The sequence below is a fragment of the Leptospira ainazelensis genome (genome assembly GCF_016918785.1).
Taxonomy (GTDB): domain Bacteria; phylum Spirochaetota; class Leptospiria; order Leptospirales; family Leptospiraceae; genus Leptospira; species Leptospira ainazelensis.
This window is the reverse complement of the sequence record NZ_JAFFPT010000021.1, coordinates 1-54,970: the sequence shown is the minus strand read 5'-3', so window position 1 is coordinate 54,970 and position 54,970 is coordinate 1. Positions and strand designations below refer to the sequence as shown.

General features: G+C 39.4%; 71 protein-coding genes and 1 pseudogene (1 of these 72 cut by a window edge). 30 read left to right on the top strand and 42 right to left on the bottom strand.

The annotated features are described in order from the left end of the window. Positions 1–1,457 carry the 5' portion of a hypothetical protein gene (locus JWG44_RS05720; RefSeq protein WP_205274010.1) on the bottom strand. The gene continues 40 nt to the left of window position 1, outside the view, so only the first 1,457 of its 1,497 coding nucleotides appear in the window; the start codon lies at positions 1,455–1,457; its stop codon lies beyond the left edge, outside the window. Beyond that, on the bottom strand, positions 1,457–3,235 hold the full coding sequence (locus JWG44_RS05715; RefSeq protein WP_232371500.1) for a hypothetical protein: 1,779 nt from the start codon (positions 3,233–3,235) through the stop codon (positions 1,457–1,459). The genes JWG44_RS05720 and JWG44_RS05715 overlap by 1 nt, the downstream gene beginning before the upstream one ends. Before the next feature lie 174 nt (positions 3,236–3,409). Here JWG44_RS05715 and JWG44_RS05710 point away from each other — a divergent pair, with 174 nt between their 5' ends. The 8 genes from JWG44_RS05710 to JWG44_RS05675 all read left to right on the top strand — a co-directional run bounded on the left by JWG44_RS05710 (position 3,410) and on the right by JWG44_RS05675 (position 9,283). Beyond that, positions 3,410–4,573: a baseplate J/gp47 family protein gene (locus tag JWG44_RS05710; RefSeq protein WP_205274009.1), complete on the top strand. Its 1,164-nt coding sequence runs from the start codon at positions 3,410–3,412 to the stop codon at positions 4,571–4,573. Beyond that, entirely contained in the window at positions 4,570–5,211 is a 642-nt protein-coding gene (locus JWG44_RS05705) for a hypothetical protein (RefSeq protein WP_205274008.1), read from the top strand. Before JWG44_RS05710 ends, JWG44_RS05705 begins: the two co-directional genes overlap by 4 nt. After that, a complete protein-coding gene (locus JWG44_RS05700; RefSeq protein WP_205274007.1) occupies positions 5,211–6,539 on the top strand; it encodes a phage tail protein in 1,329 nt (442 codons plus the stop codon). Before JWG44_RS05705 ends, JWG44_RS05700 begins: the two co-directional genes overlap by 1 nt. A gap of 111 nt (positions 6,540–6,650) precedes the next feature. Then, on the top strand, positions 6,651–7,247 hold the full coding sequence (locus JWG44_RS05695; protein WP_332460772.1) for a DUF4376 domain-containing protein: 597 nt from the start codon (positions 6,651–6,653) through the stop codon (positions 7,245–7,247). Between the two features lie 4 nt (positions 7,248–7,251). Next, positions 7,252–7,869: a hypothetical protein gene (locus JWG44_RS05690; RefSeq protein ID WP_205274005.1), complete on the top strand. Its 618-nt coding sequence runs from the start codon at positions 7,252–7,254 to the stop codon at positions 7,867–7,869. Continuing rightward, positions 7,866–8,504, top strand: a complete 639-nt coding sequence (locus JWG44_RS05685; protein ID WP_205274004.1) for a hypothetical protein — start codon at positions 7,866–7,868, stop codon at positions 8,502–8,504. Before JWG44_RS05690 ends, JWG44_RS05685 begins: the two co-directional genes overlap by 4 nt. Positions 8,505–8,514: 10 nt before the next feature. Beyond that, a complete protein-coding gene (locus JWG44_RS05680; protein ID WP_205274003.1) occupies positions 8,515–8,787 on the top strand; it encodes a hypothetical protein in 273 nt (90 codons plus the stop codon). Further along, positions 8,780–9,283: a hypothetical protein gene (locus JWG44_RS05675; protein WP_205274002.1), complete on the top strand. Its 504-nt coding sequence runs from the start codon at positions 8,780–8,782 to the stop codon at positions 9,281–9,283. The genes JWG44_RS05680 and JWG44_RS05675 overlap by 8 nt, the downstream gene beginning before the upstream one ends. A gap of 47 nt (positions 9,284–9,330) precedes the next feature. On the opposite strand, the gene JWG44_RS22625 is transcribed toward JWG44_RS05675, so the two are convergent. The 33 genes and pseudogenes from JWG44_RS22625 to JWG44_RS05520 form a co-directional block, all read right to left on the bottom strand. Further along, complete coding sequence (locus tag JWG44_RS22625; RefSeq protein ID WP_232371499.1) at positions 9,331–9,513, bottom strand: hypothetical protein; 183 nt, start codon at positions 9,511–9,513, stop codon at positions 9,331–9,333. Between the two features lie 41 nt (positions 9,514–9,554). Then, complete coding sequence (locus tag JWG44_RS05670; RefSeq protein ID WP_205274001.1) at positions 9,555–9,785, bottom strand: hypothetical protein; 231 nt, start codon at positions 9,783–9,785, stop codon at positions 9,555–9,557. Next, positions 9,782–10,072, bottom strand: a complete 291-nt coding sequence (locus tag JWG44_RS05665) for a hypothetical protein (protein ID WP_205274000.1) — start codon at positions 10,070–10,072, stop codon at positions 9,782–9,784. Before JWG44_RS05665 ends, JWG44_RS05670 begins: the two co-directional genes overlap by 4 nt. Then, positions 10,069–10,509 (bottom strand): hypothetical protein, encoded by a 441-nt coding sequence (locus tag JWG44_RS05660; protein ID WP_205273999.1) that lies wholly within the window; start codon positions 10,507–10,509, stop codon positions 10,069–10,071. Before JWG44_RS05660 ends, JWG44_RS05665 begins: the two co-directional genes overlap by 4 nt. An 8-nt stretch (positions 10,510–10,517) precedes the next feature. After that, positions 10,518–10,754 carry a hypothetical protein gene (locus tag JWG44_RS05655; protein WP_205273998.1) on the bottom strand — a complete coding sequence of 79 codons (237 nt, stop codon included), beginning with the start codon at positions 10,752–10,754 and terminating at the stop codon, positions 10,518–10,520. Between the two features lie 14 nt (positions 10,755–10,768). Continuing rightward, positions 10,769–11,038, bottom strand: a complete 270-nt coding sequence (locus JWG44_RS05650) for a MazG nucleotide pyrophosphohydrolase domain-containing protein (protein WP_205273997.1) — start codon at positions 11,036–11,038, stop codon at positions 10,769–10,771. A gap of 11 nt (positions 11,039–11,049) precedes the next feature. Beyond that, positions 11,050–11,895, bottom strand: a complete 846-nt coding sequence (locus tag JWG44_RS05645) for a DNA adenine methylase (protein ID WP_205273996.1) — start codon at positions 11,893–11,895, stop codon at positions 11,050–11,052. Beyond that, positions 11,892–12,299 (bottom strand): hypothetical protein, encoded by a 408-nt coding sequence (locus JWG44_RS05640; protein WP_205273995.1) that lies wholly within the window; start codon positions 12,297–12,299, stop codon positions 11,892–11,894. Before JWG44_RS05640 ends, JWG44_RS05645 begins: the two co-directional genes overlap by 4 nt. Next, positions 12,283–12,663: a hypothetical protein gene (locus JWG44_RS05635; RefSeq protein ID WP_205273994.1), complete on the bottom strand. Its 381-nt coding sequence runs from the start codon at positions 12,661–12,663 to the stop codon at positions 12,283–12,285. The genes JWG44_RS05640 and JWG44_RS05635 overlap by 17 nt, the downstream gene beginning before the upstream one ends. Before the next feature lie 9 nt (positions 12,664–12,672). After that, positions 12,673–13,098 carry a hypothetical protein gene (locus JWG44_RS05630; protein WP_205274035.1) on the bottom strand — a complete coding sequence of 142 codons (426 nt, stop codon included), beginning with the start codon at positions 13,096–13,098 and terminating at the stop codon, positions 12,673–12,675. Then, the gene (locus JWG44_RS05625) at positions 13,044–13,370 is read right to left on the bottom strand and encodes a hypothetical protein (RefSeq protein ID WP_205273993.1); all 327 of its coding nucleotides are present in this window, start codon (positions 13,368–13,370) and stop codon (positions 13,044–13,046) included. Before JWG44_RS05625 ends, JWG44_RS05630 begins: the two co-directional genes overlap by 55 nt. Next, a complete protein-coding gene (locus tag JWG44_RS05620) occupies positions 13,363–13,737 on the bottom strand; it encodes a hypothetical protein (RefSeq protein ID WP_232371498.1) in 375 nt (124 codons plus the stop codon). The genes JWG44_RS05625 and JWG44_RS05620 overlap by 8 nt, the downstream gene beginning before the upstream one ends. Beyond that, positions 13,734–14,012 carry a hypothetical protein gene (locus tag JWG44_RS05615; RefSeq protein ID WP_205273992.1) on the bottom strand — a complete coding sequence of 93 codons (279 nt, stop codon included), beginning with the start codon at positions 14,010–14,012 and terminating at the stop codon, positions 13,734–13,736. Before JWG44_RS05615 ends, JWG44_RS05620 begins: the two co-directional genes overlap by 4 nt. After that, positions 14,009–14,248: a hypothetical protein gene (locus JWG44_RS05610; RefSeq protein ID WP_205273991.1), complete on the bottom strand. Its 240-nt coding sequence runs from the start codon at positions 14,246–14,248 to the stop codon at positions 14,009–14,011. Before JWG44_RS05610 ends, JWG44_RS05615 begins: the two co-directional genes overlap by 4 nt. A 3-nt stretch (positions 14,249–14,251) precedes the next feature. Next, on the bottom strand, positions 14,252–15,169 hold the full coding sequence (locus JWG44_RS05605; RefSeq protein ID WP_205273990.1) for a DUF5131 family protein: 918 nt from the start codon (positions 15,167–15,169) through the stop codon (positions 14,252–14,254). Positions 15,170–15,457: 288 nt separating this feature from the next. Next, positions 15,458–16,897: an ATP-binding protein gene (locus JWG44_RS05600; RefSeq protein ID WP_232371497.1), complete on the bottom strand. Its 1,440-nt coding sequence runs from the start codon at positions 16,895–16,897 to the stop codon at positions 15,458–15,460. Between the two features lie 105 nt (positions 16,898–17,002). Further along, positions 17,003–17,179, bottom strand: a pseudogene (locus tag JWG44_RS22620) (helicase HerA domain-containing protein); the annotation flags it as partial. Beyond that, positions 17,180–17,449 carry a hypothetical protein gene (locus tag JWG44_RS05595; RefSeq protein ID WP_205273988.1) on the bottom strand — a complete coding sequence of 90 codons (270 nt, stop codon included), beginning with the start codon at positions 17,447–17,449 and terminating at the stop codon, positions 17,180–17,182. Position 17,450: 1 nt separating this feature from the next. Further along, the gene (locus JWG44_RS05590; protein WP_205273987.1) at positions 17,451–17,780 is read right to left on the bottom strand and encodes a hypothetical protein; all 330 of its coding nucleotides are present in this window, start codon (positions 17,778–17,780) and stop codon (positions 17,451–17,453) included. Positions 17,781–17,797: 17 nt separating this feature from the next. Continuing rightward, entirely contained in the window at positions 17,798–17,986 is a 189-nt protein-coding gene (locus JWG44_RS05585; RefSeq protein WP_205273986.1) for a hypothetical protein, read from the bottom strand. Between the two features lie 198 nt (positions 17,987–18,184). Continuing rightward, on the bottom strand, positions 18,185–18,415 hold the full coding sequence (locus JWG44_RS05580) for a hypothetical protein (RefSeq protein WP_205273985.1): 231 nt from the start codon (positions 18,413–18,415) through the stop codon (positions 18,185–18,187). Between the two features lie 7 nt (positions 18,416–18,422). Beyond that, positions 18,423–18,599, bottom strand: a complete 177-nt coding sequence (locus tag JWG44_RS05575) for a hypothetical protein (RefSeq protein WP_205273984.1) — start codon at positions 18,597–18,599, stop codon at positions 18,423–18,425. 225 nt (positions 18,600–18,824) lie between these two features. Next, a complete protein-coding gene (locus JWG44_RS05570; RefSeq protein ID WP_205273983.1) occupies positions 18,825–19,418 on the bottom strand; it encodes a helix-turn-helix domain-containing protein in 594 nt (197 codons plus the stop codon). A 427-nt stretch (positions 19,419–19,845) separates the two neighbouring features. Continuing rightward, positions 19,846–20,802, bottom strand: a complete 957-nt coding sequence (locus JWG44_RS05565) for a ParB N-terminal domain-containing protein (RefSeq protein WP_205273982.1) — start codon at positions 20,800–20,802, stop codon at positions 19,846–19,848. 656 nt (positions 20,803–21,458) lie between these two features. Beyond that, positions 21,459–21,725, bottom strand: a complete 267-nt coding sequence (locus JWG44_RS05560) for a hypothetical protein (RefSeq protein WP_205273981.1) — start codon at positions 21,723–21,725, stop codon at positions 21,459–21,461. Positions 21,726–22,034: 309 nt separating this feature from the next. Beyond that, positions 22,035–24,410, bottom strand: a complete 2,376-nt coding sequence (locus tag JWG44_RS05555; RefSeq protein WP_205273980.1) for an AAA family ATPase — start codon at positions 24,408–24,410, stop codon at positions 22,035–22,037. Continuing rightward, positions 24,407–25,558 carry a metallophosphoesterase family protein gene (locus tag JWG44_RS05550; RefSeq protein WP_205274029.1) on the bottom strand — a complete coding sequence of 384 codons (1,152 nt, stop codon included), beginning with the start codon at positions 25,556–25,558 and terminating at the stop codon, positions 24,407–24,409. Before JWG44_RS05550 ends, JWG44_RS05555 begins: the two co-directional genes overlap by 4 nt. After that, positions 25,555–26,418, bottom strand: coding sequence for a hypothetical protein (locus JWG44_RS05545; RefSeq protein ID WP_205273979.1), 864 nt, complete (start codon positions 26,416–26,418; stop codon positions 25,555–25,557). Before JWG44_RS05545 ends, JWG44_RS05550 begins: the two co-directional genes overlap by 4 nt. A 1-nt stretch (position 26,419) precedes the next feature. Beyond that, complete coding sequence (locus JWG44_RS05540) at positions 26,420–26,710, bottom strand: hypothetical protein (RefSeq protein WP_205273978.1); 291 nt, start codon at positions 26,708–26,710, stop codon at positions 26,420–26,422. Further along, complete coding sequence (locus JWG44_RS05535) at positions 26,707–26,976, bottom strand: hypothetical protein (RefSeq protein ID WP_205273977.1); 270 nt, start codon at positions 26,974–26,976, stop codon at positions 26,707–26,709. Before JWG44_RS05535 ends, JWG44_RS05540 begins: the two co-directional genes overlap by 4 nt. A gap of 43 nt (positions 26,977–27,019) precedes the next feature. Next, positions 27,020–27,214 carry a hypothetical protein gene (locus JWG44_RS05530; RefSeq protein WP_205273976.1) on the bottom strand — a complete coding sequence of 65 codons (195 nt, stop codon included), beginning with the start codon at positions 27,212–27,214 and terminating at the stop codon, positions 27,020–27,022. 57 nt (positions 27,215–27,271) lie between these two features. Continuing rightward, entirely contained in the window at positions 27,272–27,694 is a 423-nt protein-coding gene (locus tag JWG44_RS05525) for a hypothetical protein (RefSeq protein WP_205273975.1), read from the bottom strand. 14 nt (positions 27,695–27,708) lie between these two features. Further along, on the bottom strand, positions 27,709–27,957 hold the full coding sequence (locus JWG44_RS05520) for a hypothetical protein (RefSeq protein ID WP_205273974.1): 249 nt from the start codon (positions 27,955–27,957) through the stop codon (positions 27,709–27,711). A 111-nt stretch (positions 27,958–28,068) separates the two neighbouring features. Here JWG44_RS05520 and JWG44_RS05515 point away from each other — a divergent pair, with 111 nt between their 5' ends. Beyond that, the gene (locus JWG44_RS05515; protein WP_205273973.1) at positions 28,069–28,494 is read left to right on the top strand and encodes a helix-turn-helix domain-containing protein; all 426 of its coding nucleotides are present in this window, start codon (positions 28,069–28,071) and stop codon (positions 28,492–28,494) included. Here JWG44_RS05515 and JWG44_RS05510 read toward each other — a convergent pair. From JWG44_RS05510 to JWG44_RS05490, 5 genes are all read right to left on the bottom strand, one after another. Beyond that, positions 28,475–29,380, bottom strand: coding sequence for an LIC10906 family membrane protein (locus JWG44_RS05510; protein WP_205273972.1), 906 nt, complete (start codon positions 29,378–29,380; stop codon positions 28,475–28,477). The genes JWG44_RS05515 and JWG44_RS05510 overlap by 20 nt on opposite strands. An 18-nt stretch (positions 29,381–29,398) precedes the next feature. Beyond that, positions 29,399–30,034: an LBL_2463 family protein gene (locus JWG44_RS05505; RefSeq protein WP_408611888.1), complete on the bottom strand. Its 636-nt coding sequence runs from the start codon at positions 30,032–30,034 to the stop codon at positions 29,399–29,401. 64 nt (positions 30,035–30,098) lie between these two features. After that, positions 30,099–30,494, bottom strand: coding sequence for a hypothetical protein (locus JWG44_RS05500; protein ID WP_205273971.1), 396 nt, complete (start codon positions 30,492–30,494; stop codon positions 30,099–30,101). A gap of 215 nt (positions 30,495–30,709) precedes the next feature. Further along, positions 30,710–31,009, bottom strand: coding sequence for a hypothetical protein (locus JWG44_RS05495; protein WP_205273970.1), 300 nt, complete (start codon positions 31,007–31,009; stop codon positions 30,710–30,712). A 5-nt stretch (positions 31,010–31,014) separates the two neighbouring features. Continuing rightward, positions 31,015–31,683, bottom strand: coding sequence for a hypothetical protein (locus JWG44_RS05490; protein WP_205273969.1), 669 nt, complete (start codon positions 31,681–31,683; stop codon positions 31,015–31,017). Between the two features lie 333 nt (positions 31,684–32,016). On the opposite strand from JWG44_RS05490, the gene JWG44_RS05485 reads away from it, so the two are divergent. From JWG44_RS05485 to JWG44_RS05455, 7 genes are all read left to right on the top strand, one after another. Next, positions 32,017–32,760, top strand: coding sequence for a ParA family protein (locus tag JWG44_RS05485; protein ID WP_205273968.1), 744 nt, complete (start codon positions 32,017–32,019; stop codon positions 32,758–32,760). After that, on the top strand, positions 32,747–33,337 hold the full coding sequence (locus tag JWG44_RS05480) for a DUF3102 domain-containing protein (protein WP_205273967.1): 591 nt from the start codon (positions 32,747–32,749) through the stop codon (positions 33,335–33,337). Before JWG44_RS05485 ends, JWG44_RS05480 begins: the two co-directional genes overlap by 14 nt. Before the next feature lie 454 nt (positions 33,338–33,791). Beyond that, entirely contained in the window at positions 33,792–34,664 is an 873-nt protein-coding gene (locus JWG44_RS05475; protein WP_205273966.1) for a helix-turn-helix domain-containing protein, read from the top strand. An 85-nt stretch (positions 34,665–34,749) separates the two neighbouring features. Then, complete coding sequence (locus JWG44_RS05470) at positions 34,750–35,196, top strand: LexA family protein (RefSeq protein WP_332460771.1); 447 nt, start codon at positions 34,750–34,752, stop codon at positions 35,194–35,196. Next, the gene (locus tag JWG44_RS05465) at positions 35,180–36,442 is read left to right on the top strand and encodes a Y-family DNA polymerase (protein ID WP_205273965.1); all 1,263 of its coding nucleotides are present in this window, start codon (positions 35,180–35,182) and stop codon (positions 36,440–36,442) included. Before JWG44_RS05470 ends, JWG44_RS05465 begins: the two co-directional genes overlap by 17 nt. Further along, positions 36,429–37,163, top strand: coding sequence for an SOS response-associated peptidase (locus JWG44_RS05460; protein ID WP_205273964.1), 735 nt, complete (start codon positions 36,429–36,431; stop codon positions 37,161–37,163). Before JWG44_RS05465 ends, JWG44_RS05460 begins: the two co-directional genes overlap by 14 nt. A gap of 42 nt (positions 37,164–37,205) precedes the next feature. Continuing rightward, entirely contained in the window at positions 37,206–37,535 is a 330-nt protein-coding gene (locus JWG44_RS05455) for a hypothetical protein (protein ID WP_205273963.1), read from the top strand. Between the two features lie 47 nt (positions 37,536–37,582). Here JWG44_RS05455 and JWG44_RS05450 read toward each other — a convergent pair whose 3' ends face one another. Then, complete coding sequence (locus JWG44_RS05450; RefSeq protein ID WP_205273962.1) at positions 37,583–37,846, bottom strand: hypothetical protein; 264 nt, start codon at positions 37,844–37,846, stop codon at positions 37,583–37,585. Between the two features lie 152 nt (positions 37,847–37,998). On the opposite strand from JWG44_RS05450, the gene JWG44_RS05445 reads away from it, so the two are divergent. From JWG44_RS05445 to JWG44_RS05415, 7 genes are all read left to right on the top strand, one after another. Continuing rightward, the gene (locus JWG44_RS05445) at positions 37,999–39,285 is read left to right on the top strand and encodes an LIC_11904 family protein (RefSeq protein ID WP_205273961.1); all 1,287 of its coding nucleotides are present in this window, start codon (positions 37,999–38,001) and stop codon (positions 39,283–39,285) included. Between the two features lie 2 nt (positions 39,286–39,287). After that, positions 39,288–40,313: a hypothetical protein gene (locus JWG44_RS05440; RefSeq protein WP_232371496.1), complete on the top strand. Its 1,026-nt coding sequence runs from the start codon at positions 39,288–39,290 to the stop codon at positions 40,311–40,313. A gap of 8 nt (positions 40,314–40,321) precedes the next feature. Beyond that, positions 40,322–40,831, top strand: coding sequence for a hypothetical protein (locus JWG44_RS05435; RefSeq protein WP_205273959.1), 510 nt, complete (start codon positions 40,322–40,324; stop codon positions 40,829–40,831). Between the two features lie 74 nt (positions 40,832–40,905). Next, complete coding sequence (locus tag JWG44_RS05430) at positions 40,906–41,763, top strand: ParB/RepB/Spo0J family partition protein (RefSeq protein WP_205273958.1); 858 nt, start codon at positions 40,906–40,908, stop codon at positions 41,761–41,763. Between the two features lie 76 nt (positions 41,764–41,839). Next, positions 41,840–42,406, top strand: coding sequence for a helix-turn-helix domain-containing protein (locus JWG44_RS05425; protein WP_205273957.1), 567 nt, complete (start codon positions 41,840–41,842; stop codon positions 42,404–42,406). Between the two features lie 230 nt (positions 42,407–42,636). Beyond that, complete coding sequence (locus tag JWG44_RS05420) at positions 42,637–44,148, top strand: hypothetical protein (RefSeq protein ID WP_232371495.1); 1,512 nt, start codon at positions 42,637–42,639, stop codon at positions 44,146–44,148. Between the two features lie 389 nt (positions 44,149–44,537). Then, positions 44,538–44,873 carry a hypothetical protein gene (locus JWG44_RS05415; RefSeq protein ID WP_205273955.1) on the top strand — a complete coding sequence of 112 codons (336 nt, stop codon included), beginning with the start codon at positions 44,538–44,540 and terminating at the stop codon, positions 44,871–44,873. A gap of 307 nt (positions 44,874–45,180) precedes the next feature. Here JWG44_RS05415 and JWG44_RS05410 read toward each other — a convergent pair whose 3' ends face one another. Beyond that, the gene (locus JWG44_RS05410; RefSeq protein WP_205274034.1) at positions 45,181–45,657 is read right to left on the bottom strand and encodes a hypothetical protein; all 477 of its coding nucleotides are present in this window, start codon (positions 45,655–45,657) and stop codon (positions 45,181–45,183) included. 395 nt (positions 45,658–46,052) lie between these two features. On the opposite strand from JWG44_RS05410, the gene JWG44_RS05405 reads away from it, so the two are divergent. From JWG44_RS05405 to JWG44_RS05375, 7 genes are all read left to right on the top strand, one after another. After that, on the top strand, positions 46,053–47,576 hold the full coding sequence (locus JWG44_RS05405) for a phage portal protein (protein ID WP_232371494.1): 1,524 nt from the start codon (positions 46,053–46,055) through the stop codon (positions 47,574–47,576). Between the two features lie 41 nt (positions 47,577–47,617). Then, positions 47,618–48,238: a hypothetical protein gene (locus JWG44_RS22225; protein WP_232371493.1), complete on the top strand. Its 621-nt coding sequence runs from the start codon at positions 47,618–47,620 to the stop codon at positions 48,236–48,238. A 298-nt stretch (positions 48,239–48,536) separates the two neighbouring features. Then, positions 48,537–49,193 carry a hypothetical protein gene (locus JWG44_RS05395; protein WP_232371492.1) on the top strand — a complete coding sequence of 219 codons (657 nt, stop codon included), beginning with the start codon at positions 48,537–48,539 and terminating at the stop codon, positions 49,191–49,193. Beyond that, a complete protein-coding gene (locus JWG44_RS05390; RefSeq protein ID WP_205273954.1) occupies positions 49,193–49,651 on the top strand; it encodes a hypothetical protein in 459 nt (152 codons plus the stop codon). Before JWG44_RS05395 ends, JWG44_RS05390 begins: the two co-directional genes overlap by 1 nt. Then, positions 49,642–49,863, top strand: a complete 222-nt coding sequence (locus JWG44_RS05385; protein WP_205273953.1) for a hypothetical protein — start codon at positions 49,642–49,644, stop codon at positions 49,861–49,863. Before JWG44_RS05390 ends, JWG44_RS05385 begins: the two co-directional genes overlap by 10 nt. 682 nt (positions 49,864–50,545) lie before the next feature. Continuing rightward, positions 50,546–50,998 (top strand): hypothetical protein, encoded by a 453-nt coding sequence (locus JWG44_RS22220; protein WP_232371491.1) that lies wholly within the window; start codon positions 50,546–50,548, stop codon positions 50,996–50,998. 43 nt (positions 50,999–51,041) lie between these two features. Beyond that, positions 51,042–54,970, top strand: a 3,929-nt coding sequence (locus JWG44_RS05375) for an Eco57I restriction-modification methylase domain-containing protein (RefSeq protein ID WP_205273951.1), incomplete at its 3' end; no start/stop codon positions are given.

Sequence of the window (54,970 nt, the reverse complement as noted above, 5' to 3'; positions counted from 1 at the left end):
CCCCATTTTACTGATATCGTTTGATCTGCAATTCCAGCGCCTGGAACCCAAGTTACATCTATCCCGGTTACGTAAAATTTAGGATCATACATTTCCAATTCTTTATGAATCTTTTTACTTTGGATTTCTCCGTTTTTATTCACAATTTCCATGATCATCCCTTTGGAAATTTCTCTAAAATATCCGCCGGAAAAGGAACCGGAAAAAATTCTCTCACCAGTTCCGAAAGTATTAAAGATTTTGGATTGTATGGAGTTTAATTTTTCTTTGAATACGCTTTGAGATGCCGCGTCTTGAGATTCTTGCGGAAAACCAGTACCATCAAGAACGATTGACAAGACCCTTTGGCCGAACTCTGCGAGCAAAGAAGGACTGTATGTAACTGGATTTAAGGTAAGCCCAGTGATATTGTCAAAGATTCCTACGTTTATATGCACCCCAGAAAAAATATCGGAGGTTGATTCTGACAATCTAAAACTGCTTATCAATGATTGTTCAACTTCGGCGACGAGACCTTTAGGTACGATATCAGAATCTAGGAATTCGAATGGTGTTTTCCTGTAAATAAGAGTAGCTATCGGTAGATCCGGGGAAGAAATTTTTTCTTTTGATAATTTTTTCAGTAAGAAAGGCATTGTTTCGTTTACATAAAAATCTACAGCCTGATCGTAATGAAAAAATAATTCGTAAAGAGGAGCCTTTGCGAGAGATTCCATTAAAGACCAAATTGACAATGAATTCCCAAATGTCTGAGAATTTATCCATTGGAGAGTGTGAAGGAAGGTTGTCGTATAAGGAAGCGAATCCAAACCTTTAGAAGTCTCTACTAACTTAGAGAAAGGATTCCCACCATAACTTCCGTTTGAAAGAAGATGTTCTATCGCAGAATTCGCTAAGGATCTCAACATCAAAGTTGGACTTTTTGTTTCTTTGATAGCGTTTGAAATAATTTGCAAAGCAACTTGTAATCTACTCGCGGGCGATTTCGAAGCTGATTCGGCAGGAACGGTGGCAGATACAGGCTTTGAATTGTCGAAATCTATGAATAGAATTTGGGAATTGATCGCTTCTTCTAATCCTTCTCCAGAAACCCCATATTCCGAATCACCCTTCGCAGTTCCTTCGTGGTCACTTTCAGAAATTCTTCCGGCAAATTTTATTAGATCGTTTTCCGTAATTACAATGATTCTTCCCGGACGAAATAGCTCACGAACTCGAACTCTCTGATTATTTACTAAAATTTCATTTCTTGCACCTTTAGGAAGGTCAATTCTAAAAGAACCACCTTCCAATCTATCATTGAAATTGACTCTTTCGAGATATTCCTTTGGAATTTCGATCGGTGATTTTAACGCGAGGATTTCACCCGTGCTATATCTTTGAGAAATTGCTGTCGGATTGTCCGGAAGAAACCCAAATAGAAAAACTCTGAACGTAGGGTTTATTGCGTGAATCATTAAAAATTTCGCCTCCTTCTTAATTTGAAACTTTTAAAATCTCCAATGGGATTGATTTGAACAACATACTCGATAGTATCTCCATTGAATTCAAAAGACACGATAGATGCATCTTTCACACCCAAGTCAGATTGCATATTTTGGAGAATTCTAGAAGGGATGACGAGATTGAAAAGACTATCCGGCGCGGATCCGGGTTCAACATTTGCACCAATACCGGTATGAAATGGGATTTGTCCCGGAAGAATTCGAAGTTTATCCAGAGCTCCATCAACGAGACAATCAATTCCGGAAGTAAGCGCCAAGTCACCGGCTTCGACTTCGAAATCATAATCTTCGGTAAGCAGTAAGTCTTCTCCGAAATACCATTTCTCCAGGATTTCTTGTGTTTTTTCCGGAGGAAAATTCTCTAATATTCTATGTTCAGAAATCACTCCTGTATCGATTTGAGAGTATGATTTTTGAGAAGGAACTCGAATCGATAACCCAATGATATCGTCCCCTCTTCCTACCAATAACATACCGTTATCATTTATAACGTTTTGAACTCTTTCAGGCGAACCGTAATAAAGAGTTGCGATAATTTCCAAAGTCATTCCCGGGCGTACCACGATATATGTGAAACTTTGGGAAACGTTTTGGTTGTTCACGAGTATCAAAGCCGCGCTTATATTCGTGAGTGCCATTTGAATATCAAGAACGGAATTGACTATCGGATCCGAAGCAAGTATGTATTCGGATTCATTGATCTCGTTGGCGGTAAAAATATTATTATAAATGGAAACTGGAAGATCAATTTGATTTATTTCCTGTTGTGAAGATCCGGATGTGATCGGTTTTTGTGGATTATCCAGAGCTCCCATTTCAGGAGTTACGGTATTTGGAAAATACAATTGGTTCAAAAGTTCATGAAATTGATTTGTTTTCTTTTTGAGAGGACCACCTGATTTAGCAATTTTCTTTATTGCATCCTTATTTGTAATTTCAAACTGTTTTAAATCCTTCTTCATTTCTCCGGCAAGATTCGCGATATCTTTGTAAAGATCCGTAACTGAAGAAAGATATTGAAGAGGTCCAGATAAGTCGGTTAAAATATTGTCGAAAGCAAGGAGAGCGTTGTTGATCAATGCTTTCGGATCCGGAAGTGCTGGTCTTCGAAATGGCGCTCTTGAAGACTTATCTTCGATTCCGACAAGATTGAGAGACCAAAACCAAGTTAACGGATCCTCTTTTGATTGAGAGATCTTGAATCCACCTTTTTCACTGAAGACCACTTCCCAATGAGCGTCACGATCGTAGTCGTGAAAAATCATTAGAGTATCTTCAAAGTTAAAGGGGGTATTTCCGGTCGCTTTAGCTTTAATATCCGCGGCGTTCGGAAAGAACGGTGAAAAAGTGGGAACGCGACTATCTGCTTTGTCCTCGTCCCGAATTTCGTGCATAAGATAAACTAAATCAAAAAAATCTAAATAACCGGCTTTCTTAATCGGATTTAAACCTTCGAGTTCTTGAAGAAGAGCGTTTCCTATCGCGGAAGCGGCGCCGGATAGACTTCCGAAGGCGCCTGCCGGTTTTCTTACCGGAGGACCTTCGTATTGTTGCCAAATCTCCCCGGAAAGGGAAATGTCACACGTTGAGTTTCCATTATCAACTACTTGAACCCCTCCATAAGTTGGCTTTACGGAAATGTTATAGTTATAAGAATGTTCCTGCCTAGATAGACCGAGGAGAAAATAATATTCTCCAAAAGAAATTTCAAGAGCACCTGGAGTAGACAAACGTTTCTGAAACTCTAAACTGAAAGCACCTGTAGCTTCAAATCCACCGGTCCCTCTTGTTACACTCGTAGCTAAAGATCCCATATTGGAAGAGGACAAAGCAATCCTTAGAAATTAAAAACAAGCCCTTTTTTTGTTGCATTTTTACTAAGGCCAATCTTTTGTCCCTTCCCCGTGAGCGAGCCAAGTCCATACGTCCAAAGGACATTCCTAGGATATTTTACTAACTTAGTAAGCTACGTTGTAGCTGCCAAAGTTCGTTTAACAAATTTCAAACCCGGTTCTAGAATCCGAACTATTCTCGAGGCGATATCTGCGATCTTAACTCGCATTGAATCTGATTTTTTCGCGGCCTATCTTTACGCCATTCGGAACTCTTGCTATGAATCGTTCGGTTTCCCTTTACTTGAAGGAAAAAAATCCACCGGATTTATTCGATTTGTAAAAACAGATCATACTTCTACTTATTCGATTCCGATTTTTACGATTTCTCTTTTTGGACAAGACTATCAATCCGTTGGACCTTCGAGTATTGCCGTTGGACAGACTTCGGTGGATATCGATATCCGCGCTTTGAATTCGGGTTCCCAATATAATTTAGATCCTCAAGGAATCGATACTAACCTAGGAAAAGGCGATGTCTTTCCAAGCGCGGACCCGAATGCAAGTCTTGAATTCGATCGAATTTTCAATCCGTTTTTAATTTCCGGAGGAACAGACCAAGAGACTGAAGAAGAAAGACTTATTCGTTGGCAAGAATTTGTAAATAATCTTGGACGATCTACGTTAGCCGGAATTCTTTCCGGAGTAAAATCAGTTTCCGGTGTAGTAGATTGCTATGTCACTGAAAATTTAAACCCGAACAACGGACAATCAGAAACGGGTTGGATCAATATCTACGTTTCAGATGGAACCAGTAATACTGCGCCGACGATCATTCAAACGGTTACGGATAAAATAAAAGGAATTTTAGGGACTCCTGAATTTGGTTACAAAGCCGGCGGAACACGTCTTTTTGTCGGAAATCTTTCGGTTCAACCAATTTCATTTCATTACGAACTCGACGTTCTCATTTCAACACAACTCTCAGACGCTCAATTCAAAACTTTGGTAGAACTGGCAATTTCAAACTACGTAAATAAATTACGAAATGGAGACGACGTAATTTTCGATCGGTTGAAGGGCGCTGGTATAAATGCGCATCCAGATATTCAAAGAATCCGTTTCGTGGGAATTTCAACGGATATCGTCGTTCCATTGGGTTCCGTTCCTAAAATTGGAGGTAGCGGCGGTGGTTCTATCATTTGCGATCTGATCAATAGGATAAACCAACCATGATCGCAAGGTATCTTTCTTTATTCAATCGATCCGGAACCGTATTCAAAGCACTTTTTTTTGATCCAGATCGAGTGGAAAAAATACAAATTAAAAACATCAATGATATCAACAAGGGTGCCGTTTACAACGCGCTTGAATGGCATTATAGATTTGTAAAGCGTTTGATTGCCGAGTTTCCCATAACGAATGCGTCAGGATTCCTTCTCAAAGCTTGGGGAACTTTTTTAGGGGTTCCAAATGACCAAGCACTATCGGACCAAGAATACAGAGCAAAGATTCTTTCCAAGATTCTCGCAATCGTCGGAACTCTTCCTGCAATTAAGAATTTGGTAAAGGATATTGATCGAGTTGAAGTTAAGGAAGCACAAGACCTAGGTTTCTTCCTCGATGTAGCCTATCTTGATACTCCTGTATTAAAAAACAGACCGTTCGGTTCAGTCATGACTCACCCGACAAATGCAATATACATAATCTTTAATACTATCTTCGATATTGATCCTGCACTTTTAAGAACAATCTATCAACTAAAAAGCGCAGGCATTGGAGTTTTTGCCGGAGTGATTACAGAATATCCTAAATTCGGATTTTTGTATTTAGATTATGGTTTTATCGATAAGGATTATTCAGGAGTAAATTAATGACCGTTGTCGCGATACCCGCTAGTAATTCCGTTGCAAAGAGAACACTCTACAATCCCAATCAGAGAGTAAACTCAAAAACAGTAGGACCAATTCCCGGGTTAGAAGATGACCTACTCGTTTATCCTAAAGCGCTCACGATGCTTTTGCGGGAACTTTACGCATTGGATCCAGGTGAAATCCAGTGGTTTGGATGTGATATCCCTTCTTTTACGAACACAACGATTTCAACCCTAAAGGGAAGTTTACTAAAAGATGATGAAATTTATTTTTTGGAAGAAATGAACCTGCAACCTACCTCTCAGGCTTTTTGGGGATTCTATGAGATTGAATTGGTCCAGCAAGATTCTGATTTGGCAAATCTACAATTCTTTGATGCTTCAACGAACTCATCCTATCAACAAAGTGCAAATACTAGAAAATCCTTTATCGTTAAGGTTTACGAGAACTATAATACTACCGCGGCATTCCCGACTTTAACTCCCGGAAGAATCAAGTGGTTCGAATATAAGAAGGATGCGGCATTTGGAAATGTAATTTCCGTGAATAAGATTTCAAACTCAGTAAAGATTCCTAAAAGCAAAAATGGAACGCTCATTACACTCGAAGACAGTACTGCATTGCAAATCCCATTAGGTTCAGTCGTTGAAGATAACTTAGATAGGCTTTCATCTTCCCTTTTCAAAGATGCAAACGGGCAAGCAATTTCAAGAACAACATTCTCAACTCTTTGGAATGCAATTCGGAAAGCCGTTACCGGTATAAATCCAACGTCGGACAGAGTTATCGTTTCGCAAACTTGTCTTGAAGGACAACTTGTAAAATTCTCTTTCACCGGCGGAGGGATTACGGCTCTTACGGAATACTATGTTAGGAATCCGACGGCCGCAGATTTTCAAATTTCATCCACTCCGACGGGATCGATTATTGATCTTACTTCGAATCAATCCGGAGATGTACTGGTCAATGTGGAATACGGCTTTGGAGACGGTTCCACTACATTCAACGTAATGGATCGAAACGGTGTTTTTGCAAGAGGATCCGGTTTAAACGGAACTAGAGCAAAGGCCGCAGGTGGAAATTATGACGGTGGAGCTGTGGGATTCAAAGGTCAGGACCAATTTCATTCACATTGGCATGATCTACCGAACGGAGTTCCGAATAATTATACCCCAGGTCCAACTGGTGGTGGGTCAGGATTTGTCGGAGTGCAAACTTTAGGTTCTGCTAAAACGCCTGCAACTGATGGAATAAATGGAATTCCAAGAGCAGGAAATGAAACCACTCCTGCCTGGGTTGCGGTAAGATACAAAGTGAGGGTCGCGTAAATGAATTACGTAATTGATAAACAATCGAAAGAAGTTCTTTGGATAAATACAGATCCAAAACAAATCTCCGGACAGGAAGTCTGGTTTGAATTCAATCCGAATATTCATCGTGTGGTTTATTCAGTAAATTATAATCCACAAAAAGGTGATATCTTCAATGCGGAAATTGAAGATGGAGTTGCTTTAGAATTTCATCCAAAATCAGTTTACGATAAAATTAGCGGGAACGAGCGCTCCCTCGAGAACTGGGACGATAAAATTAAACCAACGGAAACTGAAATCCCGCCGATTCCATCAGAGCAGTTTCAGAAATTTAATGGGACAACTTGGATCATAGATCAAGAAAAAAGGATTTCAAAATTTTTAGAATTAAATTCTGCAATTTTCAATTCGAAGAAAGAAAGTTACAGAGGGACGGTCGAGTTCAAAAATACAAATTGGGATTCTGGCAAGACTTATCTTGATAATATTAACTCGATCGTAAATTTATTTTCAAAAAGTAAGATCTCAGCAATCCCACCTTGGAAAGATTCAAATAACGAATTTTCAATCCTAAATATCGACGATCTTAAGTCACTTGCAGAATTGATTGAGGTCGATATGTATAACGCAGGCATGTCCCTGTATCAAAGAAAATGGGAAAACGAAAACACGATCAATAACCTTTCTCCTTCTGATTCGTTTGATCCAATCATCGCGTGGACGTAACCAAATGTTTGAAGAATTATGGAAAGCGCTTGGTTTAGGTTTTTGTATCGGAGTTTACTCGATCACTAAACATTTTTACGACAAGTGGGCTGAGAAAAAGTCTTTAGAAATTTCTAAGAAGAAATCTCTCGGAAAGATCGAACTCGTTTTAAATATCAATTCGATGGTACAAGACCGTCTAGCTCTACTTCGCGATCATTACTCAGCAAGTCGTGCCAAAGTTTTTCAGTTTCATAACGGTGAGTATTATCTTAATGGTGCCGGTGTCGAGAAGTTCTCGATGTCGCACATTTCCGTTAAACCGGGTATGGCGGTTCCGTATAACTTTGAAGAGTACTATACAAAAAAAGAGATTTCGATGTCTGTCGAACTCATTAAACCGATCTGTGACTCATCGTTTTATTATCTCAAAACAGATGATCTTCCGGAAACTTCGCGGTGGAGAAGAATTTTCCGTTTTAACGATATTAAAGCGCATCTTTTCGCAAAAATTGAACACCAAGGTTTTGCTGAAGGATTCATTTCAATTTCTTGGCATGAAGATTATGAACATGATACGGATCCAACCGAAATTATTCGAGCAGCGGAAGAAATCGGATTACTTCTAAGGACAGACAAATGACACCGGCAATCGCTTTGAAGGGCGTTGAACAAAACAATAAGATCGCACCGGTCTACTCTGTAGGCTATGGCTCTATGTGTGGTTACATCGCCGCGTGTGTTATCGGTTCTGCGGTCATCCCAAAAATGGCGAGTGTCGAATACATTCGATGGTTTGTGGATTACATGGAGCCGAGATTCGGTGCGGTCGGAATCGGCGAAAAGATCCTTCAGAATTTAAAACTAAGAAGCATCGTCGATACGTGGCGTCGATATAAAGAAATTCGGCTCGGAAGATTTATGGAATGCTATGCCGAGGCTCTCAAAGAAATTCTGAAAGACAATTCGATCGAAGTCGTTTTAAAAATCAATGGCAACTGGTCGGAAATCGACGAAGCGCTTGAGAAAGGTTCAGCTGTTATGCTTGGAACCTCACTTACGAAAAGTGGCCATTTCATAGTACTACGGAGAATCGTTTATATCAACGGAATCAAATACTACGAAGTTATCGATTCCTACGGAGACTGGACTACCGGTTACAAGAAAAAAGAAATCAACAATCGGTATCTTGCCGAAGACCTCGTTTCTCACTGCGGAATTGATTCCAACAAAGGGATTCATGCGAATTTTATATATCTCATTCAACTTGGAATTTAAGGAGAATTCTATGAAAAAACAAATCAAGAAAGTTGGGAGAATTGCCAAGGATGAATTTAAAAAGAAATCTTTCGCAATCTTCGTAATCGCTTCCGTAATTGAAGCAGGCTTACAGGCAACCGGGAAAGCATCGATGCTATCTTTTTTAGGACAAAACATTACGTATTTTGGAGTGATAGGAATATGCTCGTTTTCGGTTTATATGAAGAAACCGCTTTCCGAATTGGTAAATACATTCCGGAACGGAAAAACTAAAGTTGTAGAGGAACCAAATCATGAATAGAGTAATTGTCTCAATTCTTTTATTTTTCTTCGTTACGTGTTGCGCAACGACTCGACCGAATTTCGAAGAAGGAATTCAAAGTTCTGAAAATGCTTCTAAGGAAGCAGAAGAACTTGCAAAAAAAGTACAAAACAAACCGATCTCCGAAATTACTTCAGAGGAAAAAGATCAACTTTCAAAAAAACTAAAAGAATTCTCTACCAAGTTTGCAAACAACGCGGAACTGTTAAAAAAAAGCAAAGCATACGGCGACGAATGGAAACAAAAGGCAGAGGATTATAGACCAGATGCTGAAACTTGGAGAACGATTAAGTTTTTCTTTTATGTTTTTCTAATTTTGTTTTTAGCGGTAGCTTTAGCTATTTTAGGAATTCGTTTGTATCTAAAATATGGATCTCTTTCCGGTGTGGCGAATGTTGCGAATATAATTTCTAAATCACCCGTTGGTATTCCATTTTTAACAAAACATGTGGAATCTAACGTTATCCCATTCTAAAAGTATCTCCTATCTCTTCCTCGGGTCCAATAGATCCGAGGAGTTTTTTATGGTTCTAATCTTTTCCTCAATTCAACGTAGTATTTTCGCATTCGTTCGGTCTTAATATACGGAGGAAGGTCGTCCCATCTCTTCGGGATTTTTCCTTTTCTTAGTAAATTCTCGCAATGAATGATCCATAAATTTTCTTGTCTTTGTATGTAATCATCATTTATTTTCTCATCACTCATGATTGAAGATAATTTTTTGGAAAAGAACTTCGATCTTCGTTTTAGAATTCAAGAATCCTACACATTCCCGATTCTTTTCCCAGAGAACATACGAACGCGCCATAGATGCAAGCGATCATCACGAAAGTTGCCAAAAAGATTCCCATAAGAATCAGAGTAAGACTTCTTCCCGGAACCATTCCCAAAGAAAGCATGATAACGATCGCAAGAAACCCGAAGGCTCCCGCGCAGAGGAGCCAAAATAAAAACATGATCAAAAGGATTCCGCTCATTTGGAAACCTCCTGAGATCGCTTCCCTTCATTGAAGATTACGAGAACGAAACCTAAGAATCCGATTCGAAATTGCCAATGCTTGAAAATGTCATCAAAATTTCCCTCAGCGAGTAAAAACGGAAAACCGGGATACCAATGCGACCAATAGTTTTTGATTAGAATCCCTCCCGTTTCCCATTCCTTGATCCAAATATGTGTAAACCGAGTTGCTCTGATCTTTAACAAAAGAACCTGTAACCAAAGTTTGAAAGTTTTCTTACCCTTTTCTGGATGATTGTTATTCATTCAGATACCTCTTGATCTTCTGTGTTTTTTTCAGTTTCCTTTTCCTGAATAGGATCACGACATTCGTCACATTGACCGTCTTCATCAATCCAATGTTCTTCCATACCGAATGGGTAAAGTCCGCAAGTATCACAAGACGACTCATCTTCATACATCCACCCCATCGATCTTAGGGTTGGAGCTAATCTTTCATACTCTTTATTAAGGATTCCACCTCGAATAGTTAAATCACACTCTCCTATGATTTTAAAGATCTCTTTGGATTCTTCAGGCGGGACTATGGCTAACTCTATAATTTCATCGTTTTTACTATAGCGCCAGTCTTGAAAACGTTTCCAATACAGCCTTTTTGCCCTTAGAGGTAATTTTGCAAATATAAGCTCACAATTGCTATCACACGGTTCCTCATTTCTTAATCTAACTTGATATAAATTCATACGAGTTTTTATCCCTCCTCGAGTCCACCGAGCAACTTCTTAAGTTGATGGTGACGTTGCGGAGTGCGATTGATTGCTTCTATAAGCTCCTCAATGAGATCGTTTTTCCCTTCGTCGTATTCCCGGAAGTCCTCATCGTTCGGATCTATTCGGAAGCTAAGAATTTCTTCCTTAAGCGCGGCTTTGTATTGATCAAGCGTAAGTCCTTGATCGTAGATTGAAATTTGTTTTCCTTGTCCAGACATATTCACTCCTTTGTTTATAACCAATCCAAATGTCCAGATTCCATACTTGCAAGGGCTAACTGACAAGCCGTTGCTATATCAAGGATTTCGGATTTAATATCTTCTCTGTTGTTCGATCTGATTGCGTCAATTAGTTCGGCATACTCTTCAGTTATGATTCCTAAAATCTCATGTGAACTTTTTAGAATTCCAAATCCCTTTTTCTGAATCACCCTTCTGGTATGCGAATTGATTTCATCTAACGCATTTTCGAATGATTCAACTGACAGTTTTTCTCTTTCCATAAATTCTCCTTTCATCCGAATAACATCGGTTCGTTTTCTTCCAGTCTCGCTACACACAAAGGATTCAACCAGATTGCCTCGGTCCGCGCTCGGCGCTTATTGTCCCTCGTCGCTCTCTCCTTCCGGATCCATCCTTTCTTCTCTAACCGATCAGCATAGAGGTCGGAAGGATACCCAGAGATGACCACCATGCCCTTTAAGGAAGCAATCACGTTTAAAAGATTATCATGCTCGATCGCACTTTTCATTTCGTGGGTGTAGAGATCTCCGGATCCGCGCACTGCTCCAAGATATGGAGGGTCAAGATAGAAAAGCGAAGTCGGAGAATCGAGTTGATCGGCTATTTCCGTGAAGGAGCGATTTTCGATCACGACTCCACGAAGTCGGGCGGCCGCCTGGTAGTAAGGCTTGATATCAGACCAAAGTCTCGCTGGAATGTATCCTCCGGAACGATCAAGGTTTCCGTGGACCCTGAAGGATCCTCGATAAGATCGATTCTGCCCGATGTTCATCCAACACTTTGCACAGAATTTTAGGGCGCGATCGATCGTGTCTTCGGAAGGTGTATTTTTGGATACCGCCCATTCGTGAATTTCACGAGAGTATGGAGTCCACTTGATGCGACGAATCAACTCTTTTGCGGTATCGCGATTTCCTAACATCGCCATGAAATTTGTCACTTCCGAATCGAGATCGAAATAGTATTCCGCTCTGGCCGGTTCTTTTTGAAGTAAAATGTTAGCCGCCCCTCCGAATCCATCGACGTAAACATCGTGATCCGGAAAAAACGATCTTACCCATGGACCGAGAATCCACTTTCCGCCATTGTATTTAAGAACTGGTCGAGTGATGCTCATGAAACATACCTTTTATTTGTCCAATGAATGATCTTGCCTTTGAAATCTTCACTGAACCATTTAATGAAATCTACAAACGACTCGAATCCATCGTTCTGAGCCAGCTCATCACATTCACTATATGATAGTTTACGTCCGGATATTTTTACATCTGGATACATGCCTGAAAAACCAGATAATCCACACCAATTGATTTCAATTGATTCAACGGAAATGCAGTTCGATTCGTAAAAACGTTCATAAAATTTTGTTCTGACTCCATAGGCCATCTGAATTTTTCTACCAGCATACCAACGATTGGATTTATCTTCTCGAATCGTATGAATCTTTTCACCGGATAAAATCTTATCCTTAAATTTTGTCGGGCCAATTCTTGGATGTTTTTGCCTAAAGCCCAAGACCATTCTCGAACTCCGATTTATCAATTGATCTATAATATAATCTCGACCTTCCTCCCGAACTTGAAGGCTTAAACCAAATTTCGCAGTCTTTCTTGCCAACGCTTTCTCCAAATGATGGAGAAAAAATAAATTTAAATCTTCTCGAAATTGGTGGATCTAGTTCGTTCCACTTATTTAAGATTTCATTTCGTTCTTTCTTCGTAGGAGGCTGATAAGAAAGAATTATTCTTTTAATGTTTGGATGAATCTCATGATTTCTTTTCCTTATCTGTCTAAGCGTTTCTGAAAATTTAATATTTTCGTGTTTAAGTTCAATTTCTGGAACCATATTTTTCCCTTTTAATAATTTTTGATAACTGAGTAACAATTTACTAAACTACCATTCCGTGCATGCGATCGGGAAAGGAATTTCTGGATCTTGTCCATCTCGAAGTGAAAGCTCAATGGCTCTACGAAAAGAAACTCTACACATTCTTTTCAACCAAAACTTATCTTCTTCCGTTTCCCCGTCATCGATTTGATAACCATCCCACCAAACCCGACCATCATCTAAATTCTGGATTTTGAATTCGGATTTATCATAAATTTCTTCTATTGTGACTCCGTACTGACGTATACATTCTCGTAAGGTTTTAAGCAAAGAAGTCCCAGCCCACCACTCGTATTCATTTAACTTAAAGACTTTAATTTGGTTATTCATACGCTTCCTTTTATGATCTGAATTATTTTTAATAAAAACTGCGTTGTTCATTTCTTTTTCTTTTTTAATTTTATAAGGAACTTTTTCCGGCAAATAGAGCATATTATTACCTTAGCCCCTTTCTTATTTTGCTGGAGCTTTCCACCACAATCACAACTTCGTGACTCAATAACTGTGTTAACTAATTCGTTTATCCTTTCTCGTTTTTTCTCCATCTCTCTTTTTTTAATTTCTGGATGAAGTTCATAAAGGGTTGTTTTATACTCACGGGCAATACACTTATTTTCTTGATGGAGCTCATCACCAATCATGTCTCCAAGCTTTATAAATCGTTCACTAAGGCCTTTGTTGCTTTTGACTTCACTCTTATTCATATTGGTCCACACCATCCGAAGCTAATTTATAAGCACTATCCATCCCATCGAATAGCTCAGGTTGAGAATGGTGACCAAGGTTTTTTAAAAATTCCTTTTCCTTCTTCCCATACCATCCATGTTTACCAAGAAAATCTCTGGCGCCTTCAATCCCTAATGCTTCATTAATTTCTGGAATAAACTTCAAATTTAACCAGAACTCTTCAAAACCACATTTTTCACATTTAAGATAGCACCCATACTCCAATGGTTGTTTACCAACACCTATCCAGTTAATCCGATCGGTAAGATAAAGATTCATTTCACATTTAGGACAAAACTTAGGAGGTTTGCTTTTGGTAAGAAGTGAATCTCTAAAATCTTTCATCTCGGATTCCTCTCTTCCAATCCCGCATTACGAAGCGCGACGTATAAGATATCCCAGGCTCCACGTAACTTTCGGTGTATCCGGTCGGCTCTTGCCGACTTCCAAACTTTTTTCGGATTGAAGGCTTCGCTTTGCATAAACCTTGCATCGTAGGAACCGTAAGCGCCTTTCGTTGCCTCAGTCGTCGTCCGATCATTTGCAATATACGCGCGAGAGTGTTCGCGCTTCTTCGATTCGTCGCCGTTAGGCCAGATTTCAATTTTTACTACGATCATGATTTTACAATTCCTTGAGGTCGGTTTAAATCTCTCTCGTTGAATCTATTTGCAGAGGCTTTTATATATTTATTTTCCATTCCTATTTTATCTGATTTTATTTTGCATTCTTCAGAACAGATTATAAAAGCGATTTCCTCTCTAAAATCTTCCAAATCCCCAAATACGATTTTCCATGACCATGAATCATTCCATCGCTCACGTTTATTGCAGATATCGCATATATGAATTCTCATTTATTAACCTTCTCTAGCCTCCGGAAATTGTTTCCACTCGACTCCATCAAGTAAGGCACCACTTTCTTTTTTCCCGCATCGAAACATGACGCCGGGTCTTCCGGAGGGACGATCCATTTCCCGACAAGGTTTTTCGTTCTTACATAGGCAATTTGGTGCCCACTCGCCCCATTGTTTAAAGAAGAACGAAACATCAGCTTCTAAGCACTGATCCCGCAGATTCGTGATCCATTCCGGATGAACAGGTCTGGCATTCGGACCAGACTCACCGCCAGCGATCACCCAATGGATGTATTTAGGATTTAAATCCAAATCGACTTTTCCGAGAAGCGGTTCACAACTAAGAAACCGTATAGCTGCTGGAATTCTGATAAGGTCAGGAATTCTTTCATTCGCAGTCTTTTGATCTTCGATGGAAACTCCAAGCCAAACGTTGGGGAGTGGCCAATCTACAGAACCTTTCCAACTGTCTTTCATCGACTCCGCTGGCATCTTGACATTCTTATATTGAAAGTTCATCTCCACAAAAGTGTGTGCCGCCTCTCCAATTTCGGACGCGCGAAATTCTCTATTCATATACTCTAGCATTCTTTCGGACCGTTTTGTGAGAATTTGGAATGTATGTTGAGGGTTCAACGCTATGACAGCGAACACTTTGTCGATGAAGGAGTCAGGAACATCCTTATGAAAAAGATCGCTCATCGAATTCACAAAAATCTTTGATGGCTTTCTAATACTAAATGGGTCCTTCAGTTTTTTATTTTTGAATTCTACTTTGGAAAAATCTCGGATCGCCCACTCTCCAAACTTTCGTTTACTCAAAGTTTCTGCGTAACAGTTCTTGCAGCCGGCGGAAACTTTCGTGCATCCGGTTACAGGATTCCAAGTATGATCAGTCCATTCGATTTTAGAGTTTTTCATCCCAATACTCTTCCTAAATGTAATATAAAAGTGTTTCCTTCAGTTATGATCCCATAACACCATTCTCTCCGTGGTTGCCCGATTGATATACCGAGACATTCGATCCGAAACTTTGGTGAATCTTTTTTATAGCCGTTTTGAAATTCTATTATCCTATACGCTTTATTCAGAAGGCGGGACTTCCAATATTTCGTCAGTGTTCGATACTCATCTTTTTTAATCCCAGATCGAATGTTATCGAACCGAACTTTTTTAACTTTCAGATGGAGCACGCCTTCTTCTTTCATTTTATTTGCGCTCCATTAAGAGGGTCTCGATATTAGCTGCGACTCGACCTTGAATAACAGTAATGAGCTGTGCTGTTCTCAACTGCGCTTTGTAAGTGCTATATGTTCCGGATTTCTTGAGTTCTGCAAATGTCTGAAGCTCTTCGTCGGTAATTGACTCACCCCGCCGGTCGACCAAACATTGCAGCATCCTACGAACGCCTTCGCTTAATTTGGGCATCCAAATGCTGAGAACTTCCGAGGTATTTTTTGGACTATGAATTGACTCGCCTAAAAATCTGAGCGCGGATTCGGTCGCGTAAAGCAATCCAGCCTTGTCTTCGAGCAATCCTTTTTTCCGGAGAGTCGATTTGTAAGTGGAGAACGTTCCAGATTTCCGTAATCCCGCATGAGTGCGCATTTGTCCTTCAGTCATTCCGTTCGGATACCACTGAACGAGTGCAGCCAGAAGGTTTCTTTCTCCTTTGGCTAGGGTGATTTCTGATTCGTTTATTGTTGTCGGAGATGAAGGAGGACGGTGTTCTATTTCGAGTCCTTTGGAATAATTTTCTGGAATAGTGTGAGTTACGATTTCGGATGCGTTTATCGTATGTAGATTTTGTAAGATAGAAATTGCTTTTCCAATCTTTACAGAATCTGCACCTTTCCGGATACTATGGGCTCGTAATTCTCTTTCCAAATCCAGAATACGATCCTTCAATTTCTCTATCTCTCCCATTTTCACCGATGGTAGAGAAGGATTTCTCGTTGTGAGTTCTTTTTCGAGCTCTTTGATTCGAGCTCGAAGTATCGAAGGGTTATTTTCTTCTGCCTGCTGGATAGTTGATTTGATTTGAGCGCTTAACGCTTCCATATCGATCGGCTTTAAAGTCGGACCAACGTATCTCTTACCTTCCTCGAATTTTGGAGTCGCTGAAGAATTATAAGTCAACCTATCGCGGATTTTGATCCGCTTTAGAGTTCCCAACCAGGACGGACTCCATATCCACGCTTCTCCTTTCGGCAACGAAGCAAGACTTGAGAGGACATTATTTTTTTCGTCTTCCGATCCGTTATTCTTCACCCAACTTTCTATCGCTTTCTGATCCTGCGGAGAAGTTGTCTGTAGGACAATCAGACATTCGGTTTGGGTTAGTACGCTTTTGTTTATGACCGCCGCTCGCTGACTTATGAGCGTGATCCCTATGCCATGGATTCTTCCTCTCCGGACAATAGCCTGAAAAGCGCCAAGCATTCTTTGTTCTCCTGGCATCGGCTGTTGAGGCGCGAAGGAATCAGCTTCATCCAAGAAGAGGTGAAGTGGACTTTTGTTCTTTGCCTTAATCCTATAAAGAGCTTCCGCGAATTCCGTAGCAAATCGGTTCTGTTCCGCATTTGAACCAAAATGAGAGAGGTCGATCACGTAAAAAGAAGGATGCAATGCCACCTGTTCCGCAATCACTTTACCAGCGGTAGATTCTAAAGGAATTCCGTGGGCTCCGCCGATAATGTAGACCGAGTAACCCCCGTTTGCCTTTCCATCTTTCCCTGAACGAAGTCCCCACCATGCACCGGTCGGATCTAAAACAACGAACGGGATTTTATTTTGAATAAATTCTTCAGCAAGGACGGTTGCGGTATGCGTTTTTCCAGCTCCACGTTTCGCAAGAATCGCAAGTGTTTGCGTTACAGCGTCCTTTGGGAGTTCGAGACTCTTCGAAATTTTTAGTGTATTCTGTTTCATTCACTTTTCCTTATTTTGAAATGAGTCTAGATAGAATGCTTGTTTAGCCTTGAGCCCACAATTTACACAGCGAAAATCGACGATCCAGCCGGGAGCTCCGTCGGTTAAATATTCTTTTTTGAATTTTCCAATTCTATGATAACGATGATCAGCAAACGCCGGGAATTTGCATTCTTTAACTTTCTTGATTTTCGTTGGTGCGTCATAACCAAAATCGGGATTCAGCTTTTGAAATGAGTTATTTGAATCATCATGAAATACGATTTCCAATTTAAGGCCTTCCAGTTCCTTCGCATTTTCTACACTCAACATTTTTAACTCCTTCATCGACGCTCCAGCTTTTGAAAACTTCTCCCTTTCCGAAACAGTTTGAACAATTACCTTCCTCAAATTCATATAAATCTTTTTCTTCTTTTATTTCCGCAATGGATATTAATATTTTCTTATGTGGCTTGGCCCATGTTCTTTTTCCTTTATTATCTTCGGAAATTATCCCGCCGATTATAATGAAACCACCTTCGACTGCCTCATTTGAAAACCATGCCCATTCCTTCGGTAAATTATACTTTCTTTGAGCGATTCTATTATAAAAGTCTTCCATAACTTTTTACCTTCTCCTTAAATCAGTTTGCCTTGAGCCATTTGCTCTAATTTTTTTAACGCCATTGATTCATTTCTTTTCTTGATTCGATCATCTTCTTCATCGATCATTTGTACTATTTTAACCAAAAGTTCCGAGTGATAAACCTCCAATTCATCTTCACAAAGACTTTTTATTCTTATAAGAACTAATGGTAACCGATCCATTTTCGTCAGTCTTTCCCATAATATTTAGAATGAATCAATACTATGAATAGGAGTCCGATCCCTATCGGTATTGAAAAATGTTCCGGGAACCAAATCGTATTCATCAAGTCGATAATGTAGGCTTTTCCAAATAATCCTTGAAAGACTAATCCTATTCCAACGAAAAATATAAGTCCGTTATCAAACCCTTCTTTAAAATTATTCACCACTCTTTTCCTTAAAAGTCTTTAAGAAACATTCTGTAACTGACTTCTTAAAGTCTTTTTCATAAATACTTTCTTTACCAACATAAAACGGCTTTGGTTTTTCAATAGGAGCCCTACTTAGAGATCGAGAAAACAATTCGATCGTAGCAAGAAAAACTAAAACAATCACAAGTATCAGAATACTATCCCGGACAACCATTAGTGATTCTTTGCTTTGATCCATCTGGATTTTATTGAGCAAAAGACGTCGCTTTGAAAACTTTTATAATCGTCTTACCATCGGAAAGAACATCCTCTTTCATACATTTCACTTTGTAAGCCTTTCCTAATTTCGAAACAATTTGCGTTTCTTCTCCAGATTTCATTTGAGATAGAACTTGTTGTGAATTCAGAATTTTGTTACTCATAGGTATTTGTTTCCTTTTGTTTTGAGGTATAATTTATCTTACGATCCAACTTTAACGCCGTATCGAAACTTATTCCTGTAATTTTGCAAACTTGCTTCACACTGTATCCACTATATAGTAGATATGATGCACGATCCTCAGGTGAAGTTGGATCGTTTGCATTTTCTTTGTCCTTCATTCTTTCGACCTTTTCCTATTTCTTAAATTGACTCTTTTATTTTCATATTAGGATACAGCGCCAAACAATTGCCTGTCTTCTGGTGCCGCCATAAACTCAACTTTTATTTTTCTATGACATTCTTCCGAGAAGTATTTCCTAACAATCAAACTAACGGACTCAGGTAACGGATTCAGAACTCGTATCGAGTTATTATCTATTTGGATTTCAATTTCTTTCAATATTTTCTTACTTGAAGGGGTCAATCTTTCATTAGCCCAATTTAAGAATCCTTGCCACGTTGGCTCCTTATTCGAAGGAATAGCAGAAAGCTTGTTTTCAGAATTTATAAATGGAAGCGAAGTGAAATCGGGAACAAAAAGTAAATCTGAAGGAATGGTAACGACATAAATATTCGATCTTCTATTCCCTCTTTGTTGTTTTATCAACCAACCTCTCTTTACAAGTTTATTCGTGAGCTGAGAAATTCTCCTTGGTTTTAATCTTCCACCTACACGCCTAGAGATTGTATTTAACGTTGGCCAGCTATTCGCATTATTGCCTTGAAAAGTCCAGAGCACTATCCAAACGATAGCCTCTGAATAAGGAAGATTCAAAAGCGCGAACAAAGGTGCGAATTCAAAATTTTTCTTCTTTTTCATTCTGCCTTTTCGCCATCCTGGCAATTAGCCAAAATATCATCCGGAGTTGTTAAATAAATTAGCCTTTCTGCTTGTTCGTGTAGGTTATGATCCCTCAACCATTCAAGTCGCGCGTCGACGCTCGTATTTTCGTCGTAACCCCCTTTACCAGTATGGAGGGAAGCATTGAGACAAAACAAATTTAAAGGATCCCAAGGTACGTATTTTGTGTATCTCGTTCTTCTTCCAAGAAGATGACAAACTACGAAATTATTTGAACCTGTTACGAGGCACCTTTGGTCCATCTTTCTTCTTCTATCCATCCCCTCTTTCATACGTTTTGCAGCCTTAGTCGGGCCCTTAGTTCGACGAGAATCCTGGTATCTTTTTGCAGACTCTTTTTTCTTATTTTCCCAACGTTGCATCCTTTCATATTGCGAATCACTTTTCAAACTTCACCCGCCAAACCGTCCATACAGAATGGGCAAGAGGTAGGACTTCCTCCTAATGATTCCGGCATTGGCTCACCATGCAAATCGACGTAAATGATACTCGTCCCTTTACATTTTGAGCAATGACTTGCTTTATCTACGCACCAAGTACGTAATTTCCGGATCGCTTCCTTATACTCGGCCCAAACCTTAAGAAAATCCGTTCCGGGTCTAAACATATATGATTCCAAGCTCCCACAAAAATCATTTGTAATGTCCAAGTGTTTTGCAATGGTTTCTGAGAGCGGACCTTTCCAAGAAGAAGTGGATCCATTTGAAGAATTACTCCTTGAACTTTCTAATGCTTTCTTAGCATTATTTTTTACACCGGAAGGAACTTTTGGTAACTTCTTTCCTTCTTTTTCTAATTTTACACGTGAAAGTGATTTTGTTCCAGCTTTTACTTTTTCAAATTCTTTCGGGTCGCTACTTTTCAACTTTGCAGCTTCATTTACATATTTAGAGTTTGTTCCCATTAAGTCCGCGGCAATTTGCGCTGATCTTCCTTGAACAACAGAGTCATCTTTCGATTTTTCGGAAGAATCCTGGTTTTTTAAATTCTGAATACTTCTTTGTTTTCCAGCCTTTTCAAGCAAAGGCAAATATTCGGTAGCAATCGCGGCTTTTTGAGAAGCGTTTAAGTTTCTCCTTAAGTTAGAACGCATTGTATAATTTAGTGCCTCGAAGTCAGTACCTTTGAAAGTTTCATACGTTGCTTGTTTATTGGTCTCTTTTGAGGCTTTGTATCGATGCCATCCATCTAAAATTTTGGATTCGTAAAGAATGACGGGCTTTGATTCATCATAACCATTTTTATCCATATCTTCGATAAGCAGCGCATACTCATCAGATTGCATTTCCGGATACAGATTGAAAGGATGCTTTTCTCTAAGTATTTGTGTCTGGTTTTCCATTCGAGTTTTTCTCTAGTACGTTAAAATAAAATTTCCGAAAATGGTTTTCCGTATCTCACTTTTTTCTCAAGTGCTCGGAAACGTCAGACTCAAGCATTTCGTATTCTAACTGTTTGTTCACGAAGGATAAAGTTTCTATTAAATTTGTGATAAATAGCTTTATAACTTCCATTCCTGGGAAAAGAACTCCTTTTCGAGTTGAAAACCCTCGGAGAATATCGAGCGTTATATGCGCTTCAATCTTTCCTTTATCGTCCACATCCGATTCCAATAACTCCCCTATAACTTCCATCTAAACTCCTTTATAAAATATTCTGCGAGAGCCACAATCTCACCTTTGAAATTATGCAAGGTCAAAATCATCAAACCCTTTCCCCAGCGGAACTCTCGCAGAAAACTTTATACTCCATTCCTTCTATAAAAATGATCAAAACAAGAAAACATCATGGGCGGATTTCGAGCGCCAGCCTTCAAACCATTTAAGAAGATACGAATTTGTCCCAAGCTTTTCGTGCAAAAGATTCTCTCTTTATTCTTTTCGAAACTGACTTGATCACGAATATGAGCCACTGTTCCATCTTTATAATGAAACTTGTTCGGAATCACAGACTCAATAAATCCGTTATTCATTAGCAATTCCTTAACTAGTTCCTCGTTCATTTTTGTCCCTGATTTTTGTTAATATGTCTCATTGAATTATACAAAAAAGAATCTGCCGGCCTACTTTTAGAATCCTGCAAAAAAGAATTTGCTGCCTTTAGCGCAGCTTGTTCTCTACTTTTTTGAATTTGATTTTTGATGTTGGTCTTAAAATCTTCGAACCACTGCAATGGAATCATTTCTGAATCAGAACAATGTACCCATTGGGCAAAGTAAAAAATCCCAATGGCGATTATGAAAAGAATACCAAATATTTCATTCATAGGGCTTTCCCTAAAAAGCATTCGATTCTCATTTCGATTTCCTTCCTCTTGTGTGCTTAATACCGTGCTTTTTAATCGAGAGTTTGATTCGTTTCGATTCACAATCTCGGCAAATGTGTAAGAAAAACTTCTGTTTCCATTTTACCGGAAACATCCAAAGCTCTTTCGTCGCTTCGCAGACATTGCAACATCTCAAGCTATGGATAATCTCTTTTCCGAAATCCTTTACCATTCTCTCGTAGGCTCTCCGGAGACGAACGTTGTCCCTCCCGCTTGAGTTGAGAAATGAAACCTGTCCTTTAAACGACTTCATAGTCCCACCTCGATTAGCTCTTCCGTTGACTCAATTTCCTCAGTCGCAAATGAGAGATCATATATCTTTCCATTTTTAACTTCAAAAATTTGATCCGCCAACTCTTGAATTGCTTTCTTATGCGTAATGAATATAACTTGATTAAAGCGCCCATCTTCAATCGCTCGATCTAACATTTTCTGATAAAGAAAAACTGTTTCGGAATCTAATCCTCCGTCCGATTCGTCCCGAAGCAATGTTTGAATATCCGCTCCAAATTTGTTTCGCTTATAAACGGCAACACCTAATGAAATTGCTTCGTTGAGAATATTCCCTTCTCCGCCAGATTTGTTTTTGATTAAAGATTCGATACCAGTTCGGTTATCCAGAACAGTAACCGAAAAATCTTCTTTAGAATTTCCAGTTGAACTTTCTCTGACAGTATTTATTTTTATTTGAAATACTCCTGGAAATGATTCCGAAAGAATCGAATTGATAGTTGAAGAAATTTCAGGACCAGCGGCATCAACCATCAAAGCGCGGGCTCCTTTTGGCCCAAGGGCTTCACATATGGATCGCAATTTTCCAAGCTGGGTCTCTTTTAATAATTTTTCCTTATTGAGATCCGCAATCCTTTCCTCGTTCCGAAGTGCAATTTCAAGTTTCGCAGAAATTGAACCAATTTCCTTTTCTAAATCAGATTTAGATTTTTGCAAAGGTTCGATTTGCTCTTCGGAATCTTGAAATTCTTTTTCCGCATTTGTGATAGCAGCTTCCTCGTTTGATTTCGCATTTATTAGGATCTCGGTTTCAGATTGAATTTTTTCCTTTTTAGAAATCGATTCTTCGAGTTTCAGGATGCTCTTCTTATAATCCTCGATTTTTTCTTCCGCCGTTTCCAAATAAGGAACCAATTTTACAAGATCTGAATGAGTGGGGTCTTTTATTTTTTTCTGTAGGCCCTCCAACTCTTTTTCATATCCTGAATAAGATTCTTTTAAACTCAAATACTCTGGGGTTAATTTTAAATTCTGAAGATCGTCATCGATTTGTTTTATTTCCAATTTCCGAACTGAAATATAGTTCTCATCAATGTAAATTTCAGTGATTAACTTATCGATTTCTTCAAATTTGAGGATAAGGGGAGGAAGCTCCGCTTGTGACGCTCGAGCATCTTTAAGTAGCAGACAGGAATCTGGAAGATTTTCCCCTTCGATGACTTTTCCACGACAAGGAACTTCTTCAAGTAAAGATGACTTTGACTTCGTTTCGTTTATTTTTGATTCGATTCCTGCACACTCGACTTGAAGTTTTATTTTTCTTTCCGACAAAACTTTGTTTTCTTTTTCTTTGTGAGTGATTTCTTCTTCAAGATGTCTTTTCTTTGATCTTAGGTTACTTTCTTTTTCAGTTATTATCGATTCTATTTCTGAAAGTTTCTCTTTCGATCTTTCCTTTTTTGAAATTAAAATCTTCTCTTCTTCTTCCCAATTTTTTTGATTTAATTCCGCTTCTCTTATTTCACCGGAACGGGCGAGTATTTGAGTTTTATTTGCTTCAATCTTTTTTTGGAATCCTTCGATCGAAGCGACATCCGTTGCGATTTCTGACTGAATTGTTTGCAGCTTCTCTTTTAAATCAGAAATGTCTTTGAAATTTGCTTTCAAATTGGCCACCATTTGTCTTTTCTCATTTGAAACATGAGTGGCGTTTGAAATTTCTTGAATTTTTTTCTCTAAAGATTCTTTTTTGGAATCCAAATCATTACGAAGATTTGAGGAAGAATCGGAAGTAGAAATCATCTGAATTGCGGAATTGATTCCTTCTAATTCTTTCGAAACTTTCGTCCGTTTAGTTTCGAAAAATGAAAATTGTTTATCATACTCGCAGAAGTTTAAAAGGTCATCGAACAGTTCTCGAACATCTTTCTGATCTAAACCTGTGAGCCTACCTTTACCGGTTTGAGCATGATAAATCGCAGAAAGAAAAACTCTCTCAGTAATTTTTGTAGCCTCAAATAGTTTCTCGTTAAACTCTTTTATTTTCCCTTCTGAAACGGCTTTCCCGTCGATATAGAGATACGGAATTTGCTTTCTCGAAACTGGATCAATTAACCGCTTGGCGTGGATCGTGTGTCCATTCATGGATACGATTGATTCAACAAACGAATCACGTGATGTAAAACAATCGTAAATTGCACCTTCCTCTCTACCTGAAGCCGATTCGCGGAGCGGAGTTTTTCCAAACCAGGAAATAAAGAGAGTATCCATCAACGAAGATTTGCCCGCGCCAGTCTTTCCTATAATTGCGATTTTCTTAAGATTCGGAATTCTAAAATTTATCTCTTCCGGGAATGCAATCATCCCTTTTGTTTTGAGTGCTTCGATGATCATATAGCGCCCTCCCCAATTTTCAACCCTTCAGTCATTTCAAAATACCCAATACGATATTCTTCCAATAACCCATGGATCTCACTTTCTGGTTTATTTTTTGCCCGGAAATATACGATAATTCCGTCTTCAATAGACTCGACAGATCCGATTTCTTCCGACCGCACTGCGACCTTTGAAATCGTTGACCTTTCCGGTTTAAGATCTGTTGCTTTTGGGAAAAATTTCTCAAGAGTTTTCGGAACGGAGTGTGAAAGTGCTTCCGGAACATCAAGACGTATGCGAACCTTTCCTTTAAACTCTGTAGGCTCCAGGACTTTCCCCGATTCTTTATCGATGAGATTTTCACCATCCCAGTCGAGATTCACAGTACGCATTGGTTCCGGGTTTAGCGAAATAAAGTCTGGTTCTTTACGCCATGATCCATCTTCGATTTCCCAAAGAAGAATTCCTTTGTCATCGTCCGCTTCACCCCAGGTTTGCCTGGTTGTCGATCCGGAATACCAAATCCATTGGCCAATCTTTTGGCAAAAATGATAGTGGCCTCCGACCACCGGACAACCGAAAGAATCCAAGATGGTTTGTGGTAAAAAAATTCCGTTGTTTCGAGGAATTCTCTTATTGTCAAGGACCGCGCCTGAAACCGTTCCGTGGAATAATACCAGAGAAGGTCCGGAATAGTTTCGAATTTTCTGAAACCAATCTTCCAATAAGTCTACAATTAGGTTGTTACCCTTGGAATGGAAATCATCAATCGATTGATTTTGAAGAGCGAGCGCCCCGGCTCCGAAATGTGGAAGAGCGAAGACCTGAATTTTTTCGAGCGAATTCGGAAGAATGATATGACCTGGTTTGTCAAATTCATAACAAAGTGGATTTAGTTTGTCCTTGAAGGACCGCAAATCCTTTGGTTTGTCGTGATTCCCACGAAGAGTGAACGTCGAGATCCCTTCTCCGTGAAGCATATCGAGAAAATTTCTGAATACGAGTCTTTGGTCTGGATCCGAAACATCCTCAAAGATATCCCCATTGATACAGACGATTTTGCATCCTTTTTCGATAAAGATTCCGGCGGCCTTCATAAGCGCTACTGCTTCTTCACTCCCTTCCCCACCCCGGAGATGAATGTCTGCTGTATGTCCTACGATCATTGCTTTTTCACTCCGAGTTCTTTCCATTTCCTTCCTAAAACTGTTCGGAGACCTTCGAAGGTAACCAGATCAAAGTCTTTTTGTGAAAATGTGGAGGAAAGGGCATGGACGTCTTCTTGCGTTTTGCAATTTTCTAATTTCTCAAGAATTGATTCTTGGGAAGGACCGAGATTAATTGATTTCGAATTTTCTCCGTAAAGCGCATCTGCCGCGGCGATCGCAGATCCGGTTACGGTCTTATCTCCCGGAGTTCCTTCTGCAAAGACCGGTTTCAAACAAACCCACATTTTCAATGCTTGGGACTTTAGCATTTGTGTCGGAAGGTTAAGCAGATACTTTATAGCGTTTCGCTGTGCTTTCTTATCAACGTTCTCGTTAAGATGAGCTTGCTGCTTTCCATGTTTGGTCATCATAGGCGATGCTTTCGGGATTGGTGGAGTATTTATCTTAACTCCATTGGGAAGAATCATCGAAGCAACATAAGTAATTTCTAAGTGTTTAACTCCGTTAATTTCTATTTCGTCCCTTCCGACTCTTTCCAGTTTTATTCCAGTAGCTTGACCTAATGAAATAATTTTTTCGACTTTTAACATCGCGTGATCTTTTGCTATACCGATTTCCATACCTGTTACTTCGTCATAAATGTCATTTTCGGAAACTTCAATGATTTGCGGAACGAGAGAAACGCCCGCTGGCAAATGGCTCATTAATAATTCCGAAAACAATACAACATTGTAATCTTCCGGCGGAAATAAAGTTCTCAAAGCGGCAAGCTTATCTTTGTGATTGTTTTTATATGCCATAGGGTTTATGGCACCGTTTGATAAAACGAGATCTGAAATATTATCTGAAACTCCCATATCACGCCTCCACCCTAAGTTTGTAAGAAGACTTGATATCTGAAAGCGTTGCTTTCAAGTCTGAGACTTCTTTTTTTAATTTTCGATTTTCATCTAGGAGCTCGCGGAAACGATTCCAAAGATTTCGGAGAACGCCGATTGACCGTATTGGTTTCATCGCATTCCGATACAGTTTTCTTAAGGATCTTCTAATTTCAGGAGTCGAGTCTGATTCGGTATATTCCGGAAAATCCAAAGAATTGTGATTTTGCATCAGATTTAGGAGCGGTTTCATTTGAAGATCGGAATTCATAATACCACTCCTTTTTTTTCAAGATATTCTTGAAGTCCGTTCATTCCGTATCCAAATTCAGAAATAATTTGAAAGCATTCTTTCGGGGTTTCAATGTGATCTATGAGATTCTCATAAACGTCTACAATCGAGAATATCTTAACGTAGCAATCACCCGCGACGGCCAGTTTAAAAGCCTCAGAAAATGGAATATTCATTTGGTCTGAAATTGATCCCGTTACTTGATAATCTTTTTTTTCAGTGCCTGAACTACTATTTAGGTTCATGGTTTTCTCCTTTACTTTTTCTTAAAACTCAGGCACATGATCCTCAAAGGGCGTCATGGCCTTTTCTCCAGCCTCGTTTCCGTTCCAGCGGGAACGGGGCTTCTTTATTAAGCGGCCTTGCGATTTCGATAAAAAACCTCAATCGATCGCATTGCTTTTTCGCTTCAGAATAACTTTTTGAAATCTGTAAATCACCTCTTCCAATATATTGCCAGAATTCTGGCGCTTCTTCTTCCATCGTATCCGCCCGTGTCTTATTTTGCTTTCTTCAAGAACCCACGGACTTTTCTTTTGTTTATGCTGTCATTTTTGTATTTCTCATCTCAGACTTAATAAGATTTCTAACATACGAAGACATTCCTTCCTTTGTTTTTGCTCCTTGTTCTTCTACAAACTCGCGCTCTTCTTTTGTAAGGAGAACAAGGACTTGCTCGGAATAATAAGAACTTTCGTCCGAACGTTTTTTATATATATTATAGCCTTTCCGATTCAAGAATTTGTATTCCGATCGGCTTAAAGGTTCTTTACCGATTTTTTCCAACAAAAAGTTCATCCTCGTTGAAATTCTAAGTTTTTTTAAATCCGAAACCTTGTAACCATGCTCAGAATATTTCTTTAATAATTTCGATTCAGATTGATTGGTTTGTTTAGCGATTTCTCGTAACGTGTGTCCTTCGACGAACATCCGAACAAGTTTTTGAATTTCAATCTTTTCCATTTGATTTTTCTTAATTATGATGCTCTTTTATAATTGCTGGGCGTACGACCGTGATTGATACCAAGGTCCTTTAAATACTGGAGCACCTGATCGTTGTTAGATCGACCTTTGATTGTATGCCGCACTGTATCGTAAGAAACTCCAGCGATACGAAGTTTTAAATCCATATATCCCAAACCTAACGCTTTCAGCCTTTCATCGATTTCTTCAGGAGACATAACACCCTTCGGCCATTTTCCTTGTTGCAATTTATTACCTTTCATCAATCTTTCCTTTTACTATGTCGTCGGTGTCGGCGTCAGAAATAGCATAATACTGATTCCAGTATTATTTCAAGCATAAAATTACTGAATTCAGTATTATTAGGACTTTTTTTGCGACAGCAACTTTTAAAACTTTTTAAAGAATCTGGTTTATCGCAGTCGGACTTTGCCAAAAAAGCTGGCATTACTCCATCTGCGTTTAACGATTTTTTAAAAGAACGTATTAAAGAATTTTCAACAGAAAAGACTCGATCGGTCGCGAAAGAATTAGGTGTGAATCTTCATTGGTTCATATCAGGTGAAGGCTTGCCGGATGCAGATTCAGGAAATCTTACTGAAGCGGAAAAACAGATTTGGTTTGAAAAAATGGAAGAGGAAGAAGACTTCCTCCGAAAAATTAAACGAACCGAAGGAGCGAAAGAAATGTTCAAAGAAATTTTAGAACTTTCAGCCGAGGAGAGAGAAATAATCTATAGCTTAGTCAAAAATTTTAAGAGCAAAAAGAAAAAATTAAAACCTACTTCAACCGGTGTTTAAATTTTTCTGTAATCACCTGTTTTCTATTTTTATAATTCATATTGTAAGATTCTTTAAGATAATAATTTTCAAAAAGAATGCCTGCTGTTACAGAAAGTTTACTTTCCGATAACTTCAAATTGTATTCAGAAGGATCAAGAATGTTATACAGCGTTAACATAAGTCTGGAAGAAACCCTAGTTAAAATAGGCGTTATTTGCCCTTCGAGATTTCTCTCTCTTATTTCAAAAGTATCGTAATGCAATATTGCAACTGCCCAAAACAAAGAGAATGGAATAAATCCAAAGACAGATTTTGAAGCGTAAAAAAGTCCGATCATCGGAAATACATAAACGCACACAATTGAAAATACCAACGCGAAAACCGTCCCCACCGAAAGGAGGAATGCGCGAACTCTCAAGTCCCCTCTTCTCTTGAAAATTGAACTTATCATAATGTAGCATGAATAAGAGATAAAGAACCCGCAGTAAGCGATTATTAAATGATAATTGGTTGTCGGATTGTAAGAGAATTTTTCTGGATCTTTAATTTCGACGGCATTGCAAAAGAACGCAGAACCGAGGAGATAGATAAGTATGCCGAAATTGATTGTCTTGTTCCAAAGATTTTTTTTATTTATCTCCGGAGTAAAAAGTGAGGTTACTATTCCAAAAAGGCAAAAAGGAACACAAAGAATCGGAAGCAACGTCCAGTTTAATGCAAGCTCTCGATACTCTTCTGAGAGCAAAACTCTAAATCCGTGGAAAAACATCCAGGTAGAAAGGAAAAAGCAAAGCCAAAAGAATTTCTTTTGAATATCCTTTGTCGGAGTGATCCTCCTTACATACGTTCCTAAACCCATCAAGAAACAACCGATTGCAACGTTATATATATTTGTAGATTCCATGTAAAAGTACAGAGATTACTACAATTTTGACGCAATTTTTTGTAAAGTTTCTTTTCCCAGCTCGATGACCTGAAATGTAGATTGTTCGTTTAACAAATTAAACCCCGGAAAAAAAACAGGTCCGGGATACTTTTGGGAAAGAACTGAACCCTCTTTCAGATAAAGTTTCTCTATTCCTTTTAGGCTGGGATTGTACATCCCATAAACCTTTTCGTAGCCTTTTTCGGCGCAATATTTCGCTACAGTCCGAAAGAGAATTTTGACTGTGCGCCAGCCGAATTGGCTAAGTTGAAATGCGACTGCGTTCCAGTCTGCAACGTTTTCCTCAATGACAGCGTAACGTCTTGGAGAGGTCGTATCCCCTTCTCCCTGAAGAATGACCGCTACTTCCAAGGGAATAAAATTATTAGGCTTCTTCTCGATGATCCGCATTGCCGCGATAATTTCACCGAAATCATCCACGTAAAACCAAGTCGACCAAGGGTCGTAATTTATATTCTTCCAATCTGAATCTGAATATCCGGCTTCTTTGTAGATTCTTGAAACAAAGGATTTAACCCTGTTCAATTCTTCGGGAAAGTCCGATCCCGAAATCATCTTCACTTTAAATTTTTCTTTTTTCTTTTCCGGTTTTAACGTTACGATGTTCGACATAATATAATTATGTCACATATATTTCTAAATTCGATCAATTAGAATATTTTAGACGAGATCTCTTTTACAAATTTTTTTCCGAAAGTTTACGGATGAGAAAATTAACTTCCTCTCTCTCATTGTCAGAAAGACTAAAGTAAAGCTCTAAGTGGCTTTCTACTCCGGGAGTCCTGAGAACCCGTCTTAGTAAAGAAGTCTCTTTTTCCATACGAGAAATTTTCTCGACCAATGGTAATTCTTCTTTTGGTCCTTCACCTTTTGAGAGCCAAAGATACTCCACTTTCAACTTCACGGAAAAAATAACAAGGTTTGATTCCGAAATCTCTACAATTTCATTCGCTATCAATGCGTCTATTGTTTCGATTGAAATACCAGTCTTATGTGAGATTTCTTCCCAGGAGAGACCTGACTCCTGTGAGACATGCAATATCCTATCGCGCAATGTTGACGTAATTATCATTTTTAAATCTGGGTGAATCCTCTGAGTTTCGGATTCATTTTTAACACTCCCGCAAAGGTTCAATTAGAATATTACGGTTTTTGGATATTTAGAGAGGGTTTATTCCGGAGACGATTGCGGGCGGGTCCTTGTGACCGGTCCCCCGCCCTGGTTGTATGCGGTCTTGCCGCAAGATGAGGATTTCGGAAATTTATATGGAAGTCAAAATAATTTTCTTAAAAATTAGTATCTGGTTCAACTATCGCTTCTTCGAATTTTTCTGAAGTTAGTTTTACAGATATAAGTAACGTTCGAGTTAGGTAGAGCTCGGTAATTAAGCCTTTCGAAACTTGAGTAAGTTTTAAGTCCTTTTTACCAGGATCACGAATCCAGTATTTCGCAACAGTTGATTCCAATGTGGAAAGTTTATATAAATCTTCTGGAAATTTTTCTATCTCGTAAGGCGCTTCCCATTCTATTGAGTATCCGCTTTCAGCAATGATTCTTAGTACTTTTTCGAGAGAATAATATTTCAATTTTACTAAGCCATAACTGGAATCGCGCTACGAATTTCTGGCTGCTCCTCTAACCATTCTTCCTGACTTCCTTCTAAACCAGATTTTAACTTACTAATCTCTCTAATTTGAGCCTCAATTTTTTTATTCTTAGCTTCTACAAGTTCAAGAATTTGTTGAATCAGCTCACTTTGCTTTTTGATCGTCGTATCCTTTTGTTTCGTTACTTTATCGTGATGTGCCTTAGGTACAAGTTCATCCATCTCTTTACTTGGATCAATTAAATCGTTTGCTAATTTTTTTAACTCTTCTCTGGAAGAAGTCTTAAATGATCGTTCCACAAAATGGAGATTAGCTTTGTATTTTTCAGCCATAAATCTCCTAATTTTTCCCCAGAGCTCTTCGTTCAAAGATTGCTCGAGTGTGTCAAATATATTATCTTTACCCTCGCTGCGTAGGACGGTTATAAAGTAATCATGCATTAAATTAATTAAACCTGCCACCGCATTCTCCGGATTTTCACTCTCATAGGCTTGTCCGTATTCCATACAGGTTGCAATAAACGAAACCTTAGAATCACTTAAGTTAAATTTTTCAACTGCAATGTGAATCAAAGGGAAATGTATAATTTGCCCGGTTGCTTTATGTTTAGCGGACAAAACGATTCTTAGATAGTCCTGGATTAATGTTTCCATTCTTTTCTCCAGCCTTTTCGGGGCCTTCTATTATATTCGACCAATCCTACTCCTTCCTGGATTCAGAATTGTCGAATTTACGTTTCCAAATGGGTTTAAAATGAATCTATTCGTTAGTTGGCAAATTTTGCAACTATATAAATTGTTGTCGTGGCTATCAAATTACGACAATATCCATTTTCGAAGCATCTTTATTATATCTGAAAAGGTATTTATTGCAATATTCGAACTCGAACGAACTGCCTAAATAAACAAATAAACTTTTTTCCATGTTTTACCTTTAGGTCTCAAATTCCGCTTTAATAAAATGAGTTAGAATTTTCTCTTCTATTCATGCCCAAAATTGTCTGTTTTATCGCGAATAAAGGCGGCGTCGGAAAGACTTGTAATGCAACGGGCCTGGCACAAGCTCTCGTCTTTCTTGGAAAGACATGCTTAGCCGCTGACTTCGAAAACAATAATAACCTCACAGATATTACCGTTACGGGCCACCCGGATTTTTCAAACATTGGAAAGCGAAACTTAAATACGGCGCTCGTTGGAGCTCATTCGATTTCGGAAGTGATCTGGAAAGACAATCCTCATGGCTTTGATGTAATTCCTACAATCGGCAGAGTGCAAGATTTCGATTATTTACTTTTTCGAGATCCTTCTTTAGGGATTCGGATCGGACAAGAGTTAAGATCTTTGCCTTACGATTTCGTCATTCTGGATGTAAATCCAATCATGAACAACACTATGAGATTTGCTCTTGAATATGCGGACCTCGCCATTGCCCCACTCGAAGATGACACACAGAATCTTGAAGGGATTGACAAAATTTTCGAATGGGCTAAGTCTCTCAGCTTCAAGGTTCCAATTCGCATTCTTAGAAATAACATCACGAAAGCTAAACAAGATTTCCAAATGGAATTGATTGCAGCAACTAACTCTAGTTTAAAGACTTTGGAAACAGTAATATACTCGAATCCCGGAATCAAAAATGCTAAGAATTTAAAGACCCCGCTTTCCCCAAAAAGTGAAGCCTTTAATAATTTCGTAGAATTGGCAAAGGAGGTTTTAAATGAAATTAAATGAAAAGCGCCTTAAGGCCGTTCAGCAAAAATCTCCGGGTCGTGATTCGGAAGAAAACCCGGAAATATCGAATTCGCTTGTATCAAAGGACGATTTAGCAGAAAAAATAAATCTACTTTTGGAAGGAGCCGTTAACGATTTAAAAAATAGTGTCATGAAATTCATCACTGCAGGCGAACTTCTTATCCAAAAACGGAAAGTGCTTCCGCATGGGCAATTTATTGAATGGACTAAAAATAATATTCATTGTTCAACTTCTTCAGCACAACGATACATGTTCATGGCTGAGCATAAAATGATTATCGAGGCCAAAAAGCCGGAGTCAATGAGAGCCGCGCTCAGAGTTATCGATGAATCTTTAAATGAAGAGAACTCTGAGAAAGTTGTTAAAAACGTAACTATAGATAGGACCATCCTGCAAGGGAAAGAATATTTCAAAAGATTCCGCGCCGGAGACACGCTGAACAAGAAAGAAAAACAAATCCTGATAGAATTCTTAATTTCAGAGAAGACAAGGATAGAAAGTCAACTCACGATAAAGATATCTAACCTCGAATCCCATCTTAAAGAGTTGCAATGATCTAAATTTCCCACGCGTGGGAAATTTGAATTTTTTGAAATTTTTCTTCATCAGAATAAAAAATGTGTACCAATTTTCGTACACCTGTTTTAGAGTACCGAGAGAAAGGAAAGGCTCCCGCCTTCACCTTTTCTGTTTCGATACCTGCGGCGGAGGTCAGAGTCCACGCAGGTTTTCTCCTCCCCTTCCAGAAAACTCAATCCAAGAGACATAATTTTTTATGAGACATAGTATTATTATGCTTGACTGTTTTTTTAAAAATCCTGCTAGTCTGTACCCGTTTAGTCGACATAGCTAAACAACGGCCACTCTGACAATACGGCCAAACGAAACAGAAAAGGGAACCATTCAATCCGGCTCCAAGCTCGATCAATGCTTCTCGATTCCAGAGTAGGGTAAACTCTTTTACCGTGCGCGCCCAAAGTATGTCCGCACCGTAAGATAGGAAACGAACGTGGAAGAATTCGACTACGGTCACGCCGATCATATACCCGGAGTGATCAAAAAATTAAAACTTTCAAGAGGGTTGCGAGACCTTCTTTCTAAAATAACACACCTCGATATTGGAGGAAGACGTCTTGGAAAAGGTGGATGCTTTGCTACCAACAAATCGTTAGGCGAGGAATGCGGATTTGCAGAAGAGACTGTCGCTAAGTATGTTCGACGACTTCGTCAACTTGGTTTCGTCGAGGCCGGTGCTTTCCATGGACATTATAGAATTTTACGATCAACTCTTCACGATGCTGTGATTCAAGAAACTCAATTCCGAAGAAAGCCCAATGCCCAGGGTAACGATCCGGGGCAGGGTAGGGTAGAACAGCAAGGCTCCCCCGGACAATCACGATCTCACGCCCCGGATAATCGTTCGTCGTCTTGTACCCTTCTTACTAAAGAAAGAATTAAAAAACTTACTTACCAAGGTGCACCGTTCGACGAGAACTCAAATGAATGGAAAAAGTTTTTAGGTTGGTCGAAAGAAAAATTGAGCAAGTCCACTTTGAATATTCTAACTGAAGTTAAGATTAACTTTGATGGAACAAATTTAAACGTATTAACTCAGATACCTGAATCTATTGAGAAGGTTGTAGAAAAATATTTCTTTGAAGATCATCCTAAAAAGTTCATCGTAAAATTTTCCGAGAAAAAAGATGCAAGAGGCATGAAGGAAGACGTTATCAAAACTGAGAATAAATCTTCACCTCCATTCATAGAAAAAAAAGAAAGTAATCTCATGACGGAGGAGGATATTCGAAAAGCCATGCTTGAACTTCAGAGGATTCGCGAAGGTGAAACCGGCGCGCTACGACGAAGGAGGATCGCGGCATAACTCTATGTCTCCAAAACGTGAAGAAAATCGAGGTCCGTTTGTTTGAAAAATTGACTTTCTTGGACAGGTAAACTAATGTGTAGTTGTGTCAAAAGAAGCGATCGAAATTCTTAAATCCGATTCCGAACTCGGAAACGAATATCCGTTCCTTGAGGGGATTTCCGCAGGCTTCCCATCGCCGGCAGAGGAGTATTTAGAAAACGTTCTCGATTTGACTGAAGCGGTCGTAAGAAATCCGAACTCAACTTTTTTTGGAAGAGTCCGCGGTAACTCGATGATCGAAGCGAGTATTTCAGACGGAGATATCCTGGTTATCGACAAATCGATCCGACCTCGGAATGGAAATTTCGTCGTGTGTTCGGTGGACGGAGAGTTCCTATTAAAAACTCTCAAAGTCGAGAGTGGGGTAGGCTGGTTGGTTCCGGCGAACCCGGCGTTCAAATCGATTCGGGTGACGAAGGAAAATGATTTTCAGATTTGGGGAACAGTAACTTGGATTCTCCATAAGGCAGAAAATGTTCGCGCTGGTTGATTGTAATTCCTTCTACGTTTCTTGTGAGCGAATTTTTAGGCCGGAGCTCCGGGAAAGACCGGTAGTCGTTCTTTCGAACAACGACGGGTGTGTCGTGTCTCGCAGTCAGGAAGCGAAGGACCTCGGCGTAAAAATGGGAGAAGCGGTTTTTCTCCGAAAGGAATATTTTACCGAAAACAGAATCGAAATGTTTTCTTCCAACTACACGTTGTACGGAGATATTTCTCGAAGAGTAATGAACCTCCTTTCCGAGTTCTCTCCGGAAATGGAAATCTATTCCATCGATGAGGCATTCCTCGGTTTGTCCGGTACGCCAAAGGAGAATCTTCCGGGATTCGCGAGACGAATTAAGGAAACGATTCCGAGAAACACCGGAATTCCCGTGAGCGTCGGTATAGGACCGACCCGAACTCTTGCGAAACTCGCGAACCATATTGCGAAGAAGAGAAAGGAATATAACGGAATCTTTATAATCAAAAACGAAAGAGAACGGGAAGAGGCACTCCGGATGGTTTCCATCGGTGACGTTTGGGGAGTTGGCCCGAGCTACCGGAAGAAACTCGAAAGGGTAGGGATCGAGACCGCATACGATTTTTCCCGGATGCAAATCAACTGGGTTCGGGAACACTTAACGGTCGTCGGTGCGCGGATGGTATATGAACTCCGGGGAATTCCCTGTTCCGGTCTCGCTACTCCGGACAAGGAAAAAAAATCGATTTCGATAGCCCGGTCCTTCGGAGAAATGCAGGAAGATTTCGATTCAATGGCTGCGGCCGTTGCAACTTTTGCGAGCCGAGCCGCCTACAAACTCCGGAAACAAAAGGGATTTGCGAATATGATTCTCGTCTTCATCCATACTAACCCCCACCGGGAGGACTTGGTTCAGTATGCCCGGAACACAGTTGTAAGACTTCCGGTTGCTTCAGATTCCACTTTCGAAATCGTTCGGTACGCACTCGCCGGCCTTCGGCAAATTTACAAACCCGGAGTCCAATACAAAAAAGCGGGAATCGTTTTGGACGGAATTGTTTCCGGAACCGGAATTCAACCTGGACTTTTTGATTGCGTCGATCGACCTCGGGATGCAAGAATTATGGAAGTCATGGACGCGATGAATGGGAAATTCGGGAAGGAACGGATCCGTCTCGCAGTCACAGCCCAAAATAATTCCTGGAAACTTAGGCAGGAGCACCATTCCCCAAACTTTACGACCAACTGGAAGGAGATCATCAATGTGCTTTCATAACTCAATGTCAGCGGATGCGATGAGTTTGAAAAAAAGATTCAGCGCCGAACTGGTAGAACCGGAGAATTTTCAGCCTATATTCCACGAGAACGCATTTCGACATCGACCGCGTCCGGTGATCACAGGCGACAACCCGAAGTTAATTCAAAATTTCGTCTGGGGATTGATTCCTTCCTGGACAAAAACGGAAGTGTCCGCAAAGGAAATTCAGGAATATACTCCGAACGCCCGTTCCGAAACTGTTTTTGAAAAACCGTCATTTCGAGGTGTAATCCGGTCAAGACGGTGTCTCGTCCCTTCCACTGGTTTTTTTGAATGGCAGGACTTCAAAGGGAAGAAGTATCCCTATTTCATTTTTCTGAAAGACCAGGAAATCTTTTCTCTCGCAGGCATTTGGGATTCTTGGAAAAATCCGGTTTCGGGTGAAATCGTGAACTCCTTTTCCATTCTGACTACAGACGCCAATCCGCTTATGGCTCGGATTCACAATTCGAAAAAAAGAATGCCGCTGATTCTTCCGAAAGAAGGGGAGGAGGCTTGGATCGATCCGGAGCTAAAAGAAGAAAAAGACATCCGAGCGCTATTTAAAATTTTCCCGGAAGAAAAGATGGATGCTTACACGATCTCGAAACTAATAACGTCGAGAAATGAAAACTCAAACGTGAGAGAAGTTTCAAAAGAGTTCATTTTTTCGGAATTATCTCAGGAAAATTTGTTTTAAATTTCGTTTGATTCTTATTGGAGAACATGAGCTACTTGCAATATGAATGAATTTGAATATACTGAAATTACAAACGCAATTTTGGAGTTTGGAAAACAAAACCAAAGACAAACGATTGTTATATCCTTAGTCCTTGATTCAATAAATTTTGAAATACCTCTTACAATCTCCAATGTTTGCGATTTGAATAAAGAGCAGATTGAGGCAAGGTTGAACGAATTTAAAATATTGAATACCGCTACTCAATTTTATAGGCTCGTGCCTGAGCTACATATAACCCTTAGTAACATGAAAGTGCCATCCAGGATCCTCAAATATGCAAGTGGTAGAATATATTTTACTGATCAAGATGGAAAGTTAGTAATCGATTGAGCAACAGGTCACTTCCGATAATGCCAATCATGTCTCATCAGGAAAATTTACTCCATAAACGTATCTTTTTGAATTTGCCGGAACAATGTTTCTTGAATTTCACCTATTGCATCACAGAAATCTGAAAGTGAGATTTGTAGATCGTGGGTGCGAGCTGTCTTGTATCGAGATAAAAGACCGTTAGTCAAAAAGTGATAAATCGCGGATAAAACATTTTCTATTTGCTCTGAGCTATCGTCTGAATCAATCCCTTCCTGCATGAATCCTAAGATAAATTCGTCGTGAACTATGTCTCTGTACGGATTTTTCATGTCTTGAATCTTTCCATTGGCAAATACTCGATAGGGATATTCACAAATTCAACTTTTAAAAGGAACAAAAGGTAAAACTTTTGAATCAAAAGCTTCGAAAATCATTCAAGGGCAACTTGACATAAACAATTCTGTGAAAAAAATGGATAAATATGTCAAAAATAGGATTTTTGGAAAAGAGAAGAATAGGATCAGTTGGCGTTGCTTTGGGGTTCCTTATTCTTGTAAGTTGTAGCAAAGTTTCTAATCCAAGTAATTTACTTTGGCTTTCGGCAATTGGAATAAATCCAAATTTTGCAAATGGAATAAGTGGCACTGGGAGCGGCGCGGATTTTCAAATAATTTCCTCGCCGGAGACGCGATTCCAGATAAACCCTGAAGTAGTTGAAAACATTGGATTTTTGTATAACAACGATCCTAACTTTCCGGAACTTCGTAAAATACAAGATTTTTCAATCGTCTCGTTCGATTCGATTATCAAAGACCCGACATCGGCGCCCAGCGACGTAAATTTATTTATTCTGGATCCTACGAAAGGGAATATTATTTTTTCCAAGAATTCAGGTAAGATTTCTTACTACCAAGATCCGTCGCTTGTTAACTATTCATCAATACTTGTTCACCCTTCTGGAAGAATTCTTCTGCTTTCTAAAACCGGATTTATAAATTCTTGTTTTCAATATACAGCGGTCGGTTCGGTTATCAAAACTCCTTCCTGCAACGATTCAACGATTCAAGCTTCGAAGTTATTTAACTTTAAAATTGATGAAGGTAAGATACTCTTTAGGGCTCCTTCTGGTTCGCTAAAAATATTTTCTATAATTGACAATTCGGTTAACGATCTTTCTCTATCCCCTACCCCGATAGGAATCATAGATGTTTCATATTCTTCAAATCTAAAAACTCTCATAGTCTCTGAAAATGTTGGTAAGCGAATTTCAGTGTATAAAGAAAATGAGAATCTGTCTTTCAAACTTGAGAAAAAAAGTGATTCGTTTATATATACGTCCTCTTCAGGAAAAGGATATAGCGCCCCTTACATCAGTAGTGTTGCAATAAATAAAGACGGAATTGTTTATGCTCTTAGTAACGTAGAAGATGCCATTTATACTTTAGATCAAAATTTAAAGATCGTAAATGTATTCGAGGATTCCCTGCAATTTCGTCCTTTTCGGAAGATTATAGAACCGGTTAAGATAAGAATTTCCTATGAAAATGAAGACCTCTATGTTTTGACAAAGAATGAAATTTCAGTTCTCAGGGATGTTGAAGTAAACAAGAACTCTGATTTTCAATGGTCACTTCCAATCAATCAAGATAGCTTAAAGCAAGCAATCATCGATTCTTTAAAACAAACGAACTACAATCTTAACAAAAGTATTTTTGATCAACCGGCGGTTAAAGCGGTTTTAGATTCGTATAGGAATGCTGCTCAATGAAAATGTCATCTAAGTTAATCCTGCTTTTTATTTTAGTTGCGAGTTCCTTTGTTTCGTATATGCGTTGCGGGCAAAAGGAAGTCCTATTTGTAGCAATTGGAATATGCACATATTGGGATACTTCTAAATCAGGAGCAAAGCCCCACTATTGCGATTATCTTCCGGATGCGAGTAAGATTCCTCCAAATCCCGCCGCTGGAAAATGCGTAAGTTGTGATGCCGGTTATACTGTAGGCTACTGTGCGGATGGTTTATATTGGCAATCGGATGTAAATGGAAAGCAATGCGGGAAAGACGCTGGATTATTCGGTGGACAGACCGGATGCGCTCCCGCTGATCGATGCTATGGAGTTGGGGGAACGCCAATTCAAACATTTTACTCCGGATTTCTTTCGACCGGCGAGGAACCATTACCCGCAAATGTTTTATCAATCTCTCCTTCTAATGGTTCTACAATTTATCCAAATACAACTGTGACCCTTCAAACTTCAAAATCCGTGGATGGGAATTCTGTGATCCTTTCCGGATCAATAGGAAATTTTATAGGAAATAATTTCGAATTAAAGAGGAAAGACATTTATAACGATCAGCTTATTTTTCAGTTAGAACAGAATGTTCCGAAAGGCGTTCACAAAACTTTGGTAGTAAAAGGTAAAGACTTAGATGGGAAGGACCTGCAAATAAATTTGAACTATTCTATTTTGGCAAACGGCCAATCGGCAAGTATCAGCTCTTCTACTTGCCAACCAGAATGTTTAGTTAGATGGATTTTCGATTCATACGCGATTCCGTTTTCAGCACAAGGAGGATTCCCTCCATATACTTGGTATATGAATGGAGAAATTCCTCCTGGTGCAGTAATGTCTCTTGACGGAGTTTTGAGCGGACCACCGACGGGGAATTTTCTTGGAAAATACTATTTTGTAGTTACGGTCGTCGATTCAAATAACTCAGTCGCAAATTTTTCGGTTTCCATAAATTCTTTTGATTTAGGTGCCGCCTGTTTTTTTGCTGGAATATGTTGGTAGGAATTTATATGAAAAATCTTTTTTTGAAAATCACGCTTTCACTTTGTATTTCAATACTCTTTTTAGATTGCAAACACGATCAAAAAGAAGACGAGAATGATCCTATTTCTGCTTCGATCCTTTACGGCGCCTTTGTTAGAATGGACACTTTGCTGAGGGTCGAAAATTTAACGTCTGCACCCGTCGCAGTGAAAATTTATGATAACTCGACGTGCAATGCGAATTCCTCCGCGGTAAATTCCGGAATGCCTTCGTTTCATGATTTCGGAACGATTGCCGCAAATTCGAAGTCTGATCTTTTCCCACTTCCGTTTAGTTTAAATCTCCAATACAACGACGTAACGATGTATGTTCAATTCACCGGGCCGTGTAACTTCCCGCTTCCAAATAAACTAAAAGCAAGTTCACTTTCAAATTTACGAGGCTATCTTTTGCAAATTAAGCCGGCGATCAGTGGAAACGCCAATTATTTGGATATAGAAGAGAGGAACGGGATTTTCGCATATCCTCCACTTTAATCGTTTTCTAAATACGGATAAATCCGGGTTCTAAAAATTCTCGACATAATGCGAAATCCCCGGATTTGTCTCTTATGCCTAAAATCCGATATTCCGCCGTTGAAGAAATCCCGCTAGATAAACTTGTAATCCATAAAGACAACTTCATGCGGGATGTTCCCGACGATGAACAAAAGGCTTTTGAAAAACAAATTGCCGAGCAAGGAGTCGAAACTCCGATTTATATCACAAAGGAACCAGATAAGAACGGAAATTATGAAATTTTAAACGGTGCCCGCCGATTCCGTGCATCTAAGAAGGCAAAGTTTTCAACGATACCATGTAAACGAGTTCTCACTGATTTAACGGATTGGGTTCGTGCTCGAGTCATGGTTGCGGGAAACGATTGGGCGAAAAATTATTCGCCGGAAAACCGGAAACAAGTCATACAGATTTGGTTTAAAGAAATAGAAATCATTCAAGACGAAAGAGGAGGGGCCTTTGGGAACCAGTATTCAAGTGTTCGTGAATTCAAAACTCCCTTGAGACTTAGAATTCATGAGTTATTTGGATGGCCTTTGCGAACAGTTGACCGGGATCTCTCCGAAATTCGGAAAGAAATCTTTTCAAAAAAGAAAAAACCAATCAAAGAACTTCCGGATCTTCTCGATGGAGAGATTTTGTATTTTAATAACCGAGTTTCAGATTGGTGGTCATCGGAGCTCCAAAAAAAACAACTCCTTCAGGATCTTAAAAACGAACAGGACGCGATAAAGAAAAAGATCACCAAGATTTCTGAAACGCAAAAAAAATACACCCGCGATTTTAAAAAAGTCGGAGGATTACAAACCTATGTCCGACTCGCGATAAAAAAGGATCCGGCTCTAAAGAAGATTAAGGGACTCAAAGAGTTTATCGAAGAAGAAATTAAGAAAGAAAAGAAATCCAAATAGAAATGGATGTGCCCAACATTTCAGATTCATTTTAGGAATTGACTTTTAGAAAATCCCGAAACTTTGTCCCCGCCCTGTGGAGAAAAAACAAGCCAAAAGGGGACAAAGCGGAAAAACCGCTCCGAATAAGAAATCTTCTTCCAAACAAGATCGGAAAGTAACTAAGGCATTCGAACCCCCTTACGAAAACCCATATAAGAACGTAGATCCGGAACAGTTCAAAGTAATTCTTTTACTTTTGGATGGCCAAACAATCGCTCAAACTGCTAAGGTCATTGGAGTTGCCGACTCTACGATTAAGCGCTGGTTGTATTCAGAGGAGACAGTTGCTTTACGTTTTCGAGAAGCCTACGAAAAAGAAGCAGCGCGGCGAATAGACGCGATGCGTATGAACGCGGACTTGATCGCATTCGACCTATACGGGATTTTGAAAGATTGGATTGCGGAACTAAAAAAAAGAAAGGGAAAAGTCAGTTCGAAAGAAATCCAGCAGGTGATTTCCCATTTATCTTCTTCGAAATACCTCCTTAAAAATAAAACAGAAGCCGAGTCCGAATCGGCGAGGAAGAAACTTCTTTCCGGCCTTGAGGCATTTCTTGAGGAAAAAATTCTTGAGACAATATCCACCGGAGCGGGGGAGTGAAGATCGATCTTTCAGAGCTCCTCAAAGGGACTCCTTATGAAAATGTGGATCCTTCGATCCTTGGAGAAGCGGTCCGGAACGTTTCCGAAAGACTCAAATCGAAAGTAGTAGGGGCGAATCGGGAGAAGAATATCTGCCGGAAGCGAGCGACGGGGAAGAGGGGATCTTACCTTTTCTTTTGCCGTCACTACTTTCCCCATTATTTTTCCATACCGTTCGGTGAGCAACAAATGGAGCTCATCCATTTGATTCAATCTTACCGGTCTACCCGGAATAAGGATGGAAGTAAAAACCGGATACCGATTCGCTCCCTCGTTGCGCTTTCCCGCGGGTTCGGTAAGTCGACGATTCTAACTTTGTGCGGAGTCCTTTGGCTTCTTTTGACCGGAACCTGGAAATTCCCTATTCTGATATCTTCCACTTTGAATCAGGCGAAAGAATTTTTACGTAAGATCCAGGAAGAGATAGAGGACAACGCGGCACTTGCAAAAGATTTTCCGGAACTTCTACCGAAGAAAGATATTAAGGGCCAAAACGTTTCGTGGTCAGATTTCGATTTGGTTTTCATGGGAGGGTTCCGGGTTATCGCAAAAGGTTGGGGGAACGCGATCCGCGGGAAACGTCATAAGAACTTCCGACCCGATGCGCTTCTCATGGATGATCCAGACGAAGAAAAAGATGTCGAGAGTGAATCGACGATGCGTCGGAAATATCGTTGGTTGGAACGTGCCGCGCTCAAGCTCGGAACCGTCTGGGGGATCGATGCGATCCTTTCTTATACGACGATCGCACCGAATTGCGTAGGGGAATACGTTTTTAATTCCGAACGTTACAAAGAATGGATCCGGAAGAAATATCAAGCCTTGGTTACGGACCCAGACGGGACCGAGCGATCATCGTGGCCGGCCGGCGCGCCTCTCGATTTACTCCAAAAAGAGCGAGACGAAGATCCAATTACATTCGCGCAAGAAAGACAGAACGATCCTCTTCCTGAAGTCGGACAGAAATTCAAAGGACTGATCCAAACTTGGAAATACGAAAGACCTGAATCATTTGCTGGTTGGCAGTTGGCTTTAGCGCTCGACTTATCTCTAGGCAAAACAGAGCGATCGGATTTTTCTGCAATCGTTGGACTTGGACTTTCGCCGACAGGAAAATTCTACGAACTCTATTCTGATATTGAGAGAAGGCGTCCAGATCAAATTCAGAAGGACTTTATAAAGGCTTTGCAAGCGTTTCCTTGGGATGTCGCGGGTATAGAGACCAATGGGGGTCAAGAACACTTTCTGGATGGCTTTAGAACGCGCCTGGAAGACTGGAATGAACTTTGCTCTTTAGAAAACAACGAACTGGGATTGACTCTTGCAAACAAGATCATCGTTCCGATCGTCGGCATTCAAAACGCTGGAGACAAAATCCGACGTATTGAAGGAGCTCTTCAAGTTCCGATTGCTACCGGGCAACTCTTGCTTAGAGAAGACTCGAAAATTCTCCGAGAGCAATTCGATGAATTTCCTTTTAAAAAGAAAGACGGGCCCGACGCAACCGAAATGGCACATCGTTTGATAGTAGAAAAACTTGGGAATTCTGTTTCGTTTCTAACTTCGGAAGAAAGAACGGGGGCAATTGTAATTTCTCAAAAGACAAACGTATCCGAGAAAGATTCGGTTATTCCCGAAGGTTACATTGCTAAAAGTATAAATCAACTCAGAAGAGAACAAGCGAAGCGCCGCGGCTTTTAAGTATTGTATTTTCCTTTTTTTTAATATAGGATTCGCTAGTATAGACGCGAACATGATTCGCTAGTCTTGAGAGCGAAACTAAGAATCGCGCCTTACTAGCGAAACACTTTATTCGATTTTTGTTTGGATCGTCGATCACCGGGTTGTCGGTTTCATTTCTCGACGGAGAAAAAATTCTCCATCGAGCAGAATGCTTTGAAATGAGGATTTGGATAAGAATACGGAAAAAATCGGCCCTTAGATTTTAAGTAATTTGAGATTAAAAAATATAGAAATCGAAAATTCTCGGAAAATTAGAAAACTAATAAATAAAATTTGTATTTTCGCAAACTATAAATGTTTTTCTATATACTAAATTTAATATTTTTGAATTATTTGGCTTTAATTTTATGACTGAAGAACAAATCCAAAGATTCACTCAACATATTCTAACAGCTGCGATAAATGCAGGTGTAGTGGAAATAGGTACAAAATTAATGATTGGCTCAATTGGCGTTGCTCAACGGATTCATGTGCCCTCTACAGTCAGAAGATCTAATGAGAACATCCGTTACTTATTGGAAAATTTCAATTTAGCTAGAAACGGGTTTTTAAACGGATTGTTCAATGTGGACCTTGAGTTATGCGTTTATTGCGAAGGTCCACATTTCCCTGAATCAATAATTAGATTTGATATTAATGGAGGAGCGAATTTCACTCTTTCGAATGGGAATATTCTAATTTAGAGCTTACTTTATAATCGAAGTGTCTAACAACTTCTTTAAAATATTTGCAGATTGACAATTTCAACAGGTCACTTCCGATAATGGCTTTTATGTCCCATAAATGAACATATGTTCATAAACGTACCCATTCATCCTTTACACATCGTACTCAATATATACTTTACAAAATGAAACTGAAATATGTAACTCACGATCAATGAATTGGCATAGGATTCTTATATTGCAACACTTTTCCAGTGAATAAATCTAACATACCGAGAACTGCGCTCGCTAATATAAAACACGACCTGTTCTCCAACTGTCCTCTTCATTTTTCAGATATCCTTTTTCTGGAAGGGTGTGGGATTGGAATCGTTTTGGGTTTCGGTTCGGTACATTCATTTTTTATATTGCTTCTCTCCAGGCCTTCTGTTATAGATTTAATTAATTCAGTTTTATCTTGCGGAATTGATTTTGAGATAATTACTACGTTTTGAATTGGCAAAATTCTCTCATCCTGGTTTGGGCTTATTGAAAGCCGAACTCCGGTGATTGTATGTTTTAAACTATCAGTATCTATTATTCCTTCAATAGCTGGGAATAACTTATGGATGGTGAACGTTCCGATAAGTATATCACCTTCCCATTCGGTTGATTTGAGTTCACCAAATTGAGAATCATTTGAAGAAATCGGTGTCGTAGCATTTCCAAAATATACCGGAAGTCGGTCTTTGATTGAAACATCTTCTTTCTTTGGATTCCCATTATTACCGTCGGCTATGAGAATGACTGCTCTGAATTCCATTTTTTTCCTCTCGAATATTAGAATCCTCGAATGATACACCGAAAATGAATTTAGTACAAACGTTTTCAAACCATTTTCAATTAATTTGAAAACTCATCAAAAACCTCTCAGGGATCAACGAAAAAGGTTTGCAATGTTTTCAAACGTTACCCCATTGTCCTCTTTCCGTGGCACGACCTCGCGGAAAGAATTACGAAAAGAATCTTCATTATAGAACTCCCAAGGAGTTCCGCACCGAAAAAGAAGTAAAAGGAAAAGCGTCGCCAACAAATTCAAATTCTCCTCCGAAAGAAGAATCCGATCCACGACACATGGACGTTTCTACATTTCGGAAAAGCAGTTTTTACGGACCGACAAGGGCGACTGTTGATCAAGCAATCAATTTGAATAATCGTATGTATGAGCTACTTCGGACTCAGAAAGATGCAAAGGATCCAATCTACGTCGATGATCAATACGTTCTTCTTTCACAAGGGATTCGGTGCCGACCCGTTTTCCGTCCAGATCCTTTCGATCTACGGGATATCGGATATTCCTCTTCCTTAATAGGCTCTATTCACCAAATTCTTGCCGACGATGTTTCGATGTATTGCGATCTCGACGAAGATCCCGGTTTCTCCATCGCAATGAAGGAGAAACGGAAGTCCCCTTCTCCGGAAGACAAAATCAAAATGGACAACCTCGGCCATTTAATGCTTATTATGGGTGACAAATCCCTTCCTACTTGGCGCGAACGGGAGCGCTTAGGTGAAGTGCTTGAAATGGCTACGAGGGATACTCTCGCGATCGATACAGTTGCCTACCAGAGGACATTTAACAGACGAAACGAACTGATTGATATGACCTACCTTGACCCGGCCACGATCTTTCGAGTGGATCCGAAAAAAGGATATAAGGGCGACAAATCTATTACTCACGTTCAGATGATCCGAAATCAGGTTACGGAAGTCTACGAAGCTGGAAGGATTGTTCTCCGGCATAAGAACAACATTTCCGATGTAAGATTCCGCGGTTTCGGCATATCCCCGATCGAGTCATGTATCTTAGAGATCATGTCGTTGATTTTTGTCATAAAACATAACGCGGATAGATTCAATTCCAGAAACCCTCCTCGAGCATTGATAACGAGCGAAGGTAGCATTTCAAAAGCCGCCCAAGAAGCGTTGGAGCTTGAATGGGAAAACGCATATTTCGGCGCGCGAAGCGGATTCAGACTTCCTATGCTTTTTGGTGCGGGAAAAATCCAAGTCCATAACTTAGAAGTGAACGATGATTTCGAATTCGATAAACTCCTTCAGATGACTGCATCTTTGATTTGCGCTAGGTATGGAATCGATCCTGCTCAATTGGGATTGAAATTGAATCAGTCCGCAACCCTTTCGGAACCTTCCGTTGATGGAAGACAGCATTTTGCTCGGGACCGTTCACACGGTTCCCTAATGGCCTTCCATCGAGATTGTTTGAATGAAGTTCATGATCCACAAGATGATTCTCCTTACAAATTGATTTTTAACGGAATCAAGGTCGATGAATCTTCGAAGAAAGCGGATCTTTATGATAAACAATTCAAAACCTTTAGAACTCTTGATGATATTTTGAAAGCGGAAGATAGACCGACGATGAAAGAACTCGCCGACCTTTATAAAACGAATGGTGTGATCTCGGATGACCAAGCTAAGAAATTTTCTCAAATGGGTATGTTAATCGGAAATCCATACTATGCTGCGGAATTTAGCAAAATACTTGGGAACGGATCTCAAGCCGGCCAACCTTCCTACCCAGGGAATCCCGCGGAAGGAGATCAAAATCCTCCTAATGAAGAAGGTTCGCTTCAAAGCAAAGAATCAAAAACCGATCAAGATGAGGACTTACCTTGGAGCGACGAGGACTTTATCATGCCGGAACCCGGAACTCAATAGTTTTCGCGCACTCATAAGAGTAAAAAATAAGGCGGTATAAAATGTCTGAAGAAGTCAAAACACAAGAAACTGAGAAGGAACAACCGGGAAGTGAAAATCCCCCTGCTCCCGCGGAAAACCAAAACAATACGGAACCGGTAGAGAATTCGAACGAAGAAAAAAAAGCTGAAGTTGAAGAAAATAAGAATCCGATTCCGGCACCTACTACTCCCGAACAAGAAACTGAGAAGGAACAACCGGGAAGTGAAAATCCCCCTGCTCCCGCGGAAAACCAAAGTGCAGATTCTTCGGAAGTGGAATCTGTTGAAGAGGAAGAAGCCTCGGGAATTTTGCAACCTATCATCGACGCTCTTTCCGACTTAAAGAAGTTCGATCTTTACGAGAGCATCCTTCAAATTCTCTCTACGGAAAATAGAGTTTTAAAAAGCAATATTTCCGGTGTTATCGACTTGCTTGCCTCGAAAGGAGTAGAATCCGAAAAATTTCCCGCAGAACATTGGAATGAAATTGCGGAAAGAATTATCAAGGCCGTGAATACAGACTCTTTTGATAGGCTCAGCAGCGCTATAGAAGGTATTCTTCATCAAACTACGGATAAAAAAACGAAACTTTCACTTTGGTCATCGGCAATTGATTCGTTCCTCGCAGAACTGGTACACTGAAAGTCCTTTTTTACGCGGACGTGCCGGGCGTGAATTCCAGCTACTGGTCGGAGATCGATTAAAGTGGCTGGAATATTGTGTCATAGGTCCAAAAGATCCGGAAATTTTCGCATCCAAAACATTCTTTCGGAAAGGAATCTTCTCTTGGGGAAAGAAAACAATCGGCAAATACTTTCCAAGCATTTTTGAAAAGAATTTCCCAAAGGATCGTCCACCTTTAATAAAAATTGGGAGAGAAACAGAGCCTACAGAGAAAGAAGATTCCGAACCTGATTTTGAAAAATGGCTTTTTGAATTTTTGGAAAGAGATTGGAATCCGGTTTATAAAGAAATCGGAGAATCCGGAACACTTTTAGGGTATCTGTCGGGATATTTGAGTGGCGCTTTGAAACTTCCGACTGAAACTATCGATGAGATGGGAATCGAAGATTATGATCGAGCTTTAAAATACAAACTTGGGTTTGGATTAGAAGATCGTAATTCGCTTGAAGAAATCATTCCTAAAAGTCGAGAAAGAGAATTGGCCGCGGAATATTCAAAGAACCATGCCTCCGAATGGATTGCAATCTATCAACGTGATGAAGAGGGAAACGTAATTCAGGATTCGGAGGGTAACCCTGTTCGTGGTGGTAAACCTTATGAATATTTGTCTTCGATGTATCGAGACATGATTTCAACGGCAATCTCGGAAGGGAAAACCATGGAGCAACTTCAATCTGAAATGGCCTACCCCGATCTTTTTGAACTTGTAGAAAAGGGGAAATTATCGGAAGATGAATATCTTAAAATTCTAAATGGGGATGAGTCGTCTCTTTTAACGTTGAGATTGAACCGAAACTTTCGACGATTTGCTTGGACAGAAGCTTCGATGGCTTTCAATGCAGGACGTATTTCTGCGTTAGTTGAAAGCGGGATCAATTACGCGATTTTTACAAAAGGGCGACGTATGATGTAATGTTTAACTGGTATGAAGAACAATTGGATAGTATCGATGCTTCGTGTAGTTGGGACTTAAACCAAAATGGAATTAAAATCCCACTTGATGTTCGAAAATTTTCGAATCCCTGGGAACAAAAGTATTATCTTAAACTATTGGATATCAAAGAGAAGATTGCCCGGTTAAAAAAGGAAAGGCCAGATGCTCGTATTCGAAGAAAGGTCGTTCTCGATACGATGGCCTTAAATCGAGAATATAACGAATATCAGGATTGCGAAAGTGCTTTGTCGAGGCTACTCCATGATATTCAGTCAGGGCAAATCCAGGTTGTCGGTATGCTTTTGATTTCTATAAAATCTATCGTCGGCGAAATGGTAATCGATTTAGAGGGCTCTGGCTTATCTAGAGAGGAGCGAATTGAGCTTTTAGAAGAGGCGATAGAAATCGAAAAGCGTGAGGGAGGAAAATGGAATTAGCAAATCTTTATTATATCGATTCCGCGATTAAAAAAATTGTCTTGATTCGGATTCTAAATTACGAACTTAGTTTCGACGAACAATTTTATATTCTAAGAAGATGTTCTGATTCCCTTCTTATCTATGAATCAAGAATTTATTATGAAGTAAAAAACTATGCAGAAAATCAAGAATATCAATTAGCGGGACCTTTTTTCAAATATGGGACGTGAATTTCTAAAAACAGGTGGAAACACTTTCAAAGTCGAAATCGGCCCTTCCACATTCAATCCGAATCCTCCAGACGATTTAATTCAAAGGCAAGGCGAGCCGGTTATTTGGTTACGGACTTTCCCAAACCCTGATACAAACAGTCAGCAACTCATGGCTTTGCCAGGGAAAAATGATTCTTTATATCGAATTGATAAAACCTTTAGGGTTCCATTAGAGGATCTTCAAAACCAACAGTTTGATGGAAACGATCTTTATACTCGATACGGACCTATAAAAAAAGTTCGAAATTTGTTTGTGGTGCGCGCTGAAGAGGATGGCGGAAACCTTGATTTAGAAATAGAAGAAACCGAAGGAAACAGAATTAGATGCGTTCCTAAAAGGGAATTCGAATCCTATATGTTAGTTCGTTGTGATTATGAAATTTCCGTAATTGATAAGGATGAAAAGCTTACATTCATTCAAAATTACGACGGAGGGGTTTTAAATTTAGGTATCTTCCCAAATAAATTGGTAACGAACGTAAAAGAGATATGGTGGAAAAGGCCGACCGAAGATAAATTCTCAAAACTTTCCGATTTCAAACACGATCTTGTAAACGTATATCTCAAGGATATATCTTCGAAAGGGACGATTTACGAAATAACTTTCGATTCGTTTTCGCCTATTAAAATAGGTTATCGTATGATTGAGGCAAAAGATCGACGATTGGGAAAATCTGGTGTGGATTTGCAGGTAGGCGATCTTGATGTTGTAGTCGGTTCTACTACAAATTTTGCGAAAGACGATTTGATTATATTGTTGAATTCACTCATCACAGAGAAAGAAATTTGTAAAAGAAATAAGGACGGTCTGTATCCAATAAAATATACTCCGGTAAGAGAAATATACTCGATTCATTCTTTCGAAAGAGAATATACAGATTTCTCTGTCGAGAAATTTAGATTCTTGCAACTCAAAGGCGACTCTCTTCCCGATCAAGTTTCTATAGTCTACGGATATAATCCAAAGTTTAGAATTCTTCCTTCTACAAAGTTTTCTGCTTTGGCGGATAGAGTTCAACCTAGAGAGTGGGTTGCGCGAATGGATCAAACAAATCTTGATCTTTCAGAAATTATCTCCGGATTGTCGCATTAAAATCTTGCAATGAAAAAGATATCTTCAATTTGTCGCTCTTCGTATGAAACACGACGAAATTATTCAGAGATTTTTGAAAGGGCGTAAATATGAAGTTGGAAGGGAGTCAGTAAGGAAGGACGGGATTTACAGAAAAATATCCGATTCGGGTGAAAAATCAAAACAGTGGAAGCTGATTCAAAAACATAACGAAGAAAAAAAGAGATTCTCAAAAATATTAGAAGCAATTACGAATTTCTTTGGGACGGAAAAAAAAGACGCAAAATCAATTCCTAAGCGCGAATACGAGTCGAATAAAATCGAGTCCAAGGGAATTACCATTCAAGAATGGACCAGACACTTCACTAAATATTTTGAAATCAAATCACAAATCGACGCAAAATTTCATCAAGAAAAGAATGCAAAAGAATCAAATTCAACTTTAATCGGAAATCGGACCGAATCTAATCAGGTCACAAATTTTACTGCGAAAAATTCAAATAAAATTTCAGAGAAACCGACTTTCAAAAAATCGATTTTTAAAATATTATATGATCTCTATGGAGAAGAAAATGGGAAATCAAGCAGAGGTAATGAGTCAAATAACAGCATCCAATTACAAAACACTTCCAACAAGGGATCCAGAATGGGTTTATCAAAGCCTTCTAAAAATGGCGAAAGTAGACAAAGTGGAACCAACAGTGGAAAATCTTCTCTCTTTGGCAGGCACTCTGGAAATCGATCTGGCTCAGGAATTTCAAGCGACGAACGAATAACAAAAGAAGAATCACTGGCATTGTCCGTTGTAGACGGGTTAAAGACATTTCGCGGGCTCTGGAGCAATAAAAAGCAAAACGAAATAAATCTAGAATGCAAAGCAATACTTGCATCGACTCCTCCTGATCAAATGAGCCCCGAGCAGAAAGAAATTCTAAAATTATATGAGGGTTCGGGAGGACAAACAACGAATGATATTGTAGACGCGAATAGAGGAATGCTCTATCAATTTCTTACACCCACAAAGATTGTCGAAAAAATGCAGGATATTCTTTCCCGTTATGTAAAAGAAGGTGATAAAGGTTTGGAGCCTTCAGCGGGGACAGGTAGATTCGCTAACGGAAAAGGAGAAGGATATCAATGGGATATGATGGAATATAACCCTGATGATAATACGGCCTACTCTATTGCCAAAATCTTGAATCCATATGCAAATGTTTCGGACAAGGCTTTCGAAACGTTATTTATAAATTCGAAAAATCAATCTGTCGGTGACAAATACGAAGGTAAAAAATTTCAATTTGTCGCAGGTAATCCCCCTTATGGAGCCATGGAAGGAAAATATAAAGCGATAGAGGGTAAGGGCTGGAAAAGATATGAACATTATTTTATAAACCGAGGCATTGACGTTCTCGAAGAAGGCGGTATTCTCACTTTCATAGTCCCTCAATCTTTTTTGAATGCTAATAATGAAAAATGGAAGAATCAAATATTTGAAAAGGCGGAACTTTTAGAGGCATATAGGTTGCCTGAAGGAGCATTTAGGAATACGCAAATTGGAACCGATGTGATCGTCTTAAGAAAGAATTCAACGAACTCGAAAGATAACTCGTTAGCATTTTCGGGAAAATATTTCGAAAAGAATCTACAACATGTTTTTGGTTCTACCGAAAAAAGAAAAAATCGCTTCGGGAAAGAGGAAGAATATATAAAAGGGGAAATTTCTGATTTTTTGAATTTCAATTTACCTTTTAGTCATGAAATGAGTGAGGATCACAAAAAGGCAATCTCGGAAGGAATGGTCGGGAACTCAAATGCGAAAGGTAAGAGAATGCTTAAAGCGGTCGTTGATGCTAAAAAAATAAATAAGAAGAGTGAAACAAAAGAGAAAATTTCAAATGCAATTCGGAGCTCAATAGGTGTTCAGGCGAAGATTGATCCAAAAGATGTTTATACACAGGAAGAGTTTATCCAAAAATACGGGAAAAAATATGATCAAGCAGATTTAGAAATGGTTCGAAATATGCTTCCTACTGGCGCTCTTCCGGATACTCACGATTTCAATATTCAAAAAATGTCTAAAATGAGGAATGAAATATATCCGGATTTTATTTACGCTTCTGGTGATATATCGGAAAAACTCAGAATACTAGAAATTGAAAAAGATAATCTAAGCCAAGAAGAATATAAAAAACAGAAAGCTCTTTTAACCTCGGTTCTTCCGGAAATAGTCAAACTTGAAAAAATAATACTTACTCCAATTGAGCCATTTGCAAAAGGATTTATTTTTGACGATAATACGAGCCTTATCGACAAGTTCAAAAAATTCATATTAGGAGAACCTCGGGTCGGAAAATATGGGAAGGATCAGGGTAAAATCACCGGATACGATGGCGGGCTACCAAATGAATATTTTACAAATTATACTATAACGAAATCGGACATTCTCGCATACCTTAATGGAGAAAGGGTAACAGGAAGAAACGAAGTTATTTACGACAAAGAATCTAGAGAAATTACCAAATTAGAAACGAATAAGCAAAAAAGGAAAGAAAGGAAAGAGATAGGAAATAAACTATTTCAACAGTTTATACAAGAGTCCCTAAACAACGAGGAGAGGGCCGAGCTTACCAGGAAATGGAATGAGCAATTCAATTCCATTGTAAATATAGACGGTTCAAAAATTCCAGTTGTTTTAGAAGGAATGTCTAAACTATTTAAAGGGAATAAACAAGACTTTAGACCAACGCAAACTAACTTCATTTCAAGATTCATGGCACAGGGCGTTGGGTGTGCTACTCATGAGGTAGGTTTAGGAAAAACTTGGACAGGAATGGCCTCGAATGTTTCAGCGATGCAATCTGGTAAATGTAAGAAACCATTAATAGTAGTGCCAACCTCCGTTCTCCAGAATTGGGTTCTTGAATTCAAGGAAAGATTCCCGAACATTCCGCATCAAATGATAGGAACTCCAGAGCTTAATACTTTGAACAAATCGGAATACGGGTTTCAAGTAGAAGATGGCATGGTAACGATCATGTCTTATGACGCATTTACGCAATTTGGATTCAGCAATGAACGGTATGAAGAGCTAACTAAAGAAGTGAGAGACCAGATTTATAATCCAGATAGCTTAAGGGAAGATGTAAAAGGAAAGAAAAGAGAAAAAGCTCAAATGGATGAAAAATCCAATTCAATTATTTCAGAAGCAGTCAAGGGTACTCGGTCAGATTTGCTTTTTGATAAGGTAGGTTTTGATCATATCACCGTTGACGAAGCTCACAATTTCAATAATATTTTTGTAGATGTAGCTTCAACTAAAGGAAAGGCCGAAAATAAATTAAAAGGGCAAGAAGATGACATTGGCGTCAATGAGTTTGATGGAATTACTGGAGGGACTCCTTCATCTCGAGGGATTAAACTTTGGTTAGCTGCAAGACATATCCTTGAGAAAAACCATGATCGAAACGTTTTGCTTTTAAGTGCAACCCCGTTTACAAACAATCCTCTTCAAATATATTCACTCCTATCAATCGTCGCAAAAAGCAGAATGGAGAAAATCGGAATTTCTAACATTCGAGATTTTTTAGGAACCTTTGTTGAAACAAAATACGAAAACGTAATCGAAGGAAATGGCAAAGTAGTAAATAGACAAGTTGTTCGTTCTTTTAAGAACGCACAAGCTTTACAAAGTTTGATATCGGAATACTTTGACTTTCAGTCCGGCGATAAAAATGGAGTCGAACGCCCAAATTTAAAAATGAAGGCGATTACTCTTCCGTTAACCAAAGAACAGGAAACAATTCGTAATGAACTAGAATCTATGTATGATTTACGGGACGCGTCTGGTAAGCCTCTAGGTGGCGCACCTTTAGTCTCGATTCTTACACAGCAAATGATGAATATTTCACCTGCTCTAGTAAAAAAAGGAGATGGTGAAGTTTGGAATTACGTTGGGGATATAAACCCGGATGGTGACAAGGATATCGTTCAAAG

What these genes read in the sequence shown, in the direction of transcription:
- JWG44_RS05705 (WP_205274008.1), top strand. Translation starts at nt 4,570, where the DNA reads ATGATCGCAAGGTATCTTTCTTTATTCAATCGATCCGGAACCGTATTC.
- JWG44_RS05700 (WP_205274007.1), top strand. Translation starts at nt 5,211, where the DNA reads ATGACCGTTGTCGCGATACCCGCTAGTAATTCCGTTGCAAAGAGAACA.
- JWG44_RS05690 (WP_205274005.1), top strand. Translation starts at nt 7,252, where the DNA reads ATGTTTGAAGAATTATGGAAAGCGCTTGGTTTAGGTTTTTGTATCGGA.
- JWG44_RS05685 (WP_205274004.1), top strand. Translation starts at nt 7,866, where the DNA reads ATGACACCGGCAATCGCTTTGAAGGGCGTTGAACAAAACAATAAGATC.
- JWG44_RS05680 (WP_205274003.1), top strand. Translation starts at nt 8,515, where the DNA reads ATGAAAAAACAAATCAAGAAAGTTGGGAGAATTGCCAAGGATGAATTT.
- JWG44_RS05675 (WP_205274002.1), top strand. Translation starts at nt 8,780, where the DNA reads ATGAATAGAGTAATTGTCTCAATTCTTTTATTTTTCTTCGTTACGTGT.
- JWG44_RS22625 (WP_232371499.1), bottom strand. Translation starts at nt 9,513, where the DNA reads ATGAGTGATGAGAAAATAAATGATGATTACATACAAAGACAAGAAAAT.
- JWG44_RS05670 (WP_205274001.1), bottom strand. Translation starts at nt 9,785, where the DNA reads ATGAGCGGAATCCTTTTGATCATGTTTTTATTTTGGCTCCTCTGCGCG.
- JWG44_RS05665 (WP_205274000.1), bottom strand. Translation starts at nt 10,072, where the DNA reads ATGAATAACAATCATCCAGAAAAGGGTAAGAAAACTTTCAAACTTTGG.
- JWG44_RS05660 (WP_205273999.1), bottom strand. Translation starts at nt 10,509, where the DNA reads ATGAATTTATATCAAGTTAGATTAAGAAATGAGGAACCGTGTGATAGC.
- JWG44_RS05655 (WP_205273998.1), bottom strand. Translation starts at nt 10,754, where the DNA reads ATGTCTGGACAAGGAAAACAAATTTCAATCTACGATCAAGGACTTACG.
- JWG44_RS05650 (WP_205273997.1), bottom strand. Translation starts at nt 11,038, where the DNA reads ATGGAAAGAGAAAAACTGTCAGTTGAATCATTCGAAAATGCGTTAGAT.
- JWG44_RS05645 (WP_205273996.1), bottom strand. Translation starts at nt 11,895, where the DNA reads ATGAGCATCACTCGACCAGTTCTTAAATACAATGGCGGAAAGTGGATT.
- JWG44_RS05640 (WP_205273995.1), bottom strand. Translation starts at nt 12,299, where the DNA reads ATGGTCTTGGGCTTTAGGCAAAAACATCCAAGAATTGGCCCGACAAAA.
- JWG44_RS05630 (WP_205274035.1), bottom strand. Translation starts at nt 13,098, where the DNA reads ATGCTCTATTTGCCGGAAAAAGTTCCTTATAAAATTAAAAAAGAAAAA.
- JWG44_RS05625 (WP_205273993.1), bottom strand. Translation starts at nt 13,370, where the DNA reads ATGAATAAGAGTGAAGTCAAAAGCAACAAAGGCCTTAGTGAACGATTT.
- JWG44_RS05620 (WP_232371498.1), bottom strand. Translation starts at nt 13,737, where the DNA reads ATGAAAGATTTTAGAGATTCACTTCTTACCAAAAGCAAACCTCCTAAG.
- JWG44_RS05615 (WP_205273992.1), bottom strand. Translation starts at nt 14,012, where the DNA reads ATGATCGTAGTAAAAATTGAAATCTGGCCTAACGGCGACGAATCGAAG.
- JWG44_RS05610 (WP_205273991.1), bottom strand. Translation starts at nt 14,248, where the DNA reads ATGAGAATTCATATATGCGATATCTGCAATAAACGTGAGCGATGGAAT.
- JWG44_RS05605 (WP_205273990.1), bottom strand. Translation starts at nt 15,169, where the DNA reads ATGAAAAACTCTAAAATCGAATGGACTGATCATACTTGGAATCCTGTA.
- JWG44_RS05590 (WP_205273987.1), bottom strand. Translation starts at nt 17,780, where the DNA reads ATGGAAGACTTTTATAATAGAATCGCTCAAAGAAAGTATAATTTACCG.
- JWG44_RS05585 (WP_205273986.1), bottom strand. Translation starts at nt 17,986, where the DNA reads ATGGATCGGTTACCATTAGTTCTTATAAGAATAAAAAGTCTTTGTGAA.
- JWG44_RS05580 (WP_205273985.1), bottom strand. Translation starts at nt 18,415, where the DNA reads ATGGATCAAAGCAAAGAATCACTAATGGTTGTCCGGGATAGTATTCTG.
- JWG44_RS05575 (WP_205273984.1), bottom strand. Translation starts at nt 18,599, where the DNA reads ATGAGTAACAAAATTCTGAATTCACAACAAGTTCTATCTCAAATGAAA.
- JWG44_RS05570 (WP_205273983.1), bottom strand. Translation starts at nt 19,418, where the DNA reads ATGAAAAAGAAGAAAAATTTTGAATTCGCACCTTTGTTCGCGCTTTTG.
- JWG44_RS05565 (WP_205273982.1), bottom strand. Translation starts at nt 20,802, where the DNA reads ATGGAAAACCAGACACAAATACTTAGAGAAAAGCATCCTTTCAATCTG.
- JWG44_RS05560 (WP_205273981.1), bottom strand. Translation starts at nt 21,725, where the DNA reads ATGAATGAAATATTTGGTATTCTTTTCATAATCGCCATTGGGATTTTT.
- JWG44_RS05555 (WP_205273980.1), bottom strand. Translation starts at nt 24,410, where the DNA reads ATGATCATCGAAGCACTCAAAACAAAAGGGATGATTGCATTCCCGGAA.
- JWG44_RS05550 (WP_205274029.1), bottom strand. Translation starts at nt 25,558, where the DNA reads ATGATCGTAGGACATACAGCAGACATTCATCTCCGGGGTGGGGAAGGG.
- JWG44_RS05545 (WP_205273979.1), bottom strand. Translation starts at nt 26,418, where the DNA reads ATGGGAGTTTCAGATAATATTTCAGATCTCGTTTTATCAAACGGTGCC.
- JWG44_RS05540 (WP_205273978.1), bottom strand. Translation starts at nt 26,710, where the DNA reads ATGAATTCCGATCTTCAAATGAAACCGCTCCTAAATCTGATGCAAAAT.
- JWG44_RS05535 (WP_205273977.1), bottom strand. Translation starts at nt 26,976, where the DNA reads ATGAACCTAAATAGTAGTTCAGGCACTGAAAAAAAAGATTATCAAGTA.
- JWG44_RS05530 (WP_205273976.1), bottom strand. Translation starts at nt 27,214, where the DNA reads ATGGAAGAAGAAGCGCCAGAATTCTGGCAATATATTGGAAGAGGTGAT.
- JWG44_RS05525 (WP_205273975.1), bottom strand. Translation starts at nt 27,694, where the DNA reads ATGGAAAAGATTGAAATTCAAAAACTTGTTCGGATGTTCGTCGAAGGA.
- JWG44_RS05520 (WP_205273974.1), bottom strand. Translation starts at nt 27,957, where the DNA reads ATGAAAGGTAATAAATTGCAACAAGGAAAATGGCCGAAGGGTGTTATG.
- JWG44_RS05510 (WP_205273972.1), bottom strand. Translation starts at nt 29,380, where the DNA reads ATGGAATCTACAAATATATATAACGTTGCAATCGGTTGTTTCTTGATG.
- JWG44_RS05505 (WP_408611888.1), bottom strand. Translation starts at nt 30,034, where the DNA reads ATGTCGAACATCGTAACGTTAAAACCGGAAAAGAAAAAAGAAAAATTT.
- JWG44_RS05500 (WP_205273971.1), bottom strand. Translation starts at nt 30,494, where the DNA reads ATGATAATTACGTCAACATTGCGCGATAGGATATTGCATGTCTCACAG.
- JWG44_RS05490 (WP_205273969.1), bottom strand. Translation starts at nt 31,683, where the DNA reads ATGGAAACATTAATCCAGGACTATCTAAGAATCGTTTTGTCCGCTAAA.
- JWG44_RS05485 (WP_205273968.1), top strand. Translation starts at nt 32,017, where the DNA reads ATGCCCAAAATTGTCTGTTTTATCGCGAATAAAGGCGGCGTCGGAAAG.
- JWG44_RS05480 (WP_205273967.1), top strand. Translation starts at nt 32,747, where the DNA reads ATGAAATTAAATGAAAAGCGCCTTAAGGCCGTTCAGCAAAAATCTCCG.
- JWG44_RS05465 (WP_205273965.1), top strand. Translation starts at nt 35,180, where the DNA reads ATGTTCGCGCTGGTTGATTGTAATTCCTTCTACGTTTCTTGTGAGCGA.
- JWG44_RS05460 (WP_205273964.1), top strand. Translation starts at nt 36,429, where the DNA reads ATGTGCTTTCATAACTCAATGTCAGCGGATGCGATGAGTTTGAAAAAA.
- JWG44_RS05455 (WP_205273963.1), top strand. Translation starts at nt 37,206, where the DNA reads ATGAATGAATTTGAATATACTGAAATTACAAACGCAATTTTGGAGTTT.
- JWG44_RS05450 (WP_205273962.1), bottom strand. Translation starts at nt 37,846, where the DNA reads ATGAAAAATCCGTACAGAGACATAGTTCACGACGAATTTATCTTAGGA.
- JWG44_RS05445 (WP_205273961.1), top strand. Translation starts at nt 37,999, where the DNA reads ATGTCAAAAATAGGATTTTTGGAAAAGAGAAGAATAGGATCAGTTGGC.
- JWG44_RS05440 (WP_232371496.1), top strand. Translation starts at nt 39,288, where the DNA reads ATGTCATCTAAGTTAATCCTGCTTTTTATTTTAGTTGCGAGTTCCTTT.
- JWG44_RS05435 (WP_205273959.1), top strand. Translation starts at nt 40,322, where the DNA reads ATGAAAAATCTTTTTTTGAAAATCACGCTTTCACTTTGTATTTCAATA.
- JWG44_RS05430 (WP_205273958.1), top strand. Translation starts at nt 40,906, where the DNA reads ATGCCTAAAATCCGATATTCCGCCGTTGAAGAAATCCCGCTAGATAAA.
- JWG44_RS05420 (WP_232371495.1), top strand. Translation starts at nt 42,637, where the DNA reads ATGGAGCTCATCCATTTGATTCAATCTTACCGGTCTACCCGGAATAAG.
- JWG44_RS05415 (WP_205273955.1), top strand. Translation starts at nt 44,538, where the DNA reads ATGACTGAAGAACAAATCCAAAGATTCACTCAACATATTCTAACAGCT.
- JWG44_RS05410 (WP_205274034.1), bottom strand. Translation starts at nt 45,657, where the DNA reads ATGGAATTCAGAGCAGTCATTCTCATAGCCGACGGTAATAATGGGAAT.
- JWG44_RS05405 (WP_232371494.1), top strand. Translation starts at nt 46,053, where the DNA reads ATGTATGAGCTACTTCGGACTCAGAAAGATGCAAAGGATCCAATCTAC.
- JWG44_RS22225 (WP_232371493.1), top strand. Translation starts at nt 47,618, where the DNA reads ATGTCTGAAGAAGTCAAAACACAAGAAACTGAGAAGGAACAACCGGGA.
- JWG44_RS05390 (WP_205273954.1), top strand. Translation starts at nt 49,193, where the DNA reads ATGTTTAACTGGTATGAAGAACAATTGGATAGTATCGATGCTTCGTGT.
- JWG44_RS05385 (WP_205273953.1), top strand. Translation starts at nt 49,642, where the DNA reads ATGGAATTAGCAAATCTTTATTATATCGATTCCGCGATTAAAAAAATT.
- JWG44_RS22220 (WP_232371491.1), top strand. Translation starts at nt 50,546, where the DNA reads ATGATTGAGGCAAAAGATCGACGATTGGGAAAATCTGGTGTGGATTTG.